This window comes from Aureimonas populi, assembly GCF_017815515.1.
GTDB classification, from domain to species: domain Bacteria; phylum Pseudomonadota; class Alphaproteobacteria; order Rhizobiales; family Rhizobiaceae; genus Aureimonas; species Aureimonas populi.
This window is the reverse complement of sequence record NZ_CP072611.1, coordinates 901,032-958,702: the sequence shown is the minus strand read 5'-3', so window position 1 is coordinate 958,702 and position 57,671 is coordinate 901,032. Positions and strand designations below refer to the sequence as shown.

At 67.8% G+C, this 57,671-nt stretch carries 49 protein-coding genes and 1 pseudogene (1 of these 50 only partly in view); 31 read left to right on the top strand and 19 right to left on the bottom strand.

The features are described from left to right. From J7654_RS04445 to J7654_RS04435, 3 genes are all read right to left on the bottom strand, one after another. Positions 1-905, bottom strand: the 5' portion of a protein-coding gene (locus J7654_RS04445) for a muconate/chloromuconate family cycloisomerase (protein ID WP_209738586.1). The gene continues 250 nt to the left of window position 1, outside the view; the window shows 905 of its 1,155 coding nt (coding positions 1-905); it begins with the start codon at positions 903-905; its stop codon lies off the left edge, out of view. A gap of 91 nt (positions 906-996) precedes the next feature. After that, positions 997-1,896: a LysR substrate-binding domain-containing protein gene (locus J7654_RS04440; protein WP_209738583.1), complete on the bottom strand. Its 900-nt coding sequence runs from the start codon at positions 1,894-1,896 to the stop codon at positions 997-999. Between the two features lie 80 nt (positions 1,897-1,976). Beyond that, the gene (locus tag J7654_RS04435) at positions 1,977-2,852 is read right to left on the bottom strand and encodes a dioxygenase family protein (RefSeq protein ID WP_209738581.1); all 876 of its coding nucleotides are present in this window, start codon (positions 2,850-2,852) and stop codon (positions 1,977-1,979) included. 186 nt (positions 2,853-3,038) lie between these two features. On the opposite strand from J7654_RS04435, the gene J7654_RS04430 reads away from it, so the two are divergent. Both J7654_RS04430 and J7654_RS04425 read left to right on the top strand, forming a co-directional pair. Then, positions 3,039-3,413: a hypothetical protein gene (locus J7654_RS04430; protein ID WP_245195640.1), complete on the top strand. Its 375-nt coding sequence runs from the start codon at positions 3,039-3,041 to the stop codon at positions 3,411-3,413. Next, the gene (locus J7654_RS04425; protein WP_209738579.1) at positions 3,410-4,276 is read left to right on the top strand and encodes an alpha/beta fold hydrolase; all 867 of its coding nucleotides are present in this window, start codon (positions 3,410-3,412) and stop codon (positions 4,274-4,276) included. The genes J7654_RS04430 and J7654_RS04425 overlap by 4 nt, the downstream gene beginning before the upstream one ends. Positions 4,277-4,340: 64 nt before the next feature. Here the strand turns inward: J7654_RS04425 and J7654_RS04420 are convergent, their stop codons facing one another. The 3 genes from J7654_RS04420 to J7654_RS04410 form a co-directional block, all read right to left on the bottom strand. Continuing rightward, complete coding sequence (locus J7654_RS04420; protein ID WP_209738577.1) at positions 4,341-5,090, bottom strand: DUF72 domain-containing protein; 750 nt, start codon at positions 5,088-5,090, stop codon at positions 4,341-4,343. A 426-nt stretch (positions 5,091-5,516) separates the two neighbouring features. Next, positions 5,517-7,019 (bottom strand): alkaline phosphatase family protein, encoded by a 1,503-nt coding sequence (locus tag J7654_RS04415; RefSeq protein WP_209738575.1) that lies wholly within the window; start codon positions 7,017-7,019, stop codon positions 5,517-5,519. 282 nt (positions 7,020-7,301) lie between these two features. Next, positions 7,302-9,797, bottom strand: a complete 2,496-nt coding sequence (locus J7654_RS04410) for a heavy metal translocating P-type ATPase (protein ID WP_209738573.1) — start codon at positions 9,795-9,797, stop codon at positions 7,302-7,304. Between the two features lie 195 nt (positions 9,798-9,992). Here J7654_RS04410 and J7654_RS04405 point away from each other — a divergent pair, with 195 nt between their 5' ends. Further along, positions 9,993-10,427 (top strand): MerR family transcriptional regulator, encoded by a 435-nt coding sequence (locus J7654_RS04405; RefSeq protein ID WP_209738570.1) that lies wholly within the window; start codon positions 9,993-9,995, stop codon positions 10,425-10,427. 86 nt (positions 10,428-10,513) lie between these two features. Here the strand turns inward: J7654_RS04405 and J7654_RS04400 are convergent, their stop codons facing one another. Further along, positions 10,514-11,479 carry a GlxA family transcriptional regulator gene (locus J7654_RS04400; protein ID WP_245195639.1) on the bottom strand — a complete coding sequence of 322 codons (966 nt, stop codon included), beginning with the start codon at positions 11,477-11,479 and terminating at the stop codon, positions 10,514-10,516. Positions 11,480-11,554: 75 nt separating this feature from the next. Here J7654_RS04400 and J7654_RS04395 point away from each other — a divergent pair, with 75 nt between their 5' ends. The 3 genes from J7654_RS04395 to J7654_RS04380 all read left to right on the top strand — a co-directional run bounded on the left by J7654_RS04395 (position 11,555) and on the right by J7654_RS04380 (position 17,482). Continuing rightward, positions 11,555-12,214: a DJ-1/PfpI family protein gene (locus J7654_RS04395; RefSeq protein WP_209738566.1), complete on the top strand. Its 660-nt coding sequence runs from the start codon at positions 11,555-11,557 to the stop codon at positions 12,212-12,214. Between the two features lie 211 nt (positions 12,215-12,425). Then, complete coding sequence (locus J7654_RS04390) at positions 12,426-14,501, top strand: hybrid sensor histidine kinase/response regulator (protein ID WP_245195638.1); 2,076 nt, start codon at positions 12,426-12,428, stop codon at positions 14,499-14,501. Positions 14,502-15,277: 776 nt separating this feature from the next. Next, positions 15,278-17,482, top strand: coding sequence for a TonB-dependent receptor (locus J7654_RS04380; protein ID WP_425340253.1), 2,205 nt, complete (start codon positions 15,278-15,280; stop codon positions 17,480-17,482). 198 nt (positions 17,483-17,680) lie between these two features. On the opposite strand, the pseudogene J7654_RS04375 reads toward J7654_RS04380, so the two are convergent. The 4 genes and pseudogenes from J7654_RS04375 to ssuD all read right to left on the bottom strand — a co-directional run bounded on the left by J7654_RS04375 (position 17,681) and on the right by ssuD (position 21,739). Next, positions 17,681-18,381, bottom strand: a pseudogene (locus J7654_RS04375) (LysR family transcriptional regulator). Then, complete coding sequence (locus J7654_RS04370) at positions 18,378-19,766, bottom strand: FAD/NAD(P)-binding protein (RefSeq protein ID WP_209738564.1); 1,389 nt, start codon at positions 19,764-19,766, stop codon at positions 18,378-18,380. The pseudogene J7654_RS04375 and the gene J7654_RS04370 overlap by 4 nt, the downstream one beginning before the upstream one ends. A 52-nt stretch (positions 19,767-19,818) precedes the next feature. Then, positions 19,819-20,277 (bottom strand): RrF2 family transcriptional regulator, encoded by a 459-nt coding sequence (locus J7654_RS04365; protein ID WP_209738562.1) that lies wholly within the window; start codon positions 20,275-20,277, stop codon positions 19,819-19,821. A gap of 286 nt (positions 20,278-20,563) precedes the next feature. Continuing rightward, positions 20,564-21,739 (bottom strand): FMNH2-dependent alkanesulfonate monooxygenase, encoded by a 1,176-nt coding sequence (ssuD, locus tag J7654_RS04360; RefSeq protein WP_209738560.1) that lies wholly within the window; start codon positions 21,737-21,739, stop codon positions 20,564-20,566. Positions 21,740-21,918: 179 nt separating this feature from the next. Between ssuD and J7654_RS04355 the strand changes: the two genes are divergently transcribed. The 5 genes from J7654_RS04355 (at position 21,919) to J7654_RS04335 (ending at position 25,840) form a co-directional block, all read left to right on the top strand. Next, positions 21,919-22,089 carry a hypothetical protein gene (locus tag J7654_RS04355; RefSeq protein ID WP_209738558.1) on the top strand — a complete coding sequence of 57 codons (171 nt, stop codon included), beginning with the start codon at positions 21,919-21,921 and terminating at the stop codon, positions 22,087-22,089. Beyond that, a complete protein-coding gene (locus J7654_RS04350; RefSeq protein ID WP_209738556.1) occupies positions 22,089-22,901 on the top strand; it encodes an ABC transporter ATP-binding protein in 813 nt (270 codons plus the stop codon). Before J7654_RS04355 ends, J7654_RS04350 begins: the two co-directional genes overlap by 1 nt. After that, positions 22,894-23,727 (top strand): ABC transporter permease, encoded by an 834-nt coding sequence (locus tag J7654_RS04345; RefSeq protein WP_245195637.1) that lies wholly within the window; start codon positions 22,894-22,896, stop codon positions 23,725-23,727. The genes J7654_RS04350 and J7654_RS04345 overlap by 8 nt, the downstream gene beginning before the upstream one ends. Positions 23,728-23,780: 53 nt before the next feature. Beyond that, entirely contained in the window at positions 23,781-24,812 is a 1,032-nt protein-coding gene (locus J7654_RS04340; RefSeq protein ID WP_209738553.1) for an ABC transporter substrate-binding protein, read from the top strand. 65 nt (positions 24,813-24,877) lie between these two features. Continuing rightward, positions 24,878-25,840: a C-terminal binding protein gene (locus J7654_RS04335; protein ID WP_209740210.1), complete on the top strand. Its 963-nt coding sequence runs from the start codon at positions 24,878-24,880 to the stop codon at positions 25,838-25,840. Positions 25,841-25,938: 98 nt separating this feature from the next. Here the strand turns inward: J7654_RS04335 and J7654_RS04330 are convergent, their stop codons facing one another. Continuing rightward, entirely contained in the window at positions 25,939-26,874 is a 936-nt protein-coding gene (locus tag J7654_RS04330) for a LysR family transcriptional regulator (protein WP_209738550.1), read from the bottom strand. Positions 26,875-26,988: 114 nt separating this feature from the next. Between J7654_RS04330 and J7654_RS04325 the strand changes: the two genes are divergently transcribed. From J7654_RS04325 to J7654_RS04300, 6 genes are read left to right on the top strand one after another with little or no spacing between them, the layout of a single operon-like run. Next, complete coding sequence (locus J7654_RS04325; RefSeq protein WP_245195635.1) at positions 26,989-27,954, top strand: ABC transporter permease; 966 nt, start codon at positions 26,989-26,991, stop codon at positions 27,952-27,954. A gap of 3 nt (positions 27,955-27,957) precedes the next feature. Continuing rightward, the gene (locus J7654_RS04320; RefSeq protein ID WP_209738546.1) at positions 27,958-28,860 is read left to right on the top strand and encodes an ABC transporter permease; all 903 of its coding nucleotides are present in this window, start codon (positions 27,958-27,960) and stop codon (positions 28,858-28,860) included. 14 nt (positions 28,861-28,874) lie between these two features. Continuing rightward, positions 28,875-29,846 (top strand): ABC transporter ATP-binding protein, encoded by a 972-nt coding sequence (locus tag J7654_RS04315; RefSeq protein ID WP_209740208.1) that lies wholly within the window; start codon positions 28,875-28,877, stop codon positions 29,844-29,846. Beyond that, positions 29,843-30,871 (top strand): ABC transporter ATP-binding protein, encoded by a 1,029-nt coding sequence (locus tag J7654_RS04310; RefSeq protein WP_209738544.1) that lies wholly within the window; start codon positions 29,843-29,845, stop codon positions 30,869-30,871. The genes J7654_RS04315 and J7654_RS04310 overlap by 4 nt, the downstream gene beginning before the upstream one ends. Before the next feature lie 17 nt (positions 30,872-30,888). Beyond that, positions 30,889-32,463: an ABC transporter substrate-binding protein gene (locus tag J7654_RS04305; protein ID WP_209738541.1), complete on the top strand. Its 1,575-nt coding sequence runs from the start codon at positions 30,889-30,891 to the stop codon at positions 32,461-32,463. An 11-nt stretch (positions 32,464-32,474) separates the two neighbouring features. Continuing rightward, positions 32,475-34,340: a CocE/NonD family hydrolase gene (locus J7654_RS04300; protein WP_245195634.1), complete on the top strand. Its 1,866-nt coding sequence runs from the start codon at positions 32,475-32,477 to the stop codon at positions 34,338-34,340. Positions 34,341-34,374: 34 nt separating this feature from the next. On the opposite strand, the gene J7654_RS04295 is transcribed toward J7654_RS04300, so the two are convergent. After that, the gene (locus J7654_RS04295; protein ID WP_245195741.1) at positions 34,375-35,508 is read right to left on the bottom strand and encodes a M24 family metallopeptidase; all 1,134 of its coding nucleotides are present in this window, start codon (positions 35,506-35,508) and stop codon (positions 34,375-34,377) included. A 32-nt stretch (positions 35,509-35,540) separates the two neighbouring features. Beyond that, positions 35,541-36,248, bottom strand: coding sequence for a type 1 glutamine amidotransferase (locus J7654_RS04290; protein WP_209738537.1), 708 nt, complete (start codon positions 36,246-36,248; stop codon positions 35,541-35,543). 65 nt (positions 36,249-36,313) lie between these two features. Between J7654_RS04290 and J7654_RS04285 the strand changes: the two genes are divergently transcribed. Then, positions 36,314-37,078 (top strand): LamB/YcsF family protein, encoded by a 765-nt coding sequence (locus J7654_RS04285; RefSeq protein WP_209738535.1) that lies wholly within the window; start codon positions 36,314-36,316, stop codon positions 37,076-37,078. Positions 37,079-37,107: 29 nt separating this feature from the next. Here the strand turns inward: J7654_RS04285 and J7654_RS04280 are convergent, their stop codons facing one another. The 3 genes from J7654_RS04280 to J7654_RS04270 are packed head-to-tail and all read right to left on the bottom strand — an operon-like array spanning position 37,108 to position 39,993. Then, positions 37,108-38,028, bottom strand: coding sequence for a hydroxyacid dehydrogenase (locus J7654_RS04280; RefSeq protein ID WP_209738533.1), 921 nt, complete (start codon positions 38,026-38,028; stop codon positions 37,108-37,110). Beyond that, a complete protein-coding gene (locus J7654_RS04275; protein ID WP_245195633.1) occupies positions 38,025-39,320 on the bottom strand; it encodes a Zn-dependent hydrolase in 1,296 nt (431 codons plus the stop codon). Before J7654_RS04275 ends, J7654_RS04280 begins: the two co-directional genes overlap by 4 nt. A gap of 22 nt (positions 39,321-39,342) precedes the next feature. Then, the gene (locus J7654_RS04270) at positions 39,343-39,993 is read right to left on the bottom strand and encodes a GntR family transcriptional regulator (protein ID WP_209738531.1); all 651 of its coding nucleotides are present in this window, start codon (positions 39,991-39,993) and stop codon (positions 39,343-39,345) included. Positions 39,994-40,205: 212 nt separating this feature from the next. Between J7654_RS04270 and J7654_RS04265 the strand changes: the two genes are divergently transcribed. The 9 genes from J7654_RS04265 (at position 40,206) to J7654_RS04225 (ending at position 50,591) form a co-directional block, all read left to right on the top strand. Continuing rightward, on the top strand, positions 40,206-41,384 hold the full coding sequence (locus J7654_RS04265) for a M24 family metallopeptidase (RefSeq protein WP_209738530.1): 1,179 nt from the start codon (positions 40,206-40,208) through the stop codon (positions 41,382-41,384). Between the two features lie 33 nt (positions 41,385-41,417). Next, positions 41,418-42,968, top strand: coding sequence for an ABC transporter substrate-binding protein (locus J7654_RS04260; protein ID WP_209738528.1), 1,551 nt, complete (start codon positions 41,418-41,420; stop codon positions 42,966-42,968). A 9-nt stretch (positions 42,969-42,977) separates the two neighbouring features. After that, positions 42,978-43,928, top strand: a complete 951-nt coding sequence (locus J7654_RS04255) for an ABC transporter permease (RefSeq protein ID WP_245195632.1) — start codon at positions 42,978-42,980, stop codon at positions 43,926-43,928. Beyond that, complete coding sequence (locus tag J7654_RS04250) at positions 43,921-44,739, top strand: ABC transporter permease (protein ID WP_209738526.1); 819 nt, start codon at positions 43,921-43,923, stop codon at positions 44,737-44,739. The genes J7654_RS04255 and J7654_RS04250 overlap by 8 nt, the downstream gene beginning before the upstream one ends. Then, complete coding sequence (locus J7654_RS04245; RefSeq protein WP_209738523.1) at positions 44,736-46,385, top strand: dipeptide ABC transporter ATP-binding protein; 1,650 nt, start codon at positions 44,736-44,738, stop codon at positions 46,383-46,385. The genes J7654_RS04250 and J7654_RS04245 overlap by 4 nt, the downstream gene beginning before the upstream one ends. Positions 46,386-46,393: 8 nt before the next feature. Next, positions 46,394-47,614: a M20 family metallopeptidase gene (locus J7654_RS04240; protein WP_209740201.1), complete on the top strand. Its 1,221-nt coding sequence runs from the start codon at positions 46,394-46,396 to the stop codon at positions 47,612-47,614. Next, a complete protein-coding gene (locus J7654_RS04235; protein WP_209738521.1) occupies positions 47,611-48,822 on the top strand; it encodes a M24 family metallopeptidase in 1,212 nt (403 codons plus the stop codon). The genes J7654_RS04240 and J7654_RS04235 overlap by 4 nt, the downstream gene beginning before the upstream one ends. 81 nt (positions 48,823-48,903) lie before the next feature. Beyond that, the gene (gene pxpB, locus J7654_RS04230) at positions 48,904-49,641 is read left to right on the top strand and encodes a 5-oxoprolinase subunit PxpB (RefSeq protein WP_209738519.1); all 738 of its coding nucleotides are present in this window, start codon (positions 48,904-48,906) and stop codon (positions 49,639-49,641) included. 32 nt (positions 49,642-49,673) lie between these two features. Next, positions 49,674-50,591: a 5-oxoprolinase subunit C family protein gene (locus J7654_RS04225; RefSeq protein WP_209738517.1), complete on the top strand. Its 918-nt coding sequence runs from the start codon at positions 49,674-49,676 to the stop codon at positions 50,589-50,591. A gap of 333 nt (positions 50,592-50,924) precedes the next feature. Here the strand turns inward: J7654_RS04225 and J7654_RS04220 are convergent, their stop codons facing one another. Then, entirely contained in the window at positions 50,925-52,613 is a 1,689-nt protein-coding gene (locus tag J7654_RS04220; protein WP_209738515.1) for a thiamine pyrophosphate-requiring protein, read from the bottom strand. Between the two features lie 145 nt (positions 52,614-52,758). Here J7654_RS04220 and J7654_RS04215 point away from each other — a divergent pair, with 145 nt between their 5' ends. From J7654_RS04215 to J7654_RS04200, 4 genes are all read left to right on the top strand, one after another. Beyond that, positions 52,759-53,565 (top strand): IclR family transcriptional regulator, encoded by an 807-nt coding sequence (locus J7654_RS04215; protein ID WP_209738513.1) that lies wholly within the window; start codon positions 52,759-52,761, stop codon positions 53,563-53,565. A 144-nt stretch (positions 53,566-53,709) separates the two neighbouring features. Continuing rightward, positions 53,710-54,753 (top strand): TRAP transporter substrate-binding protein, encoded by a 1,044-nt coding sequence (locus tag J7654_RS04210; RefSeq protein ID WP_209738511.1) that lies wholly within the window; start codon positions 53,710-53,712, stop codon positions 54,751-54,753. Positions 54,754-54,764: 11 nt separating this feature from the next. Beyond that, positions 54,765-55,292: a TRAP transporter small permease gene (locus J7654_RS04205; RefSeq protein ID WP_209738509.1), complete on the top strand. Its 528-nt coding sequence runs from the start codon at positions 54,765-54,767 to the stop codon at positions 55,290-55,292. 151 nt (positions 55,293-55,443) lie between these two features. After that, complete coding sequence (locus J7654_RS04200) at positions 55,444-56,772, top strand: TRAP transporter large permease (protein WP_209738507.1); 1,329 nt, start codon at positions 55,444-55,446, stop codon at positions 56,770-56,772. A gap of 11 nt (positions 56,773-56,783) precedes the next feature. Here the strand turns inward: J7654_RS04200 and J7654_RS04195 are convergent, their stop codons facing one another. Beyond that, positions 56,784-57,671 carry a helix-turn-helix domain-containing protein gene (locus J7654_RS04195; protein WP_209738505.1) on the bottom strand — a complete coding sequence of 296 codons (888 nt, stop codon included), beginning with the start codon at positions 57,669-57,671 and terminating at the stop codon, positions 56,784-56,786.

Here is a 57,671-nt window from a genome sequence, read left to right as displayed (position 1 = left end):
AGCATCGTGCCGCCATAGACGCCGATGCCGGCGGAGGCGGCGATAGAAGTGACTTCGCGCGCCCGCGAAAGGCCGCCCGATTGCGCCACCTTCACCGCGAAGACGTCCGCCCCCCGGTTCGCGGCGATACGCAGGGCGCTGGCCGGTCCCGAGAGCGCCTCGTCGGCCATCACCGCGATCTCGCCGGCATCGGTCAACGCCTTGAGCCCGGAGAGGTCGTCGCGCGCCACCGGCTGTTCGACGAGATCGACACCCACCTCCTGAAGGCCGCGAAGGCCCCAGCGCGCTTCGGCCAGCGACCAGGCCTGGTTCACGTCCACGCGGATCGAGGCGCGGTCGCCCACCGCCGCCGCGATGCGTGCGACATGGGCGATGTCCTCACGCACTTCGCGCTTGCCGATCTTGAGCTTGAATATCCGGTGCCGGTGGCGGGCCAGCATGTCCTCGGCTTCCTCGATGTCGCTGGCGGCCTCGCCGCTTGCCAGGGTCCATGCCACGGGCATGGCGCCGCGCACCGCTCCGCCGAAAACCGAGGCCAGCGGCAGGCCGAGACGCCGGGCGAAGCCGTCCCAGAGCGCGATTTCCACGGCGCTGCGCGCGATCGGGTTTCCCTTCACCTGGCGTTCGACAAGCGCGGCGGCGGCAAGGACCGCATCGGCGTCGCGGCCCAGCAGAAGCGGGGCGATGTAGCTGTCCACCGCGAGGCGGATGCTTTCCGGGCTTTCCGGCCCGTAGCTCATGCCGCCGATCGTGGTGCCCTCGCCAAGGCCCACGCTGCCGTCGGAAAAGCGGATCGTGACAAGCACCACGCTCTGCGTCGTCATGGTCGCCATGGACAGGACGTGGCCCCGGATGGTGGGAACGTCGAGGATGGCCGTCTCGATGCGGTCTATGGTGATGGTCAAGCGGGCGGGCCTCTCTGTCGGTCGGCTCCCAGCTTGACGACAGCAGCGGGGCGAATCCAATACCGGTCTCGTCTGGCGTGATACCTGCCGCTCAGCGCGCGCGCACCATGCGGCGCGCCACCTCCTGCGCGATGCGCGCGAAATGATGGACGTGGATGCCCTGCTCGTCGATGCGGTGACTGAGCGAGAGTTCGGTGACGCCCAGCGCCGGCGACACGCGGCGGTATCGGATGCCGTTGCGATGGGCCGAGCCCACGGATTCGGGAACCACGCACACGCCCTCTCCGATGGCCACGAGGCTCAGCGCGGTTTGCAGATCCATGGTGAAGACGCGCCGGGACGTGTCGTGCCCCTGCGCTTCCAGCCGGGCGATCACGAGGTCGGCATAGCTCGGGCGCGGAAACTCCGGGTAGAGGATCAGCGGCAGATGAGCGATCGCGGCGAGCGTCACCGGGCCGCGTGTGTCCGGCGCCACGCCGTCGGGCATGGCCACGATCAGATCCTCGCGGTCGAGCTGCCGGGTCAGGAACTCCGCGTCAGGCAGCATCGGGCGGGCGAAGGCGATGTCGATGCTGCGCCGCACCAGCGCTTGGTGCAGATCGGCGTTGTTCATCGGCATGAGGCTGAGAACCACATCCGGATAGTGCATCCGGAACGATTTCACGATGGTGGGCAGGATGCCGAAGGTGGCCGAGCCCACGAAGCCGATGCGCAGGCGTCCCTCGGCGCCCTGGCCGATGCGCCGCACCTCGAGGAGGATGTCGGCGACCTCTTTCAGAACCGCTCCGCCGCGCTCATAGAGGCGCTGGCCGGCCAGTGTGAGGGTGATGGCGTTGCGGCCGCGATTGAAGAGAAGGGTGCCGAGCTCGGCCTCCAGCTCCCTGATCTGGCGGCTGAGCGGGGGCTGAGCCATGCCGAGCCGTTCGGCGGCCCGCCCGAAATGAAGCTCCTCGGCCACCGCGATGAAATATTTCAGCTGGCGCAGGTTCATGGTGCAGCCCGAGCCTCCCCGCCGGTGCCGGCACGCCTCTTCTACGCACCCGGCCCCATCGGGGCAATCGTGCCGCCTGCCTACTCGGCCGCGATCGCCTCGGTCTTGGCCGCGCCCGGCTGAAGCACGAAGTCGAAGTCGAGGCGAAGCCGGGTGCCTTTCGAATCGTCCTCGCGGAACTCGGCTATCAGGCTCTCCTTCACCGCGAATACGCTGTCCTGGTCCAGCCAGCGGCTGGAGCTGTCGAAGATCTGCGTTACGAGCGTGCCGTAGCCGTCCTTCGACAGGATGAAATGGAGGTGGCCGGGCCGGTTCGGGTGATGGCCCATCGCGCGGATCAACTCACCGGCCGTCTCGTTGTCGGGGATGGGGTAGGGCACGGGGCGCACCGCCACGAGGGCATAGTGGCCGTTCTCGTCGGTGCGAAAGCGACCGCGCAGATTGTAGTCCGGCTGGTCGTGGTCGTGGTTCTCGTAGAGCCCGTTCGGCGCATCCTCCCAGATGTCGATGGTCACGCCGGGCAGGGGGGCGCCCTTCGTGTCGCGCACATGGCCCTCGACATAGACGGTCTCCTCATCGTCGAAATGCTTGAGGATCGTCGAGGCGCCCTTCGGCAAGACCGGCGGGTTCTCCCGGTAGAAGGGCCCCAGAACCGTGGATTCGCTGGCGCCCGCGCGCGCCTCGTTGGTCAGCATGTCCACCAGAACCTCGACGCCCAGAATGTCCGACAGGAGAATGAATTCCTGGCGCTTGTCGTCGGTGATCTGCCCGGCGCGCGCCAGGAAATCGCAGGCATACAGGAACTCGTCGTGCTGGAGCTTCACGTCCTTGCAGAAGCCGTGCAGATGGCGGATCAACGCCGTCAGGATCTCACGTTGCCGATCGGTGATCGGACCGCTCCTGCCCAGCGCGTCGATGACGACATCCGTGACGTTGTCGATGGTGACGATGCCCATGCAGGTTCTCCTCCCGTGGAAATCCCGGCCGCCCACGCCGTTCGAGGGCGCCTCCCTGCCATCAGGGCAGCACGGTTCGCACCGCATGGGAAAGGCCGGAGCGGGTATCAGGTTATATCAATTCCAACCTTGTCCGCCTCACGGGCGTGCGGCGAGGTTGCCGGCAAACGAACATGGGAGGCGCCCTTGCTGAATCAGATAGTTCACATGCAGGCGGAGCTGAGGCGGCGGCCCCATCTTGCCCATCTCGGCCGCCTGTTTTCGGAGACGGTGCTTCTCAAGGTGGATGGGGAGGAGTTCTATCTCACCTTCGAAAAGGGCGATCTCGTCGCCATCCTGCCCGGACCCTCGCGCCGCACGCCCTACCGCTTCGGCTTCGTGACGGATGGCGAGGCCCTCAAGCGGTTCTGGGAGCCGCTTCCGGCCCCCGGCTTTCACGACCTCTTCGGCTTGGTGAAGATGGATCGGGCCCGCATCGAGGGGGACATCCTCTCCCTGGTGAAGAACCTGCGCTTCTTCAAGGAAGTGATGGCCCTGCCCCGGGCGGGAGAGGCACGATGAGCCGCACCGCCGCCGAACCCGCGATCGAGGCCATCGTGGGGCGCTATGTCACGGTGTCCCTGTCCGACGGGCCGCGCCGCATCTATTTCGAGGAGGCCGGACAGGGCCGCGCGGTCCTTTGCCTGCACACGGCCGGAGCCGACACGCGCCAGTGGCGCCATCTCCTCAACGATGCGGGCGTAACGGCCGATCACCGCCTGATCGCCTTCGACATGCCCTGGCACGGAAAGTCCCTGCCGCCGCGGGGCTTCGAGGTGCAGGAATATCTGCTGACGACGCAAGCCTATATCGAGACCGTGCTGGCGGTGGCCGACGCGCTGGGGCTGCAGGACGCGGTTCTGGCGGGTTGCTCCATGGGCGGGCGCATCGCTCTCCAGATCGCCGCGCGCCATCCCGGGCGTTTTGCCGGCTTCATCGCCATCGAGGCCTCCGACTTCCAGCCCGCCTGGTACGACATCGACTGGTTCCACCGGCCCGACGCGCATGGCGGAGAAATGGGGGCCGCGCTCGTCTCGGCCAATATCTCCCCGCACGCGCCGCAGGAGGAGCGCTGGAACACGCAGTGGATGTTCATGCAGTCCGGGCCGGGCGTGTTCCGGGGCGATCTCAGCTTCTACACGCGCGACGACAGCCTCGTGGAGCGGCTCGGCGAGATCGACACGGATCTCTCGCCGGTTCACATCCTCGTCGGGGCCTATGACCTGACCTGCACGCCGGAGGATGCGCGCAGGACGGCGCAGGCGATCCGGGGGGCGACCCTGACCGTGATGGAGGAGCTCGGCCACTTCCCGATGAGCGAGCATCCCCGGGCCTTCCGCCCCTTCTTTCTCGATGCCCTCCAAAGGATGAGAACCACGACGTGACAAGAAATCGCGGAGGCGGCGCGACGTTGTCCGGCGGCTGTTTCGTCTGAGCCGTCAGCATCCATCAAGATATATCTCCGAGCTGCGTATTCGAACCAAGAGCTTCCAGAAGCTGAAACGCGTTCTGCGTGGCGGCGCCGTAGGTCGTGTTGTCGTAGATCGTCCAGACGTCGGCGCCGCGCGTGGCGAGCGAAGCGACGGCTTTCGCATGAGCCTCAATGGCTTCCGTTCCATAAGTCGACTCGTAAATGCGAGGGGAGCCGTGCAGCCGAAGATAGGCGAGGCCGCTCCAGCCTCCGGGTTGCGCCGCCAACAATGGTTTGGCCGGGTCCGCCGCGACCCGTGACACACGCTGCCCGCCCAACATGCGGTCGACCTCCGGCTGGAACCAGCTTGCATGTCTCGGCTCCAGGACGACAGCCGCCGTGATCGTGGCCTTCAGCTCGTCGATGAATCGTTCGGCAGCGTCGCCGGGATAGGCGAAACTCGGGGGAAGCTGAACCAGGACGGGGCCGCGTTTGTCGCCCAGGCCGCTCGTTTCCTCGGCAAAGCGCTCGATGAGCGCCCCGCAGTCGATCAAGCGGCGTTCATGAGTGATCGTCCTGGGCAGCTTGACCGAGAAGCGGAACTCATGCGGCACGCTTGCCGCCCAGCGCTCGTAGGTCGTGCGCCGGTGCGGCCGATAGAAACTGCTGTTGATCTCGACGGCCGAGAAGCGTGCGCCATAGCGTTCAAGGTGCGTGCCGACCGAAGGGAACTGCTTGGCCAGCGCGGATGGGATCGACCAGCCAGCGATGCCGACGCGAATGGACATGAGCGGCTCCTCCTGCGAACGGACGACGCCGAAAGGCAACTCCCGGCGTGCACCATTTGAGAAACGCGATATGGGCCGCCACGGGTCATAAATACGTAACCCCGAGCGTTTCGGGCGGCGGGCTCGCCTGGTCCGCGCGGCTATTGGTCGGTTTCGGGTTCCACCAGTTGGCAGGCTTGCGGCGCTATTTCTGCTGGACAGGGCGCGGCGAGCGACATCATAGCGGCAGGGCGTTGTCGGGCGCGTCGTGACCGGCGAAGACAAGGAAGGCCTTGTCCTCATCGGGGCGTTCGCGAAAGCCGCCGGAGGTGCCGATGTCCGGCCGAGCGGGGCAGATCGTGACGTTCGATTTGCCGCCACCGAGCCTCACTTACGGATGCGGCCGCCAGCGGGTGCCGGCGGCCGCGGAGTTCGGATCGTCGAGTGTTACTGCGCGGAGGCGCGCTGCTCCGTGGGCGCGAAGTCGAGGGCATGCGTCATGACGTGATAGATGACGTTCTGCTCCATGACGCCCTGGAAGAGATGCGCCCAGGGGCCCTGGGCGAAGATTGCCACGTCGTCGCCGGCATGGGTCTCGCTTTCGAGCGGCACCAGCGCTTGCTGGAGGAAGTCGGGATCGCTGGTGTCGACGCCGGTCAGGTCGGCGCGCGGCTCGTCCAGGCGCGCGCCCGGACCGTTCTGGTAGCCGAGCGTCGTGTAGGGCTTGCCGTCGTCGGCCGTGCCGGCCACGCCGAGGATGTCGTTGCCGCGCGCGGGATAGCCGGCCATGTTGAAGACATGGCTGTGGTCCGCAGTCAGGACGATGAGCGTCTCCTCCGGATCGACCGCGTCATAGGCGGCCTGTACGGCCTGCGAGACGGCGATGGTGTCGGTCAGGGCGCGATAGGCGTTGCCGGCGTGATGGGCGTGATCGACGCGTCCGCCCTCCACCATCAGGACGAATCCGTCCTCGTTCTTCGACAGAAGCTCGATCGCCCTGGTCGTCATCTCGGCGATGGAGGGCTCGCCGCCGGTGTCGCTTTCGCGATCGGCTTCGTACTGCATATGGCTGCGGTTGAAGAGCCCGAAGACGCGGCTCGTCACCTCCGGGTCGATGGCGTCGAACTGCTCCCGGTTCCAGACATAGGCGCCGTCATCGTACCGATCCCGCCATTCGGCGATGAGATCGCGCCCGTCCTGCCGCGCGCCGGCCCGGGTCTGGTCCTCGGGATCGGACTGATCGGCCGGCATGAAGTTGCCGCGCCCGCCGCCCATCACCACCTCGAAGCCGTCGCCGGCCGGCCAGTCGATCAGTTGCGAGGCGATGTCGGCGCAGCCGTTCCGGCGCGCTTCGTCGGTCAGGTCGGTGTCGTTCTCCCAGTCGCGGCCCGCCGCCTTGGCGAAGGTGGCGGCGGGGGTGGCATGGGTGATGCGCGCAGTCGAGACGATGCCGGTGGCGAGCCCGGCCTCCTCGGCGAGTTCGAAGATCGTGGTGACTTCGGCGCCCTTCTGGCTGGCGCAGACGTCGACTTCGATGGCCTGGGTCACGCCGATGGTGCCGTTGACCGATTTCACGCCCGAGACCATCGCGGTGGAGGTGGGAGCCGAATCCGCCACCTGCGCGTCATGCGTATAGGTCTTGGAGAGCGCGACGTAGGGCAGGAGGTTCTCGAAGGCGAGCGTGTTGGGTTCGCCATCCTCGCCCCGGAACTGGCCTTCCAGGATGCGGGCGGCGGTCACCGTGGGAATGGAGAGGCCATCGACGACGAAGAGGATGACGTTCTTCGCCCGGCCGGTATTGGGCTGGCGGGCGATCAGCGTGGCGAGGTCCTCCTGCGCGGAGCGGAAATAGCTGTCCTCGGCCTGGCGCACCGTCGTCTGTGCGAGAGCGGGAGCGGTGGCGGCGAGGGTCGAGACGCCGGCGAAGAGGGCTGCGGCAAGCGGCTTCATGAGCGGTGCCTTCCTTGGATCGTTTGAGGGCCCTGAGCTTGCAGGGGATCGCGAGGCGACTTCTAGGTCCGGGGCCTGACGTGCCGATGGCATTCGCATGACATCCCTGCGGCCGTTCGATTGCAACTGGATGACAATGGCGGTGGCGGGCGACGCCAGCCCGAGGGCGCAGGAACCCTTATCGCGGGCCTATCCTTCGGCGGGCCTTTGGCGGCCCGCGAGTTCGCACGCCGATATGCAGCCGGCGGCAGGGTCTGAGGCTGCGGGGCCGGCTGCGATCTCTCAGTCGCGATCGCGCCAGGCGAGCAGGCGCAGGGCGTTGAACACGACGATCAGGGTCGATCCCTCGTGCAGGGCGACGGCCGGCCCGATGCCGAGGCCGAAGATCGTCGCGGGCACCAGCAGGGCGACGACACCGAGGCTGATGAAGACGTTCTGGCGGATGATCGACCGGGTCCGCCGGCTGAGGCCCACCGCGAAGGGCAGGTGGCTGAGGTCGTCGGCCATGAGCGCCACGTCCGCCGTCTCCAGCGCCACGTCGGAGCCGGCGGCCCCCATGGCGATGCCCACGGTGGCATGGGCCATGGCGGGAGCGTCGTTCACCCCGTCGCCCACCATGGCGACCGGCCCCTCGGCCCGCAGCTTGCGGATCGCCTCCACCTTGTCCTCTGGCATGAGGTCGCCCCAGGCTTCGTCGAGCCCCACCTTCCGGGCGATCGCCTCCGCGACGGTTCGGTTGTCGCCCGAGATCATGATCATGCGTGTGATGCCCAGCCCGCGCAGGCGCTGCAGGGTGTCGTGCGCGGCCGGACGCGGCGTGTCCATCAGCCCGATGGCTCCGAGATCCCGTTCGCCCCGGCGAACCACCATGGTCGTGCGCCCGGCCTCTCCCAGCCTCGCCGCGGCTTCGGCCACGGGCTTGTCGAGCGTCGCGATGCCGTCGGTCCCGAACATGCCAGCCTTGCCGATCCAGACCGGGGTCCCTTCGAGCGTCGCGGTCACGCCGCGCCCCGTCAGGCTTTCGAGAGCTTGTGCGTCCGGGATGTGCCGTCCGGCAAGCGCCTCGCGTCCGTCGCGCGCGATCGCGGCGGCGAGCGGATGATCGCTGAGCTGCTCCACCGCGACGGCCACGGTCAGCAACTCGTCGCGCGTCACGCCTTCGGCGGGCACGATATCGGTGATGCGCGGACGCCCTTCGGTGAGCGTGCCGGTCTTGTCGAAGGCGATGGCGCTGAGTGACCCGAGGTTTTCCAGCGGAGCGCCGCCCTTGACGAGGACGCCGCCACGGGCCGCGCGCGCCACGCCCGACAGCACCGCGCTGGGGGTGGCGATGGCCAGCGCGCAGGGGCTGGCCGCCACGAGGACCGCCATGGCGCGATAGAAGCTGTCGGCGAAGGGCTCGTCGATCACCACCCAGGCGAAGAGCAGGATGATGGCGAGCGCGAGCACGCAGGGCACGAAGATACGCTCGAAACGGTCGGTGAATCGCTGGGTGGGCGATTTCTGCGTCTCGGCCTCGCTGACCATCTGCACGACCTTGGCCAGCGCGCTCTCGGAGGAGAGGCGCGTCACCTCCACCTCGATGGCGCCGGCGCCGTTGATCGTGCCGGCGAAGACGCGCGACTCGGCGCCGACCGAAGCGGGCCGCGCACGTGCCGCCGCCGCGTCCTCGACCGGGTGCTTGTCGACGGGAATGCTCTCCCCCGTGACGGGAGCCTGGTCGATGCTGGACGTGCCCTTCACCAGGAAGCCGTCTGCGGGAAGCCGCTCGTTGGGACGAACGACGACCAGATCGCCGACCACCAGCTCCTCGACCGGCACCTCGTGCGCACCGCCTTCGCGGCGCACGGTGGCGGTGCGCGGGGCGAGCTTGGCCAGGGCCTCGATGGCCTGGCGGGCGCGGCCCATCGCGTAATGCTCGAGCGCGTGGCCGAGGCTGAAGAGGAACAGCAGCAGCGCGCCTTCCGCCCATGCGCCCAGCGCCGCGGCGCCTGCGGCGGCGACCAGCATCAGCGTGTCGATCTCGAACTTGCGCAGACGCAGATTGTCGATCGCCTCGCGCAGCGTATAGAATCCGCCGAGCCCGTAGGCCCCGATATAGAGGACGGTCGGAAGCCATTCCGGCGCGGCGGCCACCAGCGTCTGGATGCCGAAGCCCACAGCCAGCAGCGCACCGCAGGCGAGCGAAAAGATCAGCTCGGTATTGGGGCCCAGAAAGCCGCCATGGGCATGCGAATGCCCTTCATGCGAATGCTCGGGATCGTCATGGTCGTGGTCCCCATGATCGCGATGCGCATGGGCGCTTCGCTCGGCCTTTGCCAGCGGGGGCGGGGCAACCGGGGTGATTCCCATTCCGGCCAGCGCGTCGAGGATCGCCTGTTCGGAGCTTTGCCGTCGGTCGAACTCGACCCGCACCAGCCCGGCGGCATCGGCGTCCGCCTCCAGAACGCCCGGCAAGGCGCCCAGGCTCTCGGCCACCGTGCGCGCCCGGCGCTGATGGCCGATCCCGTCCACCTGCCAGAGCGCATGGCCGAAACGCCGGGTGATCTCCGCACCGGCCGCCTGAACGATCTCGCGGATGCGCGACAGCGGCAGCGTGCCCGGATCGTAGTGAATGCACAGCTTGGCCTCTTCCTCGCCATTCCGCGGGATCACATGGGCCTTCTCCACCCCGCCGCGCCCTTCGAGATCGGCCAGCAGCCGCCCCACGCAGGCATCGGACGTGTCGGGAACCTCCGGCAACACCAGAGGAATGTCGAGTTGAAGCGTCTGGGTCATGAGATCTCTTCCTGATAGCGGAGCGGGAGGGCGCGCGTGCCGTCCTTGAGCGCCTGCCCGCTTCCGACGAGAAGGGCGGATGCACTTTGCTCCATCTGCGCGCGTGCCGTGAACGCCATGGATGCGGGGCCCTGCTTGCTTGCATGAACTGAAGCGGTGCTACATCCTCCAGCCGCTAGAGGAGCAAGGAAAAAATTGCAGGCACGGGATTATTCCATCGGTGAGGCCGCCAGGGAGAGCGGCGTCAAGGTGCCGACCATCCGCTATTACGAGGAGATCGGGCTGTTGCCGGGCATCGCGCGCGGCCGAAGCAACAGGCGCTTCTACGACGAAGCGGATATCACCCGTCTCGCCTTCATCCGCCATGCGCGCGAACTGGGCTTCGACGTCGAGGCGATCCGCACCTTGCTGACATTGCAGGACGACCCGGACCGGTCCTGCGAGAGTGCCGACGCCATCGCCAGGGCGCGGCTGCGCGATGTGGAGAAGCGGATCGCAAGCCTCGAGCTCCTGCGGGCGGAGCTGGAAAAGATGGTGCGGGAATGCGCCAGCGGCCGCGTAGCCGACTGCCGCGTCATCGAGACGCTGACCGATCGCAGCCACGACCATGGCCGCCTGGTAGAGCCTTGATCGGAAAAGCGACGTGACGGTCTCTCGAAAGCCGCCTCCGGTGCCCGAGGGTGGCGGATCGCCCGCCATCGCGGCCATGGGGCGGGCTATCCGTGGAAGCGGTCGCGATAGGCGTTCGGACCGACCCCGAGACGCCGCAGGAAGGCGCGCCGCATGGTCTCCGTCGAGCCGAAGCCGCAGCGTGACGTGGCGCGCGCCACGCTCGCCCCATCCTCCAGATGACGACGGGCACTCTCGATGCGGATCATCTCGACGCCTTCCGCCGGTGTGCGGCCGGTGCTGGCGCGGTATCGCCGGCAGAAGCTGCGAAGGCTCATGCCGGCCTCGTCGGCGAGCGCCTGGAGGGAGAGGTCGCGGTGGAGATTCGCGGCTATCCAGCCATGCAGTCGCTCGAACGTCCCGTCGGATTCCTGCAAGGCGAGGGCGGTGGAGAATTGCGCCTGCCCGCCCGGGCGCTTGAGGAACACGACGAGCTGACGCGCAACCGCCAGCGCCAGCGCCCGGCTGCGATCCGCCTCCACCATTGCCAGCGCCAGATCGATCCCGGCGGTGATGCCCGCCGATGTCCAGACCGGTCCGTCCTGCACGAAGATCGGATCGGGATCGAGCAGAACGGCGGGAAACCTCGCGGCGAACTCGGCGCAACGCTGCCAATGCGTCACCGCGCGCCGGCCATCCAGCAGCCCGGCCTCGGCCAGAAGAAAGGCGCCGCTGCATACGGACGCCACCCGCGATGATGCGCCCGCGCGCCGGCGCAGCCAGCCGATCAGGGACGCGTCCCGGCAGGCGGCGTTCACGCCGTGTCCGCCCGAGACGATCAGCGTCCCAGGCCCGACTCCGCCTTCGGGGAGCCCATCGGACCGAAGCACGATGCCCGAACTGGTAACGATCTCGGGGACCTGCGAGACGATCGTGATCCGGTAGGGCTTCGGCATGCCCGCCGGCGTGAGGTCGTTGGCCGTGGCGAAGACCTGCGCAGGTCCCGTCACGTCCAGGAGCTGGGCATCGGCAAAGGCGAGGATCTCGACACGGTGAGGCTGAGCGGCTGGCATGAAACGAGCGATGATTGGCGCAACGGCCATTGCATTCCGCGATAGGCTCTATCCGTCAAGACAGGAAACGCGCCCATGATCCTTCGCTTCGGTATCCTCTGCTTTCCCGGCGTCCAGCAGCTCGACCTCACCGGGCCCTACGAGGTGTTCGCCTCGGCCAGGGATGCCGAGGTCCATCTTGTCTGGAAGGATCTCGCCCCCATCCGCTCGGCGACGGGCCTCGTGCTCCAGCCGGACACGCGCCTCGCCGACGCGCCGGACTTCGACGTGCTCTGCGTGCCGGGTGGCAGCGGCGTCAATGCGCTCATGACCGATGGCGAGGTGCTCGCCTTCGTTCGGGACAAGGCGTCGAAGGCCCGCTTCGTCACCTCGGTCTGCACCGGATCGCTCGTTCTGGGGCAGGCGGGGCTGCTTTCGGGGCGACGGGCCACCACCCACTGGAACGCGCACGACTTTCTCCCTCGCCTCGGCGCCATTCCGGTTCGGGAGCGGGTCGTCCGGGACGGGCCGATCATCACGGCGGGCGGCGTGACATCGGGCATCGACTTCGGCCTTGCGGTCATCGCCGAGCTTCTGGGGCGGGAGGAGGCCGAGACGATCCAGCTTTCGCTGGAATACGCGCCCGCGCCTCCCTTCGGCGCCGGGTTGCCGGAAACCGCCTCGCCGGCCGTCCTTGCGCAAGCGCGCGCCCGCATGGCCGCCTCGCGGCAAGAGCGGGAGACGCTCCTGGCGTGAATATCCGCGCGTGGCGCGAGGGCGTTCCGGCCCGCCCTCGCGCCTTCCTGCCTCCATGGATCCAGGCCATCCGACGCTCTCCTTCCGTGCGGTGGAGCGGTCTGCGGCCGGGCCAGGCTCCGTATCGACCCGGACTGTTCGCTTTCGGCCTATGAGACTAAGGGTGTAGCCTGCCGCGCCGGTTCGCCCGGGTTCGAATCAGGGGCCGATCTTGACGACATATTTCGAGAGCTTCGACTGGGGGCGAACACCCCTCGGTTCCAGGGAGACGTGGTCCCCGGCGCTGCGCACCACTTACGACCTCCTCATGTCGAGCGGTTTCGGCATGTGCGCGATCTGGGGCCCGGAGCGGACCTTCCTGTACAATCAGGCTTACATGCCTTTTCTCGGCGCGCGCCATCCCGAGGCGCTCGGGCAGCCGATAGATCGGGTCTGGCACGATGTCTGGAGCGACATCGCGCCGCTGGTCGCTCGGGCGATGGCGGGCGAGACGGTGCATCTGGAGAACCTGCATCTCGTCATGACCCGCAACGGCTATCGGGAGGACACCTACTGGACCTTCTCCTACAGCCCGCTGCGCGACGGCGACGTGGTCATGGGCATGCTCGACGTCGCCTATGAGACCACCGCCCTTCTGGCTGCGCAGCAGCGCGACCGCGTCAATGCCGAGCGTGTCCAACTGGCGCTGAGCGCGGGCGCGATCATCGGCACCTGGTTCTGGGACCTGCCCACCGACCGCTTCACCGTCGATGCCGCGTTCGCGCGCAGTTTCGGCCTCGACCCGGCCCTGGGCCATAGCGGGATTCCGCTGGAGCAGATCATCGCCACGGTGCATCCCGACGACCGGGACGGCCTCGTCGCCGCCATCGACGAGGTCATCGCCCGAGGGGGCGCCTACGCGCATCAGTATCGCGTCCGCCGAGAGGACGGGAACTATTACTGGATCGAGGCGAACGGCCGCGTCGACCATGCCGGGGACGGCACCCCGTCGCGCTTTCCCGGCGTGCTCATCGATGTCGACGAGCGCCGTGCGGTGGAGGCGGAGCGCGACCGGGCGATCGCCATGCTGCGCGCCTTGAACGACGAGCTGGAACGGCGGGTTTCGGAGCGCACCAGCGAACTGCTCGAGGCCGAGGAGGCGCTGCGCCAGTCGCAGAAGATGGAGGCCGTCGGCCAGCTCACCGGCGGGCTGGCGCATGACTTCAACAATCTTCTGGCCGGCATCTCGGGAAGCCTCGAGCTGATGGCCAAACGGCTCGCCCAGGGCCGAAACGACGATGTCGAGCGCTACATGGCCGCCGCGCAGGGGGCGACGAGGCGCGCGGCGGCGCTGACCCATCGTCTGCTGGCCTTCTCCAGGCGGCAGACGCTCGATCCAAAACCGACGAACGTCAACCGGCTGATCGCCGGGCTGGAGGAGCTGATCCGCCGCACCGTCGGCCCGTCCGTGGAACTGGAGGTCGTGGGCGCCCCGGGCCTCTGGCCCGCGCTGGTGGACCCGTCGCAGCTCGAGAACGCGCTTCTGAACCTGTGCATCAATGCGCGCGACGCGATGCCGGCCGGGGGGCGCATCACGATAGAGGCCGCGAACAAGTGGATGGACCCCGAAGGGGCGAGAACCCACGACCTGCCCGAAGGCCAGTATCTGTCGCTCTGCGTGACCGATACCGGGACCGGCATCGCGCCCGAGATCCGGGAGAAGGTCTTCGAGCCCTTCTTCACCACCAAGCCGATGGGGGAGGGCACGGGGCTGGGCCTGTCGATGATCTACGGCTTCGCCCGGCAGTCGGGCGGCCAGGTGCGCATCTCTTCGGAGGTGGGTGAGGGGACGACCATATGCCTCTACCTGCCCCGGCATCATATCGACGGCGACATCGAGGACCTGCCGGCGCAGGAGCGCGCGCTGTCGCGTTCGGAGCAGGGCGAGACCGTGCTGGTGGTCGACGACGAGCCGACCGTTCGCATGCTGGTGACAGACGTGCTCCGGGAGCTCGGCTACACCGTGATCGAGGCGATCGACAGTGTCTCGGGGCTGGAGATCCTGGAGTCTGGCGTGCGGATCGATCTTCTCGTGAGCGACGTGGGCCTGCCGGGCGGCATGAACGGCCGGCAGATGGCGGATGCGGCGCGCCAGGGGCGGCCGGAACTGAAAGTCCTGTTCATCACCGGCTACGCCGAGAACACGGCCCTGGGCAATGGCCGCCTCGGCCCGGACATGGCGGTGCTCACCAAGCCCTTCACCGTCGAACTGCTGGCCGAGCGCGTCCGGGAGATGCTCGCGCGATAGGACGCCGGATCACGCGGGGCGGAGCGGCGGGCTTGGGCCGGGAACGGGCTCACGCGAAGCCAGGGGCCGGCCTCGGGCGTGTTCCTTTCAGGGCCGCAACGGGCGACTTCTGGCGCCGTTCGAAGAGTCGCAAGCCTCTTCGGACCGCCGTCGTACCAGCATCGACCATGTCATGGCTGTTGCGCCGAGAGTGTTGGAGCGCCTGATAGAGCCGCGTGCCGGGGCAGCATTGATCGATGCAGCGTCACATCCCGACCGGCCGGGACGACGAGCAGCAACTGACCGAAGATATCGTTGCCCTTGCCAGACGTACGGTCGCTACGGCGACCGCCGCATCGCGGCGCTTCGGCGCAGCCAGGCGGGCTGGGTGGTCAGCGACGGGCGGGTCGAGCGCATCTGGCGGCATGGCGTGCTGACGGTTCCCGCCCGCAATCCAAACGAGGTCGGCTCGCCATCCACCTCACAGCTCATCGCAGCCTTCGGAAAATTCGGAACGCTTCCGAATATCCGTCCGTCGGTCTCCACGGCCCGTAGTGACGCAAGCGCCTTGTGTCAGGTGGCAAGGGTAAGATGAACTGTCATAATTAGAATGATTATAATAGTTCCTTGTATTGATTCTAAACAACAATTCCAACTTGCGGAAACTGTACTTGGTGCATAAGGAGGGAAACGGGGATTCAAGTCGGAAAGGGGGCCGGATTATGTCGACGATAAGGTTGCGGTTGTTCTCGCGTGGACGGGGGTGCGGGGCTCTGGCAGGTGTTTCGCTTCTGGCGATCACGTCTGTCTCGGCGCTGGGGCAGGAAGCGAACCAGGCTCAGCAAGGCAGCGAACCGGTTCAAGCGGAGCCTGTTCCCTCTTCGCCCGGCACCATCGCGCTCGACCCCGTGGTGATCGAGGGGTGGCGCTCCGGCGGGCAGCCTCCGGCGACGGGCACCGTGGGGCAGCCTCCGGCGCCTTATGCGGGAGGTCAGGTCGGGTCCGGCGTCCGGCTCGGCGTTTTGGGCAACCGCTCCATCATGGAGACGCCCTTCAACGTCACCGGCTACACGGAGCAACTGATCCGGGATCAGCAGGCCCGCTCTCTCGCGGACGTCGTGCTGAACGACTCCTCGGTGCGCAACGACGCGCCTCCCTTCAGCGAGCGCGATTCCTTCTTCATCCGGGGGTTCTCGGTCACCAATCTCGATACGGCCTATGACGGCCTGTTCTACATCGCCAATCCGCGACGCAGCTTTCTCGAAGGCGTCGAGCGGGTCGAGATCCTGAAGGGCCCCACGACGCTGTTGAATGGCGGCGTCGGGCGCGTTGGCGGTACGATCAATCTCATTCCCAAGCGCGCGCCCGACGAACCGCTCACGCGCCTCACGACCACCTATCTCAGCGATACGCAGGTGTGGCCGCATTTCGATGTTGGTCGCCGCTTCGGCCCCAATGGAGAGTGGGGCGTGCGGGCGAACGGCTCCTATCGCAACGGCGAAACGGCTCTGGACAGGAACGACCAGGAGGTTGGCGTCGGCTCCCTGGGCCTCGATTACCGTGGCGAGCGCCTGCGCGCCTCGCTCGATTTCAACCATTCCGACCAGAAGATCGACGCGCCGACGTCGCTGTTCAATTCGGCGGCCCCGGGCATCGATATCCCCGGCGCGCCGAGCGGGCGGACCAACACCGCGAACTCGTTCGAGTATATCGACAGCACCTACAGCATGGCGGCAGGGCGGGTCGAGTTCGATCTTCTGGAGAATACGACGCTCTATGCGGCCGGGGGGCTCAGCCGCTACCGCGAGGACTTCCTCACCTCCTCCTACAGGATCACCAACTCGAACGGCGACGCCACGGCGACCCTCGCCATCCAGCCCCAGCAGATCGAGGGCCTGACCGGGGAGGTCGGCCTGCGCTCGGAATTCGAGACGGGCGTCGTCGGCCACCAGCTCAATATCTCGGCGGCCCGCGCGCTCAACGAGAACTATCGCGGCGGCTTCTCGCGGATCGTTCTCCCCAGCTTCCCGACCAACATCTACAATCCGGTCTTCCTGGCCGACAGCGCGGTGGACACCAGCGGCTTCCCGCTTGCCAGCGGCCGGCCGCTGTTCGCGGACCTCCTGCTCACCAGCGTCGCGATCACCGATACGCTCTCGTTCGCGCAGGACCGCTTCCAATTGACGGTGGGCGGGCGCTACCAGGACATCCGGTCGAGGGCCTTCTCAACGGTCGTGGGCCCGACCCTCGGCGATCTCACCTATGAATACGACGACGCCCGGTTCAGCCCCGCGGTCGCCGCCGTGGTTCGCCTCACCGACAATTTCTCCGTCTACGGCAATTACGTCGAAGCCCTTACCGAAGGGCCGACGGCGCCGGCGACGGCGAGCAACGCCAGCGAAGTGTTCGCGCCCGTGGTGAACGAGCAGAAGGAAGTCGGCGTCAAATACGACTTCGGCTCCTTCGCCCTGACCGCGTCGCTGTTCGAGATCACCCAGGCCAGCGGCTTCACCGACCCCGCCACGAACCTTTTCTCCGTGGGCGGACGGCAGGTCAACCGCGGCATCGAACTGACCGCCTTCGGCGAGCTGTTCGATGGTGTGCGCCTGCTCGGCGGCATCACCTTCCTCGACGCGGAGCTGGACAAGACCGCCGGTGGCGCGTTCGACGGCAACGATGTGCCGGGCGTCGCGAGGACCGCGATCAACCTCTACGGCGAGTACGACATGCCGTGGCTCGTCTCCGGGCTGACCATGACCGGCCGGATGATCCACACGGGCAGCACCTGGTACGATCAGGCAAACACCCAGAAGGTGGACGACTGGACGCGCTTCGACGTCGGCCTGCGCTATGAGTTCACCGGGCCGCACGACAAGCCGGTGGAGCTGAAGGCCAATATCGAGAACGTGTTCGACGAAAGCTACTGGGCTTCGTCCGCCCGCGGCTTCCTCGCGGCCGGCGCGCCCCGGACATTCACCGTCGCCGCCTCGTTCGAATTCTGAGCGGGGGCAGCCGGGCCTTGCCGGGGCCCGTCCAGCCGGATGACGAAGCGGTGGAGCGCAGGTCGAAAGTCCTGCGGTCGCAAATCCAACGGGGCACGATGCTCGCTCCGACCTGAGCCATGCAGGGCCGCCCATCTCGCGGGCGGCCTTGCCTCGTTCCGGGAGAGGGGAGGGCGTGCGTTCGGTTCCTTCTCTCCATCACCGTCGCACCGATCGCTGCCGTCCCACGTGGTCGATAAAGGCGCGCAGCTTCGCAGCCATGTTGCGGCGGCCCGGATAGTAGACGAAGAATCCGGGAAAGGGCGGACAGAAGGGCTCCAGCAGGGGCACGACGGCGGCGCTGTCGAGATAGGGGCGGAACGTTTCCTCCATGCCGAAGGTGATGCCCGCGCCTGAGAGGGCGAGGCGCGCCATCAGGTGCATGTCGTTGGTGGTCAGCTCCGGCTCGACCGCCACCGCGCAGTCTCGGCCGTTCTCGGTGAATTCCCAGCGATAGGGCGCCGACCGGGGCGAGGGGCACCACCCGATGCAGCGATGAGCCGTCAGCTCGCGCGGGTGTTGCTGTGCGCCGTTCTCCGCGAGATAGCCGGGCGTGCAGACGGCCACATGCCGCTGTTCGGCCGAACGGGCACGGCGATCATGTCCTGCTCGATGACCTTGCCGAGGGGGCGCGTGTTCTCGATCGCCCCGTGCATCTCGGCAATCGCGGGCGCGATCTCGCTGCGAAGCCGCTCGCCCGCTTCCGTCAGGCTCGTGCTGCGGGTCGTTCGCCGAACGAGCGCGATGCCCAGCGTTTCCTCCAGGCGTCGAATCGACTGGCTCACGGTCGAGCGCGTGACGCCGAGGCGGTCGGTGGCCGCCCGGAAGGGTTCGGTCACGAAGGCCGGCTTGCCTCTCAGCTTCCGCCGCCCGTCACGCCCGTGTTCCGCGCGAGGCGCGCCATCACGATCGCCGACAAGGTCGCGCACTGGACGCGGATGTCCGGGATGGCCGTCACTTCCCAGAATCTCGCTCTCGTGACAGGCCCGACGGCGTAGAGGTTGGAAGAAGCAATGCCCGACGCATCGACGAGCGCGCCCTCGCCGTCCACGTCAAGGCCGATCCTCAGCGGATCGAGCCGCGCGCGCGCCGTCTGGATGAGGCGTGCCACGAGATGGCCGCTGCCCGAGCCGGGATCGCGGAGGATTCCCATGCAGTCGATCACCCAGTCGGCCGAGAGCTCCCGATGCAGCCCCGTCCTGCGTTCGCGAACGGTGACGAACGCTCGGCCGGCCTCTTCCCGTGTCTCCACCACCCGGCCGGCGACGATCGTCAGATGCTCTTCCGCCAGCGCCTGGCGCAGGCCCTCGGCGGCCTGCGGCGCCATGCGGTGGCGGTGGATTTCCCATAGGGTCCGCGCGTGCCGCAGGAAGCTGCGCTTGCCCTCCATGGGCAGCGCCTGCCAGAGGGCCTGCGTGTGGGGTCTCAGCGCGTCCACGACATCGCGCCAGTCCCGGCCCTCGCCGATGGCCCAGCGCACGGTCTCGCGCAGCCAGCGCATCAGATAAGCCGGTGCCGTTCCGAAGGGGATGTCGGCGGGATCGAGCTTCAGCGGGACGGACAATGCATGCACTTGCGGGAGAAGGGCGCGGCGCGACACCGCGACGATGCGACCGCGATGCCCCATCCGGCGTAGCGAGGCGACATTGTCGACCATCGACAATCCCGTGCCGAGGATCACGACGTCGTCCTCGAGGCGAACGGGCCGTTCGCCCGACGCGCACCATGGGCCCACCACCCTCGATCTCGGCTCGGCACAGGGTTCGGCATGGCCCGTGGCCAGCACCACGATGCCGGCGACTTCCGCGCGCCCGCCGCGCAGCTCGACGACGGCGCCTCCCCGAACTTGCCGAATGTCGACGCAATCGCCCTCGATCAGGGCCAGCCGGTTGTCATTGCAGTCCCCACGCCAAGGGTCGAGCAGTTCGCCAAGGTAGTCGCGGTAGACGCGGCGCGGGACGAAGCAGAAGGAATCGGCGCAGCCGAGCGTTTCGGCCCGCGAGGTCGTCTGCAACCATCGCCAGAAATGATCGGGATCGTCGGGAAAGGCACTCATCCCGCTGGCGCGGGTGTTCAAGAGATGCCCCGGCTCATCGGTCGAATAGGCGATGCCCGCGCCGACGATCGGCCTGCGCTCGATCAGCGCCACCTTCAATTCGGGTGGACCGGAGCGCAGGAGATGTGCGGCCAGTATCGTGCCGCTCGCTCCGCCGCCGACGATCAGGACCCGGTTCGGATTGATCACGCTCCCATCCTCGGGCCACCGTCGCACGGATCGAAGCGTAAGCGAAGGCGGCTCACAGACGGGCGACGAGTTCCTCGAACTCCATGTCGCTGCAGGTCGCCGTGTTCGCCACGTCCGCGAGGCTCCGCTCGTCGAGGACCGTCACGATGGCGTTTCGAACCTCCAGCATGAGGCGGCGAACCGCACAGCTCCTCTCGTCCACGCAATCCTCGCACCGCCGGTAGGCTGTCCGGCTGGCGCACGGGATCGGCGCCAGCGGACCCTCGAGGACGCGAAGGATATGGCTGATGCGTATCTCCGAGGCGGGACGGGCGAGCGCGTAACCGCCGCCCCTGCCTTTGCGCGCGTGCAGCAACCCCGCCGTGCGCAGGTCCGCGAGGATCGTGTCCAGGAATTTCTTCGAAATGGAATGGGCGCGTGAGATATCCTCCGACAGCGCCCGCTCGCCCTCGGGCAGCGCTGCGAGATGCATCATGGCCTTGAGGCCGTACTTGCCCTTCATGGTCAGCATGGGTGCGGGACCGTCTCAGATGTTCCGTCGACAGAATGGCCGGCAGCCCATCTAGAGGCATCTTTGCCCGAGCGCTACCTCCGCGGGGCGAACCGCCCGCTACCCTGCTCGTCGACCATTGCAACTCAGCGATCGAGCGCGGCCGACAGCGTGGCATCTCGAACGTCACGGGTCTCGAAGGGACCGATACCGAGAATGCAGGCAAGGACCATCGCCAGGGAGGCGAAGGTCAGAAGCACATCCCGGAGCCGGCCGGTCGCACGAAGGGTCTTGGCCGGGGACCGTCTCACGACGCGCTCGCCATTCGGGGGGTGGGCAGGCTGGTGTTGGCGATGGCCTCGCCACCGTGCCTGAGATCGTCCGGCACCTGCGCGCGGGGGGCGTCATGGTCGAGCGGCAAGAGCGGCAGCACGCGTTCGCCGAAGGAATAGGCTTCCTCCAGATGCGGATAGCCGGAGAGAATGAAGGTATCGACGCCGACGCGCCGGTACTCGTCCATCCGCTCGGCCACGATCGCCGCGTCGCCGACGAGCGCGGTGCCGGCGCCGCCGCGCACGAGCCCGACTCCGGCCCACAGGTTGGGCGCAATCTGAAGCTTGGTCCGGTCTCCGCCATGAAGGGCGCGCATGCGGCTCTGCCCGATCGAGTCCTGCCGGGCGAGTTGCGTCTGCGCGCGTGCGATCGTCTCGTCGTCGAGCCTGGAGATGAGGGCGTCGGCAGCCTTCCAGGCCTCGGCCTCCGTGTCCCGGACGATCACATGGAGACGAATGCCGAAGGACACGTCGCGTCCTGCCTTCTTCGCCGCTTCGCGCACGCGGGCGATTTTCTCGGCGACAGCCTCGGGCGGCTCGCCCCAGGTCAGGTACTTGTCGACCATCTTCGCCGCGACCTCGATACCGGCGTCGGAGGAACCTCCGAAATAGAGGGGAGGATGCGGGCGCTGGTGGGAGCGGAAGAGGAGCTGGCCGTCCTGAACCTTCAGATGGCGACCTTCGTAGTTCACCACCTCGCCCGACAGCTCGGCCTTGTAGATTTCGAGAAATTCGCGCGTGACCTCGTAGCGCTCGTCATGGGCCAGGAAGATGCCGTCACCGGCGTTCTCCACGGGGTCGCCGCCCGTCACGACATTGATGAGGAGGCGTCCGCCGGACACCCGGTCGAGCGTCGCCGTCATGCGCGCGGCGAGGGAGGGCGAAAGCAGGCCCGGCCGCACCGCGACGAGGAAACGCAGCCTCCGGGTCTGCGGAGCCAGCGCCGAGGCAACGACCCAGGAATCCTCGCAGGAGCGCCCCGTCGGAAGCAGCACCCCGTAGTAGCCGAGGCGATCCGCCGCTTGCGCGACCTGGCGCAGATAGTCGATGTCGGCCGTCCGGCCGCCTTCGGCGGAGCCGAGATATCGGCCGTCGCCGTGGGTCGGCAGGAACCAGAGAACCCTGATCTTCTCCGGGATCGACTGCGGCATGGCGCACTCCGTTCATCGCTTCGGGGCCGAAGGCTAGCCCGCCCGAAGCTCCTCCGACAGGAAATATATATCTATTTAAATGGTGGATTGAATATATTTTATCTCGGGGAACATCCGTTCGCCTCCTAGTCTCGTGCCATCTTGCCGACCGTCGGCGGCCTCTGGACGGAGATGATGTCTTGATCCCCTGCTCCCGCATGTCGGCGGCCGCCGCCGCCCCTGCCTTCATCGGCTTTCCGCTCGAACGTGCGTCAGCCGATACGATCCGCATCGTCGAACAGTTCGGCACGATCCGCCTGCCGCTCCATGTGATCCGCTTCGAAGAGCTCCAGGGCGAGGCCGGGAGCTGATGCTGGCGCGCAACGAGACATTCCTGCCTGGCGCGCAAGCCTTCGAGGCCACGGGCCTGACCCTCGACTACCGCACGTCCAAAGGCACGCTCCGGGCTGTGGAGAACGTCTCCTTCTCCTGTGCGGAAGGCGAGCGCCTGGTCCTTCTGGGGCGCTCGGGCTGCGGCAAGTCCTCGATCCTGAAGGCGGTCGCCGGCTTCCTTCCGGTGGCAGGCGGAGAAATCCTCGTGAAGGGACGGCGCATCGACGGCGCGGGGCCGGACCGGATCGTCGTCTTCCAGGAGTTCGATCAGCTCCTGCCCTGGAAGACGGTGCGCGAGAATGTCGCCTTTCCCTTGCGAGTGGCGGGACGGATCGGCAAGGCCGAGGCTCGTGAGCGCGCGGCAGAGGCGCTGCGCAAGGTCGGGCTGGAACGGGCGATCGACGCTTACCCACACACGCTGTCGGGCGGCATGAAGCAGCGCGCGGCGATCGCCCGCGCGCTCGTGACCGGGGCGGACGTCCTGCTCATGGACGAGCCCTTCGCGGCACTGGACGCCCTGACACGCCGCCGCCTGCAGGAAGATCTCCTGCGGCTGGCGGAAAACGAGCGCTTCACGCTGCTCTTCGTCACTCATTCGATCGAGGAGGCGATCCTGATCGGCACCCGGTTGCACCTTCTGTCGGCGCATCCGGGCCGCACGATCGCGACCTTCGACACAGCCGAGTTCGACCTTTCCAACGCGGGGAACGCCCGTTTCGACGGCGTCGTGAAAGAGGTGAACCAACTCCTCTTCGCCGAGACGAACGACGAGGATGCCGACCATGTCTGACGCTGCCCGGGCCCGCCCCGCAAACTTCCCGCGTCTGGCCGGCTTCCTGGCATCGGAGGCGGCGCTCGCCTTCTGGCGCAAGGCCGCCATCCTCGTGCTCCTGGCCGTGGCCTGGCAGGCCGCGGCAGTGTGGGCCGCTCGGCCGATCCTTCTGCCGAGCTTCACCCAGACGATGGCCGCCCTCGTCGACGGGATCCTCAACGAGGGCCTCCTGCGTTCCTCCTGGGCTTCGATCTCGGTGCTTCTGAAGGGCTACGCCATCGCGGTCGCGATGGCCCTTGTCTTCGTCTCGCTTGCCGTCGCGAACGGCTTCGTGCGCGAGGCGTTGAAGACGCTGATCTCGATGTTCAACCCGCTGCCGGCCATAGCGATCCTGCCTTTGGCCATGCTCTGGTTCGGGCTTGGCGAGGCGAGCCTCCTCTTCGTGCTGGTGCACGCAGTGCTGTGGCCGTTCGCGCTCGCGACCCTCGGCGGCTTCGATTCAGTGCCGGAAACGCAGCGGCTCGTCGGCCGCAACTACGGACTGAGGGGCCCGTCCTATGTCGCGCTCATCCTGATCCCGGCCGCGCTTCCCTCGATCATCTACGGGCTGAAGATCGGCTGGGCCTTCGCATGGCGCACGCTGATCGCCGCCGAACTCGTCTTCGGCGTCTCCTCCCGCCAGGGCGGGCTCGGCTGGTTCATCTTCCGCAATCGCAACGAACTCTTCACCGACAAGGTCTTCGCCGGGCTCGTCCTCGTCATCATCATCGGCCTCCTCGTCGAGAGCGTCATCTTCCGCGCGCTGGAAGCGGCGACCGTCCGGCGCTGGGGAATGCAGCGATGACATCGAACCTCCCCCGCGCCCTCCGCGCTTCCATCAAGACAGGATCGATACTCATGAAACCAGCACCCCTCGCGAGCGCGATCCGACGAAGCGTTCTTTCAGGCGTTATGGCTCTCTCCCTTGCCGCGAGCCTTCCGGGCGTGGCGCTCGCAGAGGGCTCCATCCGTATCGCCCAGCAATTCGGCATCTCCTATCTCATCCTCGACGTCGTCCGGGATCAGCAACTGATCGAGAAGCACGGGCGCGAAGCGGGTCTCGAGATCGACGTCGAATGGGCGAGCATATCGGGCGCGACGGCCATGAACGAGGCGCTCCTGTCGGGGTCACTCGACATCGTAACGGCCGGTGTCCCGCCGGCTCTCACCATGTGGGACCGCACGAAGGGCACGCAGGACGTCAAGCTCGTTGCCGCGCTCGGCTCGCTGCCGAATTATCTCATCACCAACAATCCCAACGTGCAGGCTTTGGAGGACTTCGGGCCGGACGACCGGATCGCGGTGCCGGCCGCCGGTGTCGGCTTCCAGTCGCGCACGCTGCAGATCGAGGCGGCTCGCCGCTTCGGCAGGGAGAATTTCGACCGCCTCGACGAGATCTCGATCAGCCTGCCGCACCCGGACGCGACCGCGGCGCTGATCGCGGGCGGAACGGAAATCAACTCCCACTTCTCCGCGGCGCCCTTCTACTATCAGGCGGAGGCCGCCAACCCCGCGATCCACCGGATTCTCAGCTCCTACGACATCCTCGGCGGGCCGGCGACCTTCAATGTCCTCTACGCGACGGGTGCCTTCCACGACGAGAACCCGCAAACCTACGGGGCGCTTTACGCAGCGCTCGGCGAGGCCGCGGCCTGGATCGAGGACAATCCCGAGCAGGCGGCCGAAGTCTTCATCCGCCAGCAGCAGTCGAGCCTGCCGCCCGAACTCGTGCTCCAGATCATCCAGGATCCGGAGAACGACTTCACGATCCGGCCGGAGAAGACTCTTGTCTACGCGCAGGAGCTTCATGCGATCGGCGTCCTTCGAAACGAGGCCACGTCCTGGCAGGACTATTTCTTCGAGGAAGCGTGGGACGAGGACGGAAGTTGAGCCCGCTTGAATCGCAAGCGCCCGGACGCCGGTCCGGGCGCTTGCGGGTCGGCGTCACCGATCACATGATGGGTGGCCCCAGGCTCGAAGCCGAAATCCTCAAGCCGATCGCCGATCTCGACTTCTTCGATACGGCCGTCGAGGATGAGCTCGACCCCGCGCGTCTTCGCGCGCTCGACGCGCTGCTCGTCTGGGGCACGCCGATCGGGCCGGGCACGGTGCGGCACCTCACGCAGTGCCGCGCCGTCGTGCGCTACGGCGTCGGCTATGAGAAGATCGACGTCGCGTCGCTTGCCGCCGCCGGCATCCCCTTCGCCAACAACCCGGACTACGGAACGGAGGAAGTCGCCGATCACGCGGTCGGGCTTATCGTTTCCCTTCAGCGGCGGCTCTGGGAGCACGATCATCGCGCCCGGACCTACGAGACGCGCTGGCAAGCCAACAGCCTGTCGCCGCTGCGTCGTTCGCGCGGAGCGAGCGTCGGCGTCGTGGGCGTCGGGCGCATCGGGACGGCCGTCGTGAACCGTCTGAAGCCTTTCGGCTATCGTATCATCGGTTACGATCCGCTGCAGCCCGCCGGGCACGAGAAGGCGGTCGGCTACGAGCGCGCGGACGATTTGAAAGGGCTCGTCGAGACTTCCGACATCGTCACGCTGCACTGTCCCGCAACGATCGAGACCCGTGGCCTGCTCTCGGCCGAGACGCTCTCGTTCTTCAAACCGGGCGCGATCCTGGTCAACACGGCGCGCGGCGATCTCGTCGACCTCGACGCGTTGCATGAGGCGCTTCGCGCCGGACATCTTGCGGCCGCCGGGCTCGACGTCCTGCCCAACGAGCCGCCCTTGCCGCATCCCCTGCTGGCGGCCTGGCGCGAGCGGGCCGACTGGCTTGCGGGACGGCTCGTCGTGACGCCGCACAACGCCTTCCATTCCGACGAAGCGGGTATCGAAATGCGGACGAACGCCGCGGAAACGGTGCGGCGGCTTCTGGAAGGGCGCGGACTGCGCAACCGCGTCTCCGTGCCCTGATTGCGCGTGGAGGAAGAGCCCGGCGGAAGGTCATGCCACACCATGCCTGGAATCGTCGGCCGGCCTCGTGATTTTCGTTCGAGCCGTCGCCGCCGGTTTCACGCCCCGGAGAGCTGCCGCATCCAGTTCGAGGAATAGTCGGCGAAGGCGCGCGCCGTCGTTGAGAGTGGTCCGGTCTTCAGGAAGCCGAGCGCGAAGACATGCCGGATCGGCGGGCGCAGCGGCACCATGACAAGCGAGAGATGGCCGAAATCCTGCGCCATCAGGCGGTTGACGATCGCGATGCCGATACCTTGGGCGGCGAAGCCGCAGGCGGCGCTCACCGAATGCGTCTCCACCCGCACCCTGGGAACGATGCCCGCCTCGAAGAAGGCGGTGTCGACGTCGCGTCGCGGCGCGCGCTGGTGGCCGAGAAGGATGAGCGGGCGGTGGCGCAGATCGTCCACCGTCAGAGACCCGCGGCCGGCGAGCGGGTGATCCGCGGTCATCACGCAGACGCTGTCGGTCTCGATGATGGCGGTGGTGTCGATGGCGCTCTGCTGGATCGGCAGGCGCAGGAAGCCGAGTTCCACATCTGCGTCGACGATCATCCGCTCGATGGAATTGTACGGGCCCGTCATCACCTCGATGACGGTCTCCTCGTGGAGCGCGAGGAAATCCTTTACCAGCATCGGCAGGATGCCGAGCGTCATGCTGTTGGGAAAGGCGACGCGCAGCGCGACCCCGCGCGCCCCGCCCCGGCGAATTTCCTCGGCCGAATGGCGCAAGCGCAGGGCGCGCTCGAGAAGGTCCTGCATCAGCGGGAAAAGCTGCCGTTCCTCGGGCGTGGGGATCAGGCGGCCCTTCTCGCGCAGGAAGAGCTGCACGCCCAGCGTCTCCTCGAGCTGCGTCAGAAGGCGCGAGACGGCCGATTGCGAGATCTCCAGCTCGCGCGCGGCGCCTAGCGTCGACCCGTTGGCGACGATGGCACGGAAGACCTCGAGCTGGCGCAGGCTGACATCGCCGCTTCTCCCGTCGCTATGCGGCGAACGCATAAGCCTACCCGCCCTCGTCATACTATTGCGGCCTTCCCGCCATCTGCCCAAAGTGCGCGCAATAACCGATGCTGCACCGCGAATAAACAGTCTTCACCGATCAACGAGGCGCGCGTGGCCTTCATTATCCGACGTCTGGTCCAGAGTGTCGTGGTCCTCTTCCTGACCTCGGCGATCGTGTTCCTCGGAGTCTACGCGGTCGGCGATCCGCTTGAAATCCTGCTCCCGGCCGATGCGTCCATGGCCGAGCGCGCGCAGGTCGTGGCGAGCCTGGGCCTCGACCGTCCGCTCTACGTGCAATACGCCGCGTTCCTGGGCAATGCGCTGCAGGGCGATTTCGGGCGATCCTTCGTCTTCAACCAGCCGGCCATCCAGCTCATTCTCCAACGCCTGCCCGCGACGCTCGAACTTGCTTTCGTCGCCCTTATCCTGTCCATCGTCATCGGGCTGCCGCTCGGCATGTGGGCGGGGCTGAAGCCGCGCACCGCCGTCGATGAGACGATCATGACCGGCTCGATCCTCGGCTTTTCGCTGCCGAATTTCTGGCAGGGCATGATGCTGATCATGATCTTCGCGGTCTGGCTCGGCTGGCTGCCCTCCACCGGGCGCGGGCAGACCGGCGAGATCTTCGGCATCACCACGAGCCTGGCGACGGTGGACGGGCTTCGCCACCTGTTCCTGCCGGCACTGAACCTGGCCCTGGCGCAGATCGCGCTCGTCATCCGCCTGACGCGCACCGGCGTGCAGGAGACGATGCCGCTCGACTTCGTCAAGTTCGCGCGCGCCAAGGGGCTGCGCGAGCGCCGGATCGTGGGCGTCCATGTCTTCAAGAACATCCTGATTCCGCTCGTCACCGTCATGGGGGTGGAGTTCGGCAGCCTTCTCGCCTTCGCCGTCGTCACCGAGACGATCTTCGCCTGGCCGGGCGTCGGCAAGCTGATCATCGATTCCATCAACAATCTCGATCGCCCGGTGGTGGTCGCCTACATCCTGGTGATCGTCACCATGTTCATCCTCATCAACTTCGTCGTGGACCTTCTCTATGCGGTCCTCGACCCGCGCGTGCGCGGCAGGAGCTGAGCGATGGCCCTCTCCCTCGCCGGCCGGCTGCCCTCCGACACGCTCGCCGCCCGCACCTTGCGCGGCATCCTGACGAGCCCCAAGGCGACGATCGCCGCGCTCGCCTGCGTTCTTCTCGTGTTCGCGGCGGTCTTCGCCCCGCTGATCGCCCCGCAGAACCCCTACGATCTCGCGCAGCTCTCGATCTTCGATTCGCGGCTGCCGCCGGGGGCGGAATCGATGGAGGGGATGCGTTACTGGCTCGGCACGGACGGGCAGGGCCGGGACATGTTCTCCGCCATGCTCTACGGCCTGCGCACGAGCCTTGCGGTCGGCGTCATCAGCGGGCTCTGCGCGCTCGTCATCGGCACCTCGCTCGGGCTCGCCGCCGCTTATTTCGGCGGCCGCACCGAAACGCTGATCATGCGCTTCGTCGATCTCATGCTCGGCTTCCCGACCATCCTCGTCGCCCTCATCATCCTCGCCGTCTTCGGGCAGGGAACGGCGAAGGTCATCTTCGCGCTGGTCTTCGTGCAATGGGCCTATTTCGCGCGCGCCGTGCGCGGCACGGCGCTGGTGGAATCCTCCAAGGACTACATCGAAGCGGCGCGCTGCCTCGGGCTCTCGCCCCCGCGCATCGTTTTCGGGCATCTTCTGCCCAACTGCTTGCCGCCGATCATCGTCATCGGCACGATCCAGGTCGCCAGCGCCATCTCGGCCGAGGCGACGCTCTCCTTCCTCGGCATCGGCCTGCCCATCACCGAGCCCTCGCTCGGGCTGCTGATTTCCAACGGCTATCAGGTGCTCCTCGCGGGCCTCTACTGGATCTCGGTCTTTCCGGGCCTCCTGCTTCTCGCGCTTGTCTTCTCCATCAACATCGTCGGCGACCGGCTGCGCGAGATCTTCAACCCGAGGCTCGCATCGTGACGGAGGCAGGCGACATGCAGGACACGCTCGTCGTCCGCGATCTGCGGACACAGTTCCCGACGGCGGGCGGGATCGTCCGCTCGGTCGATGGCGTCAACCTCACCGTGGGGCGCGGCGAGATCCTCGGCCTTGTCGGCGAGTCGGGCTCGGGCAAGTCGATCACGGGCTTCTCGATCCTCGGCCTCGTGGATCGTCCGGGGCGCATCGTCGGCGGATCGATCCGCTTCAAGAACGAGGAGCTGACGCAGGCCAGGCCTGCCCGGATGCGCGATCTGCGGGGCAACCGCATCGCGATGATCTTCCAGGACCCGATGATGACGCTGAACCCGGTGCTGAGCATCGAGACGCAGATGGTCGAGACCGTGCTCGCGCATGAGAAGGTCGGCCGCGCCGAGGCCCGCCGGCGCTCCGCCGAGGCCCTGTCGCTGGTCGGAATCCCCTCGCCGGAGGAGCGCCTGCGCGCCTATCCGCACGAGTTCTCCGGCGGCATGCGCCAGCGCGTGGCCATCGCCATCGCCCTCCTGCACAAGCCCGACCTCATCATCGCCGACGAGCCCACCACCGCGCTCGACGTCACCATCCAGGCGCAGATCCTGGCGCAGGTGCAGGGGCTCTGCCGCCGGTTCGGCATGAGCATGATCTGGATCAGCCATGATCTGGGCGTCGTCGCCGGCCTCGCGGACCGGATCGCGGTGATGTATGCGGGCCGCATCGTCGAGCAGGGCACGGTCGACGAGGTGCTCGACCGCCCGGTGCACCCCTACACGGTCGGGCTGATCGGATCGGTGCCGATCGCCAACGAGCGCGGCGTCCCGCTTCGCCAGATCCGCGGTTCCGCCCCGCCGCCGCTGAAGCGGCCGGAGGGCTGCTCCTTCCGGCCGCGCTGCGACCATGCCACCGACATCTGCCGCACGGAGCCGCCCGAGGAATGGGCGGACGGCCGAAGCTGGCGCTGCTTCCACCCCCAGAACGCGGTGGCCCGATGACCGATATCCTCGCCGAGGCGCGGGGCGTCTCGAAGCGCTTCGTCTCCGATCTCGACCTCGCCGACCGCATCGCGGCCCGGTTCGGCGCGAAGCGGGCCGCGACGACCGTCCACGCGCTCGACGGTGTCGATCTTGCCGTCGCCAGGGGGGAGGTTGTCGGCCTCGTCGGCGAGAGCGGCTGCGGCAAGTCCACGCTCGGTCGCATCATGGCCGGAACGATGCCGGCGAGCGAGGGCGAAGTGCTGATCGAGGGTCGCCAGCGCTCCGCCCTGCGCGGCCGGGAAGCGCGCCAGGCCCGCCTCGACGCGCAGATCATCTTCCAGGACCCGATGTCGGCCCTGAACCCTCGAAAACGTGTCATCGACATTATCGGCGAGGCGCCCGTCGCCCACGGGCTCGTGAAGCGCTCCGATAAGGGCCGGTTCGTCCGCGAGCTTCTGGAGAAGGTCGGGCTCGACCCGGACATGGCGGCGCGCTACCCGCACCAGTTCTCCGGCGGCCAGAGGGCGCGCATCGGCATCGCCCGCGCGCTGGCGGTGAACCCGAAATTCCTGATCTGCGACGAGAGCGTCGCCGCGCTCGACGTCTCCATCCAGGCGCAGGTGATCAACCTGTTCATGGACCTGCAGCGCGAGCTCGGCCTCACCTATCTCTTCATCAGCCACGACCTCGGCGTCGTGCGCCATATCAGCGACCGCGTCGTGATCATGTATCTGGGGCGGATCGTCGAGAGCGCCCCGGCGGACGAGCTCTTCGCCCGGCCGAACCATCCCTACACGGTCGCCCTCCTGTCCGAGATCCCGCGCATCGACGTGCGCAAGCGTGATTTCGCGGCGATCAAGGGCGAGATCCCTTCACCCACCAATCCGCCGAAGGGCTGCCACTTCCACCCGCGTTGCCCCCATGCCTTCGAGCGCTGCCGGATGGAGCGGCCGGTGCTTCGCGAGGTGGGCGGCGGGCATCGCAGCGCATGCCACCTGAACGATCTGTCCGAAATCAAGCGCCCGGCCGTGCAGGCGGCGTGACCCAAGGAGACTGACGCATGAACGCCTTCAAGACAACGATCCTGGCCGGCTTCGCCGCGCTCGCCATGGCCGGCACGGCCCTTGCGCAGGACGTCACGATCGGCCGCGCGACCGAACCCTCGTCGATCGATCCGCACTTCTCGCGCTCGGCCAACAACCAGATGACCTCCAGCGACATTTTCGACCGGCTGGTGATGTCGGACCCGCAGTTGCAGATCTCGCCGGGTCTTGCCTTGAGCTGGACGAATCTCGATCCGCTAACCTGGGAAATCAAGCTGCGCGAGGGCGTGAAATTCCACGACGGCTCCGACTTCACCGCCGAGGACGTCGTCTACTCGCTGGAGCGGGTGAAGGACATTCCGAACAGCCCCGCGCCCTATACCGACATGGTGGCGAGCGTCGAGGCCTATGAGGTCGTCGATCCGCTGACGCTGCGCGTGAAGACGAGGACACCGGCGCCGGCCCTGATCGAGGAGATCGGGCGCGTCTTCATCGTCTCCAGGGCCGCCGCAGAGGGCAAGTCGATCGACGACTTCAACTCCGGCGCGGCCGCCATCGGCACCGGCCCCTACAAGTTCGAGCGCTGGACGCCGGGCGAACAGCTCGTGCTGGCGCGCAACGAGGACTATTGGGGCGAGAGGCCCGACTTCGAGAACGTCACGCTGCGCTTCATCGCCAACGACGCGGCGCGCGTCGCGGCTTTCCTCTCCGGCTCGGTCGACCTGATCGACGCCGTGCCGCCCGCCGATCTCGACCGGCTGCAGAACACGTCCGGCGTCAATGTCGAGTCCATCGACAGCGGCCGGCTGATCTATCTCGGCATCAACCAGCGCCCCGGCGCGGTGCCCTTTTTCGTCGACCTTTCCGGCCAGCCGCTGGACCCGAGTCCGGCCCGGGACCCGAGGGTCCGCAAGGCGCTGTCGAAGCTCATCGACCGCCAGCTCATCATCGACCGCCTGATCAACGGCTCGGGGACGGCGGCCGGGCAGCTCGTGCCCGAAGGCATCGGCGGCCATGTGGCCGACCTGCCGGCGGACGAGGCCGACGTGGAGGGCGCCAAGGCGCTTCTGGCCGAGGCGGGCTATGCCGAGGGCTTCGGCATCACCGTCCATTCCTCCAACGACCGTTTCGCCGGCGACGGCGACATCGCCCAGGCGCTCGGCCAGATGTTCGCACGCGGAGGGCTGACGGTGAACGGCGTGGTGACGCAGCCCTACAACGTCTATGCGGCCAACGCCTCGAAGGGCGAGTTCGGCGCCTTCGTCTTCTCGCTCGGCACCTCGACGCCGGATGCGGCTCCGAACCTCTCGGCGCTTCTGGAGACCTACAGCCAGGAGGCAGGTACGGGCAGCTTCAACCGGATGCGCTACTCGAACCCCGAGTTCGACGCCGCACTCGCCACGGCGCTGGAGGATTTCGACACCCAGGGCCGCATCGACGGCCTCGAGGCGGCCACCCGCATCGCCTTCGAGGACATGGCGATCGTTCCGCTCTTCTGGCAGCGCGTCCATTGGGCCGCGCGCGAGGGCTTCGGCTACACGCCGAACATGAGCGAGTACACGACCGCCGCCTGGACCCTTTCGGCCAACTGAAAATGAAGCCAATGCTGCCCGATCCCGTCGAAGTCTCGCCCGATGTCGTCGTCCACCGCAACGTCATGGTGGCGATGCGCGACGGGGTCCGGCTCGCCACGGACATCTATCGCCCGGCCCATGACGGCCGGGTGCCGGGCGGGCCGCTGCCCGTCATCTTCGAGCGCACGCCCTATGACAAGGGCGGGCGCCCGCGCACCGAGTTCAACCTCGGCATGGCGCAGTCGCTGACCCGGCCCGAGCTTGCCGTGGAACTCGTGCGGCGCGGCTATGTCGTGATCTGGCAGGACTGCCGGGGCCGCTATCTCTCCGAAGGCGAGTTCACCAAATACCTCTCGGAGGGCGAGGACGGCTACGACGCGCTCGAATGGATCGCGGCGCAGGAGTTCTCCGGCAGGATCGGCATGATGGGCTTGTCCTACGACGCCCATACGCAGATGGCGGCCGCCTGCCTCAACCCGCCGGCGCTTGCCTGCATGGCCGTGGATTCGGGCGGCTTCGCCAACGCCTATCGCTGCGGCATCCGGCAGGGCGGGGCGTTCGAGCTGAAGCAGGCGACCTGGGCCTATCACCGCGCCATCGAGAGCCGCGCCGCCGAGGCCGACCCCTCGATCCGCCGGGCGGTGCAGGCCGAGAACCTTCACGAATGGTTCAAGATGATGCCCTGGGGGCCGCGCCGTTCGCCTGTGCGCTGGGAGCCGGACTACGAGAGCTATCTCCTCGAACAGTGGCAGCGCGGCACCTTCGACGATTTCTGGAAGAAGGTGGGCATCTATGCGGCCGGCTTCTACGATACCTTTCCGAAGATTCCGACGATCTTCATGTCGAGCTGGTACGACGCCTATGTCCACTCGACGCTCGACAATTACGAGGGGCTGAAGGGCGACCCGGAGCGTCCGCTGACCTTGATCATGGGGCCGTGGACCCACGGCAACCGCACCCAGCGCGTGTTCGGAGACGTGGATTTCGGCGACAGGGCGCCCTTCGACGGCAATGTCGCCGACAACTGGCTCGAATACCGCATCCGCTTCTTCGACCGCTGGCTGAAGGACGAGCCGGCGGCCGAAACGCCGCCGGTGCACGTCTTCGTCATGGGCGGCGGCAGCGGGCGCAAGACCGCCGAGGGCAAGCTCGATCACGGCGGTCGCTGGATCGAGGCGCAAAGCTGGCCGTTGCCGGGCACGCGGGAGCGCTTCCTTTACCTGCGCGCGGACATGACACTCGGCGACACGCCGGAGCCGGGCAAGGCGGCGATCACCTACGATTTCGACCCCTCGAACCCGGTGCCGACCATCGGCGGTTCCCTCACCAGCGGCGAGCCGATCTTCACCGGAGGGGCCTTCGACCAGCGTGAGGACGAACGCTTCTTCGGTTGCCGCCACCCCGGCCTGCCGCTGGCCGCGCGCCACGACGTGCTCTCCTTCGAAACCGAGCCTCTGGCCGAGGACGTGCAGATCGTCGGGCCGCTGACGATCGAGCTCTTCGTTTCCTCCGACGCGCCGGACACGGACTTCACCGCCAAGCTCGTCGACGTCTATCCGCCGAGCGAAGACTACCCGACCGGCTTTGCCATGAACGTGACGGACGGCATCTTCCGCTGCCGCTATCGCAAGGGCTGGGACACGCCGGAACTCCTGGTGAAGGGCGAAGTGTTCCGCATCGAGATCGAGCCCTTCGCCACGGCCAATCTCTTCGCCAAGGGGCACCGGATCCGGCTCGACATCTCCTCCAGCAACTTTCCGAAATACGACGTCAACCCGAACACCGGCGCGCCGGAGGGGTGCGGGCGCTCGAGGCGGGTCGCCCGCAACAGCGTCCACCTCTCGCGCGAGACGCCCTCGCGCCTCAGCGTCCGGGTGCTTCCCGCGAGCGCCTGAGCCAGGAGAGGAAGCCCCGTTCGCCGCCGCGCGCTCAGCGGCTGGTAACGAAGAGCCGGCGGGGGAAGTTCGTCAGCCGCTCGCAGCCGTCCTTCGTCACCGCGATCGTCTCCGACATGCCGAAGCCCCTGGCGAGAACATAGGTGTGAAACACCATGCCTTCCTCGAACGACCAGTCGGACAGGGGGTGCGCCTCCAGCGCTTCGCCCCCGTTCGGCTGCAACATGAGGCCGACCGAATAGAAGGTCTTGTTGGTGTAGGTCGCCCGCAACCCGGCCGACATCACGCCCTCGCGATAGATCGCATCCGGCAGGCGGGCCGGCACGCCGGGACGCACGGCGGCGATCGCCTCGTCCTGAATGCGGATCAACGTTTCCACGATCCGGTGGTCTTCATCGCTTGCCTCGGCCACGCGGATCGGGCGCATGAAGCGGGCATGGTAGTGTCGAGAGTTCGGTGTGACCTCGATCTGCACGATGTCGCCGCGTTCCAGAACGCGATCGCCGTAGCCCCCGTGAAGATGGTAGGCGCGTTCGCCCGAGGACATGACGCCCGGCCCCGGCAGATCGGAGCCCGCCCGAATCATCGCCGCACACACCTCGGCCGCCATCTCCCGCTCCGGAACACCGGTGCCGGCCGTCGCGATCGCCGCCTGCATGCCCGCTTCCGCCGCCAGGGCGGCGCGACGCTGATAGGCGATCTCGGCGCCCGATTTGACGAAGCGCATCTGCGCCAGATGCTCGGTCAGATCCTCGAAACGCGCGCCCGGCAGCCCCGCGCGGATGGCTTCCCAGCGCTGGGCATTGAGAACCCAGCTTCCCATCTCCACGCCGATCGCGGCCGTCCGGCCGACGCGGGAACGGATCGCCTCGACGGCCAGGGCGGTCCGGTCGTCGCTGTCGGTCCATAGGACGCGGTCCGGAAAGACGCAGGTCGTGTCGAGATAATAGGCCTCCACGTCCCGGCAGAAGAGCGTCGGCTCGCCCGAGGCGGGGATGATGGCGAACTGGAACGTGCCGTAGCCGCGGGTGAAGTATCCCGTCGTCCAGGTCACGGTCTCGGGCATGAAGGCCAGAGCCGCGTCCAGGCCGCGCTCTGTGAGCATTGCCTGGACCCGAAGGATGCGCGCGCGATATTCGGCGGGCTCGAACCAGTAGGCGGTCTGCACCAATGTCTGTCTCCTTGGTCTCGGCGGGGCGATCAGCCGTTGCGGACGAGTTCGGCGAACCGGCTCAGCATCGTCTTCGCCTCCGCGGCCTCGTCGGCCTCGGCGATGAAGCCGTCGACGTCGCCTCCGTCCTTTTCCATTCGCAGGCGGTTCTGGGAGAACCAGGCAGGCGCCTGCGCCCTGGTGATCTCCGGATGGCCCTGGATTCCCCACGCCGGAACCGTGCGGTGGCGCCAGACCTGGTTGGGGCAGGCGTCGGAGGAGGCGAGGATCACCATGTCGGGATGGTCGTGGCGGACTTCGTCGTTGTGCCAGACGAACATGCGCACGCTCGCCCCCCAATCCCTCGCCAGCGCGTCGTCGCCCGCCGAGGAGGTGACGGCCAGGTCCTTGTAGCCGATCTCGCAATTCGGGCGGCGGAACACCTGGTCGCGGCCGCACAGCGCCGAGGCGAGAATCTGGCTGCCGAAGCAGATGCCGAGCATGGGAATGGAGCGCCTGGCCGCTTCCCGGATCAGCTCGTGTTCCCGCAGGATGAACGGCACGTCCTCGTAGGCGCCGTGGGGGCTGCCGGACAGGAAGATGGCGTCGTAGCCGTCGAGGCTTTCGGGAAATTGCCCGTCGAGCGCCCAGTAACGGTCCACGGCCAGGTTCCAGCCTTCGAAGCGCTCGTCGAGCCTGGCGACCGATTGCAGCGCGCGCCCGTTACCGAGATAAAGAAGTCGTCTGCTTTTGCTCATTGCCTGAACGCCCTGCTGGAAAAAGACCGCGGCCGCCGCGGCTCGGAAGAGAAAGGAATCCCGCCATGCGGATCGATCTCAACGCCGATCTCGGGGAGGGCTTCGGGCCATGGCGCATGGGAGACGACGCCGCGCTGCTGGGCGTCGTCACCACCGCGAACGTCGCCTGCGGCTTCCATGCCGGCGACCCGGCGATCATGCGTTCGACGGTCGCCGCCGCGCGCGAGCGGAACGTGGCGGTCGGTGCGCATCCGGGTTACGCCGATCTCGCGGGCTTCGGCCGCCGCCCGATGCCGGGCCTCTCCCTGCGCGACATCGAGAATCTCGTCGCCTATCAGGCAGGAGCCCTCGCCGGCATCTGCGCTCTGGAGGATCACCCGATGACGCATGTGAAGACGCACGGCGCTCTCGGCAACGCCTGCGCGGACGACGACGAGTTGGCGCTCGCGGTCGCTCGCGGCATTCGCGCCGTCGATTCCGGCCTCGCCTTCATGGTCATGCCGGGCACCGCGACGGAAAGAGCGGCCGAAACGCTCGGTCTTCGGCCGATCCGCGAGATCTACGCCGACCGCACCTATGCCGACAGCTTCAACCTCACGCCGCGCAGCGAGCCCGACGCGATGGTGCACGATTCCCGTGAAGCCCTGGCGAGGGTGATCGACATGGTGCGCGGACGGCGCATCGTCTCGACCTCGGGCAAGTCCCTCGACGTCGGGATCGATTCGATCTGCGTTCACGGCGACAGTCCGAACGCGCTCGCGATGGCGCGCATGCTGCGCGAGGGGCTCGAGGCGGCGGGCTTCGTGCTGGGGTCCAGCCTGGCCCCCTGACGGCGCCCCGGCCCCGGTCCGACCCAGGCTCAACCGGCCCTCCCCAGTTCGCGAAGAACGGCTTCGGCCACCGCAAGGCTCGTCCGTTCCAGTGCCTCCTGCGTGCTGCCGCCGATATGGGGCGTGAGAATGAGGTTCGGGCACGCGCAAAGCGGACTCGCCGCCGGCAGCGGCTCCTCGGTGAAGACGTCGAGCGCCGCGCCGCGCAGATGTCCCGAGCCGAGCGCATCGACGAGCGCGTTCTCGTCGATCAGGGCTCCGCGCGCCGTGTTCACGAGGATCGCCCCCGGGCGCATCCGGGCGAACTCGGCGGCGCCGATAAGGGCGCGCCCTTCCGGCAGGCCATGGAGCGAGAGAACGTCGGCTCCCGCCAGCAACGCATCCAGCGTCGGCACCTTGCGGAATCCGTGCCGGGCGAGTTCCTCTTCCCCTGCATGTCGCGACAGGACGTCGACATCCATCCCGAGCGCGCGTCCCAGCGTCCCGAGGGCGTGCGCGATCCGCCCGTAGCCCCAAAGACCGAGCCGGCGGCCGTGAAGCTCGACGCCGCGCGCCCGTTCGCGATAGCCGAAGTCGCCCGAGCGCGTGGCACGGTCGGCGGCCGGCGTCATCCGCGCGGCAGCCAGCATCAGGCCGAGGGCGTGTTCCGCGACGCTTTGGGCATTCGTGCCCGGCGTGTTGACGACCCGGATGCCGCGCTCGCGCGCCGTTTCCATATCGACGGCGTCGGTTCCCGTCCCGTGGACGCCGATGACCGCGAGCCGAGGCGCGGCGGCCATCGCGGCCGATGGAAGGCCCTTGTTGCGCACGATCACCGCGACCGCATCGGCCAGAAGCGGAACGAGAACGCCCGGATCGGGGGAGGCGGCCTCAAGAACCTCGATCCCGGCGTCGCGAAGCAGCCGGACGCCCGAGGCGTCGATCGGCTGGGCGAGCACGCATACGCTCATGCGGCCCGCCGCAGATCTCGGAGGCAGAAGACCGACAGGAGGCGGCAGGCCTGCGCGAAGTCGGCGATCTCCATCGCCTCGTTCGGATTGTGGCTGCCGTTGCGGTTGCGGATGAAAAGCATGCCGGTGGGCACGCCTTCCGCCGCGAAGACCGCGGCATCGTGGCCGGCCCCGCTCGGCATCACGAGCGCCGGCACGCGCTGCGTGTCGGCGATCCGCGTGAAGCCGCCGACCACCTCCGGGTGCATCATGGCCGGCTCGCTGGAGGTTTGCCTGCCCAGCTCGAACCGGACCCGCTGCCTTGCTTCCACCCCGGCGACCTTGCGGGCGAATTCGGCTCGCATGAGGCCGAGCGTCTCGACGCTCTGGCTGCGAATATCGACGGAAAAGTCGACCCGGCCGGCGATCTTGGAAAAGGCCGCCTCGGCGGGATCGGTCGAAATCTGCCCGAAGGTGATGACGAGGTCATGACCATCGTCGGCCAGCCGCGTCCACAACTCGTCGAGTTCGGCCATCAGAAGGGCCACGGCAAGGGCGGCGTCGCTGCGGCTCGCGCGCGGTGTCGCGCCGGAATGGGCGTAGACGCCGATGCAGCGGGCTTGCCGGTAGCGGAAGCTGCCGCGTATGCCGGTCACGATGCCGACGGGCCGGTTCGCATCGACAAGCGCCGGCCCCTGCTCGATATGGGGTTCGATGAAAAGGCCGATGCGCGCGGCGTCGAGCTGCGGCGTGCCCCGGCGGATTTCGCTGGTGTCGCCGCCCGCCGCGTCGATCGCCGCTCCGAGCTTGATCAGGTCGCCGGCGCGCAAGACGCCGTCAAGCTCCGCGCCGGTCAGGCGGCCGAAGGCGGCCCGGCTGCCGATATAGGATGCCCCGAACCAGGTGCTCTCTTCCGCACGTATCGCCGCGACCGTGAGGTCCTGGGGAGGCACCACCCCGGCCTGCCGATAGCCGCTGGCGACCGCAAGTCCCGCCAGGACGCCGGCCGCACCGTCGAAATTGCCGCCGAACGGGACGGAGTCGAGGTGCGATCCGATGAAGATGGCCGGGCCGTCCCCGCGCCCCTTGAGGGTCATGTAGAGGTTGCAGCCGGCATCCGTCTGGCACGTCATGCCGAGGCGCCGGGCCTCGCGCCGAACCATGTCGTGCGCGATCTGCTCGCCCATCCCGTAGGAGGCGCGCGTGATCCCGGCGGACGTGCCGGTGCGTTCGCGCAGTTCCTCAAAGAGCCGCTCCGCCAGCACGATATCAGGCTCGGGGGGCGCGGCGATGCGGGATGTCTCGAGGTTCACTTGGGTCTCCGGGCGGATGAAGTCAGGTGCGGGTCAATCTGCCAATGATGCTGTCGCGCACCCGGCTGAGATGGGCCGTCATGGCCGCGGCAGCGCGTTCCCCGTCTCCGGCCTCGACGGCGTCGACGATGGCGAGATGTTCCTGGCACGTATCCTCCAGACGCTCCGGCATGCTGCGAAGGTCGAACATCTGTGTCTGGCGACGCAGCGTGCGGATGATCGCCGACAATTGCGCGTTCCCCGCGACGTCGGCCAGCAGGCCGTGGAGGCTTTCGTCGACGCCACGCACCAGCGATCGATCGGCCCGCTCCGTGGGCTCCGAGCCGAGAATGTCCTCCAGCTCCTCGCGCAGGCGCTGCGTGTCGGCCTTCTCGACCTGGCCGGCCGCCAGACGCGCCACGGTCGGCTCCAGAAGGAGCCTGATCTGCAGCGCATCCATGTAATCCTCGAGGCGCATCCGCTTGACGTGCAGAGCGCGGCCTTGCCGCAGGAGCAACCCTTCTCCCTCCAGCATCAGCAACGCGTCGCGAACCGGGGTGCGGGACATGCCGACGATCTCGGCTATCCGCCGCTCGTTGACGACATCACCCGGAACGGCCGGGCCGTTGAGGATGAGATCGAGAATCTTTTCGTAGGCCTGAAGCGCCAGCCGCTTCTCCGGAGTGCCCAGCATATCGCCTTCCTGCATCGTTCGCGCCCAGCGGATGCGCTCCGTTGGCGCACATCGGAGCCTTGTGGCGCAACCCCCTCCGATCGCAATCCAAAAATTTCGAACCGAACATATTCTCTCGGTTGACGTCTGGTATACCGAACCATACGATCCGTTCAATCAGCTTTTTGCGGTGCGGTGCGTCATTCGCCCGGCCGAGCAGCGAAATGGTCGTCGTGCTTTCCAGACCCGCCTCTCATCTTCCGTTCGCTCGCGGCGAGCACCTCGACCGGCAGGCACGGCTTCGCCGCGCGCTCGCCGAACGCGGTGGGGACGCCATGCTCGTCTTTTCGCAGGAGAGCCTTTTCTGGCTCACCGGCTACGATACGGGCGGCTTCGTCTTCTTTCAGTGCGCCGTCGTCACGGCCGACGACCGGCCGATCGTGCTCCTCACGCGCCGGCCCGACCTTCTTCAGGCGCGCCAGACATCCACCATCGAGGACATCCGCATCTGGTGGGACGCGGACGACGCCAACCCGGCGGAGGACCTGAAGGCGATTCTCCAGGAGTTGGGCCTTCCGGGCGGCCGCGTCCTGATCGAGCTCAACACCCACGGCCTCACCGGATGGAACCTCTGGCGGTGCCAGCAGGCCTTCGGCGACCGGGTGCGGCTGGAGGACGACGGGCACCTGATCCGCAAGCTGCGCGTCGTCAAGTCTCCGGCGGAGATCGCGATGATGCGAAAGGCCGGCGAAATCTGCGACCGCTCGCTCGCTCGCGTGATCGACGCCGCCCGGCCCGGCGTGCTCGATAGCCAGATCAAGGCCGCTTACCTCGACTCGATCCTGGCGGACGGCGCCGACATGCCGCCCAACGCGCCGATCTTCAATTCGGGGGAGCGCGCCGTGTTCGGCCGTGGCGTCACCGCCCCCCGGCGGATCGAGCCGAACGATCAGATCCTGGTCGAATATCCCGTTCCCTATCGCCACTACAACGTGAAGACGGAATGGACGATCCTCTTCGGCAAGGTCCCGGATCGCCAGCGGCACATGTACGACGTCGCACGGCGGACGCTCGCGCGGATGACCGGGATCGCGCGCCCCGGCACCAGTCTGGGAGAAATCTTCGACGCCTATGCGACCGGGCTGGACGACGCCGGTTACCGCGCTTCGCGCTACGGTGCGACCGGCTATTCGGTCGGCATCTCCTTCGCGCCGACGTCGATGGACGTCCCGCCGATGATCTATTCCGGCAACGCCACGCTCTGCGAGCCGGGCATGACGCTGTTCTACCACGTGATGAACGGCGACGGCGACACCGGGCTGGCCATGGGCGTCGGCCACACGCTGCTCGTCACCGACGGCGCGCCCGAACTCCTGACCGGCCTGCCGGACGAGCTGACCGTCATCTCCTGATCCTCATCCCCGCCAAGCGAAGGACCCGATGCCATGACCCACTTCACCCTCACCAGGCGCCATGTGCTTCTGGGCGGTCTCGCCTCGGCCGCGCTCCTGCCCATGCGCGGCACGGCCCTTGCCCAGTCGGGCACGCCGCAGGCCGGCGGCACGCTGCGCATCAGCCACTCCACCCGGATCGCGACGCTCAATGTTCTCTCCCTGTCGGGGCCGGCGGAATATCCCTGCATCGACATGATCTATTCGGGGCTCACGCGCATCGGCGTCGACAACCAGGCTCATCCGGACCTGGCCACGAGCTGGGAGGCCTCGGACGACGCGACCGAGTTCACGTTCCACCTGCGCGAGAACGTCACCTTCCACGACGGCCAGCCCTTCACGGCCGACGACGTGGTGGCGACCTTCGAGGCGATCCTCGATCCCGACGTGCCGGCAGCCGCGCGTCCGGTGCTCGACATGGTCGACACGGTGGAGGCGGTCGATCCCCTCACGGTGGTGTTCAAGCTGAAGACGCCGTTCGCCGACCTGCCCTTCTCGACCGCCCACGCCAACGCGCGCATCCTGTCGCGCGCGGCCCTGGAAGCCCCGCTGAGCGAGCTCGACACGAAGGCCAACGGCACCGGCCCGTTCAAGCTGGAGCGCTATGACAGCGCGCGCATCGTCCGTCTGGTCAAGAACGAGAACTACTATCAGGAGGGCAAGCCCTATCTCGACGCCGTCGAGATGCTGCTCTTCCCCGACCTCACCGCCGAAACCGCCAACTTCCTGTCGGGCTCGACGGATGTCATGCTGACGGTGCAGCAGGCCGACTTCCAGCGCGTTGCCGATGCCATCGGCATCGAGGCCCAGCGGGTCGCTTCGGGCCGTTACGTCTGCGTCACCATGCGCCAGGATCAGGAGCCGTGGAACGATGTGAGAGTTCGCAAGGCGCTCGCGCATGCGGTCGACCGGCAGCTCCTCGTCGATATCATCCTCGAAGGGTTCGGCCGTCCCGCCTATGACAGCATCGTGGCGCCGGAGATCCAGTTCGCGACCGGGACGGAAGAGATCGCCTACGATCCCGACCGGGCGCGCGCGCTCCTTGCCGAGGCCGGTTATCCGGATGGCATCCGGGCGACGCTCGTGGCTTCGGACCGGCCGGGCATCCGCGTCCAGACCGCGATCGCCATCCAGCAGACGGCGGCCGCGGCAGGCTTCACCATCGAGGTGGAGACGATGCCGCACGACACCTACCTCGCCAATGTCTGGATGAAGGGCGCCTTCTACATCGGCTACTGGGGCATGCAGCCGACGATCGACGCGACGTACAACCTGCTGCTCACCTCGGAAGCCTCCTATGAGGACACGGCCTGGAAGAACGAGACGTTCGACCGGCTCATCGCCGAGGGACGCGCGACGGTGGACGAGGCGCGACGCGCCGAGATCTATGCGCAGGCGCAGGCCCTGGAGATCGAGGAGCGGCCTTACATCGTGCCGTTCTTCGAGGATGTCCTGACGGCCAGTCGCGACACGGTGGAGGACTGGAGCATCGCGCCGATCAGCCGCTACTTCTACGTCGAAGACGTCTGGCTCGAGCGTAGCTGAGACGGCCGCGTGACGCTCGCCTATTTCCTGCGCCGTCTCGGGATGATCATCGTCGTCCTGGCCATCGTCACCGTGGCCGTCTTCACGGTGACGATGATCCTGCCGGGAAACGCCGCCCTGATGATCCTCGGCGAATACGCCACGCCTGAATCGCTGGCCGCGCTCGAGCGGCAGCTCGGTCTCGATCAACCCCTTCTCGTCCAGTATTTCGACTGGGTGTCCGGTGTCGTGCGCGGCGACTTCGGAATGTCGCTGCGCCTGTCGCTGCCGGTGTCCCAGGTCGTCGGGGAGGCTTTCTGGAACTCGGCGCTGCTCGGCGCCACCGCGCTCGTCGCCGTCACCGTCGTCGCGATCCCGCTCGGCGCCCTCGCTGCGCTCAAGCGCGGCACCGGCACCGATCTGGGCATCGGCGTCTTTTCCTATGTCGGCACGGCGGTGCCCGAATTCGTGACGGCGACCCTCCTCCTCGTCATCTTCGCCGCACCCGGCTCGCCGATCTTCCCGGCGGGCGGCTTCGTCGCTCCGTCCGAGAGCTTCACCGGATTCCTGTCCCATCTCGTGCTCCCGGCCGCCACTCTGGGCATGGTCCTCATGGCGCATATCTCGCGCCAGGTGCGCAGCGAGATGTCGGACGTCCTGTCCTCGGACTACATCCGCGCCGCGCGCCTCAAGGGTCTGAAGCGTGGCCGGGTGATCCGCCGGCACGCGCTGCCGAACTCGCTGGCGCCGGCGATCGCGGTGATTTCTCTCGACGTCGGCTATCTGCTCGGCGGCATCATCGTGGTGGAGGAGATCTTCGCATGGCCCGGCCTCGGGCGGCTGCTGATCTACGCGCTTCAGAACCGCGACCTCCCGGTGATCCAGGCCGTGGCCCTGCTGATGGCGGTGGTCTATGCGCTCTCCAACCTCCTGGCGGACATCGTCATCGCCGCTCTCGATCCCCGGGTTCGCTATGCGTGACATCCTTCGAAGCCCGGCCGGGCTCATCGGCACGATCCTGCTCACGCTCGTCCTGTTCGCCGCGCTGTTCGGCCCCTGGCTCGCCCCGTACGATCCCCAGGCCTTCCACGCCACATCGCGGCTCGAGGGGCCGAGCTGGGCATTCCCGCTCGGCACCGACCAGTATGGCCGGGACCTTCTGTCCCGCATTCTCAGCGGTGCGCCCGCGACCGTCTCCTTCGGCCTCGGGGCGACGGTCCTGGGCGTCGGCCTCGGGTCGGTGATCGGCGTCTTCGCCGGCGTTACGGGCGGCACGACCGATGCGATCGTGATGCGCATCCTCGACGGCCTGCTCGCCATGCCCGAGCTTCTGTTCACGCTGCTGATCGTCACGCTTCTGGGCGGCGGGACCACGCAGGCCATGCTGGCGGTGGCGGTGACGTTCACGCCCGGCATGGCGCGCATCGCCCGAAGCGCCGTCCTGTCCGTGCGAACGCGGGAATATGTGCTCGCGGCCGTGGCGCGCGGCGAGTCCCGATCCTGGATCATCGGCCGCGAGGTCCTGCCCAACGCCGTCGGCCCCATCATCGTGGAAGCCACGATCCGGGTCTCCTTCGCCATCATGATCGGGGCGACGCTGGGCTTCCTGGGGCTGGGCGCCCAGCCCCCGTCCACCGAGTGGGGCCTGATGGTCTCCGAGGCGCGCCAGTTCATGTTCCGCAATCCCTGGACCGTTGCCGTGCCGGGCGTCGCCATCGCCATCGCGGCGATGGGCTTCAACCTGTTCGGCGACGCCTTGCGCGACGCCTTCGATCCGCGGAGGAGCCGTTGACCGCTTCCACCCAGCTTCGTCCCGTACTCGAGGTCACGGACTACTCGCTCGCCTACGACACAGACGAAGGCCGCCTCGAGGCGCTCAAATCGGTCTCGCTCTCGATCCGGCGTGGCGAAACCCATGCGCTGGTGGGCGAGAGCGGCTCGGGCAAGTCCACGCTCGCCTTCGCCATCATGCGCTATCTGGCGCCGAATGCCGTCGATCTCGGGGGCGCCATCCTCCTGTCGGGCGAGGACATGATCGGCTCCACGCCCGCCGAGCTCGACGCCTTGCGCGGGCGCCGCGTCGCCATGGTGTTCCAGGACCCGGGTTCGGCCCTGAACCCCTCGATACGGCTCGGTGAGCAGCTCGCCGAGGTGCTGGTCCGCCACCGTCGCATGAGCCGCGAGGAAGCGTGGCGCGAAGGCGAGCAGGCGCTTGCGCGCACCGGCATCTCCGATCCCAAGGCGATGATGCGGCGTTATCCGCACGAAGCCTCCGGCGGCGAGAAGCAGCGCGTGGTGATCGCGACCGCCTTTGCGTGCAATCCCGAGCTGATCATCTTCGACGAGCCCACGACCGCGCTCGACATCCTGATCGCCAACCAGATCCTCGAACTCTTCCTGAAGCTGCGCGAGGAGACGGGCGTGGCCGCGCTCTACATTTCCCACGATCTCGGGCTCGTTGCCCGCGTCGCCGACAAGGTGTCGGTGATCCATCGCGGCAGGATCGTGGAGAGCGGGCCGGTTCACGAGGTCTTCCGCAAGCCGCGCGATGCCTATACGCGCCGGCTGATCGAGGCGGTGCCCAAGCCCGACGAGCGCATCACGGTATCGACTCCCGAGGCCGGCGGCGCGCTCTTTTCCGCCGAACGGATAGGGGTGCAGTACGGCCGGCCCGGATGGCTGACGCGGATGCTCGATCGCAGCGCCGCCGCGCATCCGGGCGCCAGCGACGTCAGCTTCGACATCCGGGCCGGCGAGCTTCTGGGCATCGTCGGCGAAAGCGGCTCGGGAAAGTCGACCATCGCCAAGGCCGCGACCGGGCTCGTCGACTTCGAGGGAAGCTTTCACTTCGAGGGACGCGATTTCAAGGGATCGGCGGCTTTCGACCGTGCCTATCGCCGCAACGTGCAGATCGTCTTCCAGCACCCGGATGCCAGCCTGAACCCGCGCCAGACCATCGGCGGAATCCTGTCGCGCCCGCTGCTGCTCTACGGCATCGTGCCGCGCCGCGCCGTCGCCGGCCGGGTGCGCGAGCTTCTCGAGATGGTTCGCCTGCCGGCGGACCACGCCGGGCGCTACCCGCACCAGCTTTCGGGGGGCGAGAAGCAGCGCGTCGCCATCGCCCGCGCCTTCGCCGCCGAGCCCAAGCTCGTCATCTGCGACGAGATCACGGCCGCGCTGGACGTGTCGGTTCAGGCGACGGTGGCGCGCCTCCTCGTCGATCTCCAGCGCGATTTCGGCGCGGCGTGCCTCTTCATCACGCACGACCTCAACCTTGTCCGCCAACTCGCGCACCGCATCGCGGTGATGCAGCGGGGCCGGCTGGTCGACCTGTTCGGGGTCGAAGAGGCGATGAGTGCGGATCGTCATCCCTACACCAGGGCGCTGCTCGGCGCGGTGCCCGCACCGGCCCGGATCGAAGAGGGGTTTGCCGCATGACCGGCACTGTGGACGCCCTCGCCCTCGCCCGCCGGATCGATGAGAGGGCCTGCCTCGACACGCTTGCCGAGATGGTTCGCCACAAGAGCTACTCCGAGACGCCCGGCGAGCGGGCCCTGGCCGAGCGCATGGTCGAGATCATGCGCGGGATGGGTCTGGATGAAGCCTATCTGATGCCGGTGGAGGGCGACCGCGTGAACGCGGTTGGCGTCTGGAGGGGGACCGGGGGCGGCAGGAGCCTGCTGTTCAACGGCCATCTCGACACGAACCCGGCAACGGAGGGCTGGACCGTCGATCCCTGGGGCGGCCTGATCGACGAAGCGTTCATCTACGGCATCGGCGTGTCGAACATGAAGGCCGGCGATGCGGCCTATCTGTGCGCCGTCCGCTCCCTCATCCAGAACGGCGTGCGCCTGAAGGGCGACGTGATCCTGACCTTCGTGATCGGTGAGCTGCAGGGGGGCGTCGGCACGCTGGCGGCGGTGAAAGCGGGCCTTCGGGCGGACTACTTCATCAATTCCGAGCCGTCCGACCTTCAGGCGATCACCATGCACGCCGCCGCCTTCACCTTCGTGATCGAGCTGGAGGGCGTCACGCGCCATCTGTCGAAGCGCGAGGCGGCGGTGGATGCGATCCGCGCCGCCTGCGACCTGATACCCGAGCTGACCGGGCTGACGTTCTCCGACGCCCCGAGCGAGGAGCATCGCTCGATCAATCGCGTGCATGTCGGCGTCATCCACGGCGCGCTCGGCCGCGACCTGCACGAGTGGCGCCCGCCGCAGGTCGCCGATTTCGTGCGGCTGAAGGGGTCGGGACGCTACGGGCCGGGGCAGAGCGAGGAAAACGCGCTGGCCGACCTTCGCCGCGTCCTCGCCGGCCTCGAAGCTCGCTGGCCGGGCTTGAGGACCAGCCTGCGCACCGAGGAAGCGCAGGGCCGCCCGGTCATGCCGGCCTTCGAGGTCGCCCGGAACAGCCGGATCGTGACCGCCATCAACGCGGCTTACGAAGCGGTGCGCGGGGAGCCGCAGCCCACGGGCGCGATCGCCCCTCCCGGCTTCTTCGGCACCGATGCCGGGCATCTCTTCGCCGAAGGCGGCATGGAGGGCGTCGTGTGCGGGCCGGGCGGGCGCTACAACACCATGCCGGACGAGCGGGTCGATATTCCCGACTATCTCGACATGATCCGAATCTACCTGATCACCATCTGCGACATCTGCGAGGCGCAATGATCGACCTGGGGACGGAGTGGCCCGGCCGCACCCGCGCGGGCCGCGAGGTCGTGTTGCGCTTTCCCGAGACGGAACTGCGCGCCCGGCTCGCCGAGACGCGCCGGCATCTGGCCGAGCGCGATCTCGACGCGCTGCTCGTCTTCGCGCAGGAAAGCCATTTCTATCTCACCGGCTTCGATACGGCCGGTTACGTCTTCTTCCAGGCGGGCATCGTTACGGCTGAGGATGGGCCACTCGTCCTCCTCACGCGCACGCCCGACAAGCGCCAGGCCGAGGTCGCCTCGCTCTACGACGAGGTGCGGATCTGGCTGAACGCGGAAGGGGCCGACCCGGCGCGCGACCTTCGCGCCCTCCTTGCCGAACTCGGCCTGGAGGGCCGGCGCATCGGCGTCGAGTTCGCCACGCACGGATTGACGGCCGCCAACGGGCGCAGCGTCGAGGCCGCCCTGTCCGGCTTCGCCGCGATCGAGGACGCCTCCGACATCGTGCGCCGGCAGCGCCTCGTGAAGTCGCCGCTGGAGCTCGACTATGTGCGCGAGGCGGGGCGGCTGGCGGACGCGGCAGTGGAGGCGGCTTTCGCCGCGACCACGCCCGGTGCCTTCGATACAGCCCTGTCCGGCGCGGCGGTGACCGCCATGCTCTCGGGCGGCGCCGACATGCCGTCCGGCGGCCCGCTCGTCAATGTTGGGTCTCGCGCCCTGTTCGGCCGCGGTATCGGCGGTCCCCGCAGGATCGAGCCGCGGGATCAGGTTCTCGTGGAGCTTGCGGCCTCGGTCTGCCGCTATCACGTCGTCATCGAGCACACCTTCGCGGTCGGCACGCCGGACCCGCGCCAGCAGCGGCAAATGGCTGTCACCATCGAGGCGCTGGAGAAGGTGAAGGAGGCGGCCAGGCCCGGCGAGACGCTCGGCACGCTCGACGACATTCATCGTGACGTGCTGGACCGCGCGGGTTTCGCGCATGCCCGCTACGCCGCCTGCGGCTACGCGCTCGGCTGCACCTTCAAGCCGACATGGATGGACGTGCCGCCGATGATCTACAGCGGCAACCCGCTTGTTCTGGAGCCGGGCATGGTGTTCTTCGTCCACATCATGATTCCGGATGCGCGGACCGGTCTCGCCGCCGGTCTCGGGCAAACCTTCGCGATCCGCGCCAGCGGAGGTGTGGAAACCTTCAGCGCCTTGCCGCTTCAGCTCTGGACGGCGTGAGCGGCAGGCCTGCACAGTGGTGCGGAGCAGGAGCGCGACCGGGGAGGGGTCCCTTCACACTGGGCGGTGCCCGGAGCGACGATGAGAGAAATCTGGTGGCCGGCCGAGGGAACGCCTTCCCTGACATCCCCGCGCATCGCCTCCTGTGGCGAGAGCGCGGTGACGGTGGAGTTCTGCGAAACGATCGACAAGGCCGCCAACCGGCTCGCTGTCGCCCTCGCCCAATCCCTGAGCGCCACGCCGCTGCCCGGGATCGACGAAGTGGTCCCGACCTATCGTTCGCTGCTCGTGACGTTCGATCCGATCCAGACCGATATGGCGAGGATCGCGCGAGGCGTGACGAAGCGCCTGGCAACCCTTCCCGTGGCGCGCGAGGCGGGACGCGAGATATCCGTGCCGGTTCTCTATGAGGGGGAGGCCTGCCTCGACCTGAGCGAGCTGGCCGCCGGCAAGGGAATGACGACGGACGCTCTGGTCGAGCTGCATCTCTCGGCCGAGTACGAGGTCGCCATGATCGGCTTCGCCCCCGGCTTCGCCTATCTTTCCGGTCTGCCCGAGCCGCTTCGCACGCCCCGCCGCGCGATCCCGCGCCAGCGCGTGCCCGAAGGGGCGATCGGCATCGGCGGCGTCCAGGCCAGCGTCAGTTCCGTCGCCGGGCCGAGTGGCTGGCATTTCATCGGACAGACGCCGCTGCGACTTTTCGCCCCCGAACGCGCAGCACCTTTTCTGCTCGAGGCGGGGGATCGCATTCGCTTTCGGCGCATCGAACGTGCCGAATTCGACGCGATCCGGCTTGCGGATCGGCATATCGCGCGATGAGGCGGGAGCTTTTCGTCCGCGAGGCGGGACCGATGACGACGGTGCAGGATTCCGGCCGTCGCGGCTATCTGCGCTTCGGCGTTTCGGCCTCGGGCCCCATGGACGCGGCGGCGTTCGCCATCGCGAACGCGCTCGTGGGCAACGGTCCCGGCGCGGCCTGCCTGGAGTTCGCGTTGACAGGCGGAAGCTTCGAGCTGTCGCGCCCGGCGCGCCTTGCGGTGACGGGCGGTTCCCTCGAAATCGTGGTGGACGGCAGGCGCGTGCCCGCCTGGCGCGCGTTCCATGCCCGCGCAGGCGCTCGGATCACGCTCGGTGCGTTGCGCGATGCCGTGTGGGGCTACCTCGCCGTGTCCGGCGGCATCGATACCGTTCCGGTGATGGGCAGCCGGGCGACCCATCTGCGCAGCGGTCTCGGTGGTCTCGACGGGCGCAGCCTCCGGCCCGGTGACGTCCTGCCGCTCGGCGAGGAGAGCGGTGCGCCGCTCCTGGCGCTTGCGCGCCCTTTCCGCCCCCGATCCGCCCCGATCCACGTCGTGCCGGGACCGCAAGCCCATTTCTTCGATGCGGACGCATGGCGCTCCTTGACACGCGAACCCTTCCGCGTGACTTCGAAACGCGACCGCATGGCGATGATCCTGGAGGGCCCGCTCCTCTCCTCCGCCCGGGGGCACGACATCGTGTCGGACGGCACGGTGATGGGCTCGATCCAGATCCCGCCTTCCGGCCACCCCGTGATCCTGATGGCCGACCGCCAGACGACGGGCGGCTACGCGAAGATCGCCACTGTCATCACATGCGACATCGGGCGGCTCGCACAGACCGTATCGCGAGACCCCATCGCGTTTCGCCCTATCGCCCCGGAGGCGGCCATTGCCTACGAACGAGAGGCGAGGATGAGGTTGAGGGAGGCGATTTCCGATCTCTCCCCGGCGCCGGAGCCGCGCACCTGAGTGCGTTCAGTCGCATCAGCCGTTCGATCCGGCCCGGACAACGGGCCAGCCCTTCCGCCAGCACGTCACCTCGGACACGGGAGCGCCGCCGATCCGAGGGCCTGATCCCCAGCAAAGAGCCGCGCCTGTCTCGGGAGCAGAACGAACGAGCGGAAACGATACATGACCAAGGCATGGTTCATCATCGGCGCATCTTCCGGCGTCGGCCGGGCGTACGGCGGAAAGGCCTCCCCCAAGCGGCCCACAGCCTGCGACATGTATGACGATCCCCCGAAGCCCGGCATTCGGGGGATCGTCATGGAGGCGCCGCCGCGTTCTTCGGCGGGGCCTTCCTCAGGGCCGGACCCTGATCTCGACGAGGGCGTGGGTGCGCTCTGTCTCGACATGGGCGATGGCCTCCGTGAGCACGGCCGGCAGCGCCTCGCCCGTCTCCACCAGCGCCGTCCACGCGCGGCTCGCTTGCGCGATGCGAGTGAAGTCGGGCGTGGGGGCAAGCGAGGTCAGGGGCATGGTGTTGGCCTTCGAGGCATAGCCGTCCGGATAGAGGCCGAGCACGGATTGGCGCACCGCGCCCCACTCGCTGTTGTTCAGCACGAGAATGAGGACGGGAAGCTCCAGCGCCTCGGCGATCTGATGGCAGGCGGCGGGGTTGGAGAAGATGTAGGAGCCATCCCCCATGGTGGCGACAACGAGCCGCTCGCGCCGCGCAAGCTGGAAGCCGAGCGCTGCCGGAAAGGCCCAGCCGAGCCCGCCCGAATGCGGCTCCTGATACCACGAATCCGGTCGGGTGAGGGCAAGCGGCGCCAGCGGGCAGCCGAGTTCGGAGAACACGGCCGCCTCCCGGCCCCGGAGGGCCTCGCCGAGGCACAGGCTTACATGCTCCTTGGTCGGCGGATCGCCCGCGCCGGCGCGGGCCGCGGCAAGGACGCTCTCGCGCGTCTTGCGCACCCGCGACTCGATCCTGGGCCTGCGCGTCTCCACGCGCCGGTCCGCCTCCTCGCGCAGCGGCGCGAGCGCCTTCTCGAGCGCCAGAAGCCCTGCGTCGACCTCGCTGACGATGGAGAGATGGGAAGGGAAATGACGCACCGGAAAGCGCTGGTAGAGCGGATCGCGCCCGAGATGGAGGATGCGGGCATTCTCGCTCGGACGATGGGCGGCCGGCGACCAGGGCGAGAGGCAGTCGATCGCGAGGATGAGGTCGGCCTCCTCGATATAGGGCGAAGGATCAACGCCCGCCGACATGGGATGATCGGCCGCGATGGCGAGCTGGATCGCCCAGTATTGGACCACGGGTATCGCCCATCGCTCCGCGATGCGGGCGAGCGCGGCGAAGCCCTCCTGCGACCCGCAGCCGCGCTGCGCGACGATTAGGGGACGCTCGGCGGAGGCGATGAGCCGGGCCGCTTCGTCAAGAGCCGCCGGATCGGCGCAAGCCTTGGCGGGGGCGGCGCTCGGCGGGGCCGAAAGTGCCGGATAGGCGATGCTCTCGCACAAGGTCTCGCGCGGCAGGCTGACATAGACCGGGCCGGGTGGCGTGGAATGGGCGATGGCATGGGCGCGGTCGACGATCTGCGGCACCTGCTCGGGAAAGCGCAACTCGTAGTCCCATTTCGACGCCTCGCGCACCAGCGCGTGCTGGTCCCGCATCTCCTGTCCCCAGCCGATGGGCACGGTGCGCGAGCCGAGCCGTCCGGCCTCGGTGGTGGGGGTGCGGCCCGAGAAGAGGAGGACGGGCACCTGCTCGGCCGCCGCGTTGATCGCGCCGATGGCGCAATTGGCAAGGCCCACATTGGTGTGGGCCATCACCGCCTGCGCCCGGCCCGTTGCAAGATAGTAGCCATGCGCCATGCCCATCGCCGCCGCTTCGTGCGGCATGACGAGCGCGTGGGGCAGGGGAAGGTCGCGTGCCTGCGCTTCCGCCAGCCCTTCGATCACGGGCGGGAAGTCCGTGCCGGAATTGGCGAAGATGTAATCGACGCCGACCGCCTTCAACCGCGCCAAAAGCGCGCCTCCCGCCGTCATCGGGGCCGGATTCGCGTGGGTGGATGGGGGAGCGGGATCGGCAGATCGGCCAAGCGCGGACATGGGCTATATTTCTTTATTAGAAAAATGTATTCCTAATTGTTGACGGCCGGGCGTAGCTTTGTCAATCTCGGCAAGAAGCTCGGTGAGCCTTCGCAAGAAGGTGGGCGTCTGCGGAGGGTGCGTGAGCAGCCAGATCAACGGTTCGGTGGTGAAGGCCTTCGAGATCCTCTCGCTCTTCGGCGAGGGGCGCGAGGAGATCTGCGCGGCAACGCTGAAGGCGCATCTGGGCATGAACGCCGTCACCGCCCATCGCTTCCTGCGCACGCTGGAGGAAACGGGCATGGTGGTGGCGGCATCGCGGGGCCACTATCGGCCGGGCTTCGCGCTGGCCGATCTCGGCGCTCGCGCCGCGGCGCCCGGCAACCTCGTTCCCGTCGTCCAGCCGATCCTGGAGCGGCTGACCGGGGAGATCGGCGAGGCGACCATGGCCACGCTCTTCGATGGCGAGAAGGTGGTCTGTATCGCCAGGGCGGTGCCGGACCGGCCGCTTTTCGTGGACGTGCGGCGCGGAACGCGCCTCGAAGCCCATTGCACGGCGCATGGCAAATCCTGGCTTGCCCATCTGCCGCCAGCCGACCTCGAACGTTGGTTCGACACAGCCGAGCGCGTGGCGATGACGCGGAGCACCATGGTCGCGCGCCCCGAACTGGAGGAGGAACTCGCCAAGGTGCGCAGGACGGGCCTTGCCTTCAATCGCGGCGAGCGCGAGGCGCAGATCAACGCCGTCGCGGTGCCGTCGCTCTCGCGCACCGGGCGCATGATCTGCGCCCTGTCCGCCTTCGGCTCGGCGGCGCGTTTCGGCGAGGCGGCGATGGAGGGCTTCGTCGCTCCTCTTCGCGCGGGCGCCGGCGAGATCGCCCGCCGCCTTTACGGCGAAGCGGCCACCTGAACGGGGAGGGGGCGAAGAGTTGGTTCAATCCATAACCGGCAGGTTATGAGAGGAGCGCCAATCGTCAATTTACAACACGGCTGGAAGCTCTTTAACGTCGGAAACGACAGCCCGAGGGAGACGGGCTCAGGGAGGAATTGAGACATGACCATCCGGATTGCCGGCCGAGCGTTCCTTGCCGGCGCGATGTTGTCCTGCGCGTTCGTCGCCACCCCGGCGCTGTCGCAGGAATTCACCTTCTCGCTGCACCACTTCCTGGGGCCGCAGGCGCCGGCCCAGACGCGGATGCTCGCCCCCTGGGCCGAGCGCATCGAGGAAGCCTCGCAGGGGCGTATCTCCATCGAGCTCTATCCGTCCATGTCGCTCGGCGGCACGCCGCAGGAGTTGATACGGCAGGCGCGGGACGGCGTGGTGGACATGATCTGGACACTGAACGGCTACTCGCCGGGCCTTTTCCCGCGCACCGAGGTGTTCGAGCTGCCGAACGTCCACACCAACGACACGGTGGCGACGAATCTGGCGATGGCCGATCTCTTCGACGAGCATCTGGCGCAGGAGCATGTCGGCGTGCAGGTGCTGTTCCAGCACGTTCATGCGGGGCAGGCCATCCAGATGGCCGACCGCGAAGTGCGTGCGCCTTCCGACCTGGCCGGAACCACGTTGCGCATTCCCACGCGCACCGGCGCCTGGGTGGTGGAGGCGCTCGGCGCCAATCCCGTGTCCATGCCGGTGCCGGACTTCCCGCAGGCGCTCTCGCGCGGGGTGGTGCACGGGGGGCTCGTTCCTTGGGAGATCATTCCCGCCCTCCAGCTTCAGGACCTGACCGACTACCAGATCGAACTGGCCGACAATGGCCGCCTGGGAACGAGCGTCTTCCAGGTCTCGATGAACAAGGCGCGCTGGGATGCGCTGCCCGAGGATATCCGGCAGATCTTCCTCGACCATTCCGGGGAGGACTGGCTGCGGGAGGTGGGCCGGATCTGGCGCGATATCGACGATGCGGGCATCGCGCTCGCCGTGGAGGCGGGCAACAACCACGTCACGCTCACCGCGGAGGAAAGCGCCGTCTTCGTGGAAACGCTGGAGCCGGTCGTCGCCCGCTGGGTGGAGGACGTCTCGCGGCAGGGCGTGGAGGGCGCGGCGCTCGTCGAGGCGGCCCGCGAGGCCATCGCGTCGCACCAGCAGTAAGGACGCCTCCCATGACGGCCACCGGTCTTTCCCGAAGGGATCGCTTCGCCTGCCTCGTGCGCGCGCTGACGCGTTGGTGGGCCTATGGCGGAGGGATCGTCATTTTCGGCCTGGTGGCCGTCAACGTCTACAGCGTCGCCGGGGCGCTGTTCTTCGGCCGGCCCTTCCCCGGCGTCTACGAGGTGGTGCAGGTCGGCGCGGCGGTGGCGATGTTCATGTTCCTGCCTTACGGGCAGGCCACCGGCGCCAATATCACCGCCGACATCTTCACGTCGGCGATGCCGCGCCGCGCCGTGGTGTTCCTCGGCGCGCTCGGGGCCTTCTTCGGCCTTGCGCTCGCCGCGTTCCTGCTCTGGCGCATGAGCGAGGGCGCTCGTGACGTCTACACCTATCGCGAGACCACGGCGATCTACCAGTTCCCGATCTGGTACGCCTACGGGCCGATCCTCGCCTCGCTCGCCTTGTGGGTGCTGGCGGCGGCGACCAACCTCCTTCAGGCGAGCCGGGGCGTCCTGCCCGAGGAAGTCGACGGCCCTTGAGCGCCGTTGCGGCCCTTGCGCTCGCCGGCGGCCTCTCGAAGGACCGCCGGGGAACGCCTCCCGCCCGCGCATGCGGGACATCAGAGAAATCGAGCCTTTCCGAATCCGGTGCCGGACGGCAAGCGCTCCCGAACAGGCTGGATAAGGCTCGATGGGTGGTTCTCAACTTCTGATCGGCGTGCTCGGCCTTGTCGGGCTCGTGGGGCTGATCGCGATCCGCATTCCCATCGCCTTCGCGATGGCGGCGGTGGGCATGGCGGGCGTCTGGGCGCTGTCGGGCCCGCTGATCCTCCTGTCGCAGCTCAAGACGCTCGCCTACGGCACCTTCTCCAACTACGACCTGTCGGTGGTGCCGCTCTTCATCCTGATGGGGCATCTGGCGACGAGGGCCAATCTCTCGCAAGGGTTGTTCCGGGCGGCCAACGCCTGGTTCGGGCGGCTTCGCGGCGGCGTGGCCATGGCCGCCATCGCGGCCTGCGCCGGCTTCTCGGCCGTCTGCGGCTCATCGCTCGCCACCGCCACCACCATGGGCAAGGTGGCGCTGCCCGAGCTTCGCCGCTACCGCTATTCGCCCGCTCTCGCCACCGGCACGCTCGCCGCCGGCGGTACGCTCGGCATTCTCATTCCGCCCTCCATCGTCCTCGTCATCTACTCGGTGATCGTGGAGGTGAACATCGTGACGATGTTCTCCGCCGCGATGATCCCCGGCCTTCTGGCCGTCTGCTTCTTCGTGGCGGTGATCGTGGTCTACACCTGGATATACCCCGAGGCCGGGCCGAAGGGCGGTGCGGTCAGCCGCGCGGAGCTGGTTTCGGCCACGCTCGGCGTCATCCCCGTGACGATCGTCTTCGGCCTGATGCTGGGCGGCATGTATGCCGGCCTCTTCACGCCCACGCCCGCCGCCTCGATCGGCGTCTTCCTCGTCCTCGTCTACGGTGTGGCGCGCGGGCTCATCGGCCTTCGCGACATCCGCGACGCGGTTCTGGACACGGCGCGCAATGCGGGGATGATCTACCTGATCGTCTTCGGCGCGGAGCTTCTCAAGATCTTCATGTCGCGCGGTGGCGTGCCGCAGGCTGCCGCCAGCTTCATGCTCAACTCGGGCCTCGAGCCCTACACATTGCTCATCCTCATGCTGGTGGCGCTCATCCTGCTCGGCATGTTCATGGACTCCCTGTCCATGATCATCCTGACCTTGCCCTTCTTCTGGCCGGTGATCGCCCAGCTCGATTTCGGCATGAGCCCGCTGGAGCTGAAGCTCTGGTTCGGCATTCTGGCGCTCATCGTGGTGGAGCTGGGGCTGATCACGCCGCCCGTCGGCATGAACGTCTTCGTCATCAACGCCATGGCACGCGACGTGCCGATGCTGGAGACGTTCAAGGGCGCGGCCCCCTTCTTCTTCGCCGAAATCATCCGCGTCGGCCTCCTCGTCGCCTTCCCGGCCATCGTCCTCTTCTTCCCCGCCTGGCTGATGAGTTGAGGGGGGCGGCGTCAATCCAGGGGCGGGGGCAGGCGCAGCTCGCGCCGCATGGAAACGGCGCCCCGGCCCGTGCGCCGCCGGAACAGCCGGCTGAAATAGGCCGGGTCCTCGTAGCCGAGGAGAATGGCGATCTCCTTCACCGACAGCGTGCTGAACTGGAGATAGCGCCGTGCTTCCAGAAGGATGCGCCGCTCGATCACGCCAAGCGCCGAGCTTCCGCAGACCTGCCGGCAGATGCGGTTGAGATGGGTGGCCGTGATGCCCAGCCGCCCGGCATAGAAGCCGACCTTTCGCGTGTCGCGGTAATGCAGGTCCACGAGGCGCAGGAACCGGCGCGCGTGGGCCTCGGCGGGGCCGGGTTCGGCCCGGGCGATGCGCGCGGCGGCAAGATCCATGCGGTGCGCGAGCACGAGCAGCAGGCCGTACCGGGCGCGAAGCGCGCCGTCCTGGCCGGGCAGGGGGCGCCCGGCTTCCTCCACGAGGTCGCGCACGGCGCGATCGAGCGCCGGGGCATCGGCGAGCCCTTCCGCGGGACGAAGGGCGCCGGCCCCCGTCAGGCCCGTCCCGTCGAGGCGCAGGGCCGCCACCGCCTCGTTGAATTCGGCCGCGACGACGGTCAGCACGAAACCGTCCACGTCGCTGGAGAAGGCGAAGCCGTGCACGGCCAGCGGGGGCAGCAGAACGAGGCTGGGCGGGGCGAGAGAGATGTTCTCCCCGTCCAGCATCAACTCGGCGCTGCCCGCGCAAAGATAGACGATCTGGTGCAACTGGTCGTGCCGATGCGCATCGATGCGGAAGCCGTGCAGGCGCGAGCGCGAGGTGATCGTTTCCCAGTGCAGCCAGTGCCGGCTGTCGGTTTCGGATTCGCCGTAAAGCGCATAGGTCGGAATGGAGAGCAT

Excerpts from the sequence above, each read along its gene's own strand:
- J7654_RS04330 (WP_209738550.1), bottom strand. The coding sequence starts at position 26,874 with ATGCGTTCGCCGCATAGCGACGGGAGAAGCGGCGATGTCAGCCTGCGC.
- J7654_RS04205 (WP_209738509.1), top strand. The coding sequence starts at position 54,765 with ATGACGGCCACCGGTCTTTCCCGAAGGGATCGCTTCGCCTGCCTCGTG.
- J7654_RS04300 (WP_245195634.1), top strand. The coding sequence starts at position 32,475 with ATGCTGCCCGATCCCGTCGAAGTCTCGCCCGATGTCGTCGTCCACCGC.
- J7654_RS04225 (WP_209738517.1), top strand. The coding sequence starts at position 49,674 with ATGACGACGGTGCAGGATTCCGGCCGTCGCGGCTATCTGCGCTTCGGC.
- J7654_RS04440 (WP_209738583.1), bottom strand. The coding sequence starts at position 1,896 with ATGAACCTGCGCCAGCTGAAATATTTCATCGCGGTGGCCGAGGAGCTT.
- J7654_RS04415 (WP_209738575.1), bottom strand. The coding sequence starts at position 7,019 with ATGAAGCCGCTTGCCGCAGCCCTCTTCGCCGGCGTCTCGACCCTCGCC.
- J7654_RS04320 (WP_209738546.1), top strand. The coding sequence starts at position 27,958 with ATGGCCCTCTCCCTCGCCGGCCGGCTGCCCTCCGACACGCTCGCCGCC.
- J7654_RS04310 (WP_209738544.1), top strand. The coding sequence starts at position 29,843 with ATGACCGATATCCTCGCCGAGGCGCGGGGCGTCTCGAAGCGCTTCGTC.
- J7654_RS04345 (WP_245195637.1), top strand. The coding sequence starts at position 22,894 with ATGTCTGACGCTGCCCGGGCCCGCCCCGCAAACTTCCCGCGTCTGGCC.
- J7654_RS04305 (WP_209738541.1), top strand. The coding sequence starts at position 30,889 with ATGAACGCCTTCAAGACAACGATCCTGGCCGGCTTCGCCGCGCTCGCC.
- ssuD (WP_209738560.1), bottom strand. The coding sequence starts at position 21,739 with ATGCCGCAGTCGATCCCGGAGAAGATCAGGGTTCTCTGGTTCCTGCCG.
- J7654_RS04395 (WP_209738566.1), top strand. The coding sequence starts at position 11,555 with ATGATCCTTCGCTTCGGTATCCTCTGCTTTCCCGGCGTCCAGCAGCTC.
- J7654_RS04315 (WP_209740208.1), top strand. The coding sequence starts at position 28,875 with ATGCAGGACACGCTCGTCGTCCGCGATCTGCGGACACAGTTCCCGACG.
- J7654_RS04210 (WP_209738511.1), top strand. The coding sequence starts at position 53,710 with ATGACCATCCGGATTGCCGGCCGAGCGTTCCTTGCCGGCGCGATGTTG.
- J7654_RS04220 (WP_209738515.1), bottom strand. The coding sequence starts at position 52,613 with ATGACGGCGGGAGGCGCGCTTTTGGCGCGGTTGAAGGCGGTCGGCGTC.
- pxpB (WP_209738519.1), top strand. The coding sequence starts at position 48,904 with ATGAGAGAAATCTGGTGGCCGGCCGAGGGAACGCCTTCCCTGACATCC.
- J7654_RS04285 (WP_209738535.1), top strand. The coding sequence starts at position 36,314 with ATGCGGATCGATCTCAACGCCGATCTCGGGGAGGGCTTCGGGCCATGG.
- J7654_RS04420 (WP_209738577.1), bottom strand. The coding sequence starts at position 5,090 with ATGTCCATTCGCGTCGGCATCGCTGGCTGGTCGATCCCATCCGCGCTG.
- J7654_RS04260 (WP_209738528.1), top strand. The coding sequence starts at position 41,418 with ATGACCCACTTCACCCTCACCAGGCGCCATGTGCTTCTGGGCGGTCTC.
- J7654_RS04250 (WP_209738526.1), top strand. The coding sequence starts at position 43,921 with ATGCGTGACATCCTTCGAAGCCCGGCCGGGCTCATCGGCACGATCCTG.
- J7654_RS04270 (WP_209738531.1), bottom strand. The coding sequence starts at position 39,993 with ATGCTGGGCACTCCGGAGAAGCGGCTGGCGCTTCAGGCCTACGAAAAG.
- J7654_RS04280 (WP_209738533.1), bottom strand. The coding sequence starts at position 38,028 with ATGAGCGTATGCGTGCTCGCCCAGCCGATCGACGCCTCGGGCGTCCGG.
- J7654_RS04400 (WP_245195639.1), bottom strand. The coding sequence starts at position 11,479 with ATGCCAGCCGCTCAGCCTCACCGTGTCGAGATCCTCGCCTTTGCCGAT.
- J7654_RS04350 (WP_209738556.1), top strand. The coding sequence starts at position 22,089 with ATGCTGGCGCGCAACGAGACATTCCTGCCTGGCGCGCAAGCCTTCGAG.
- J7654_RS04235 (WP_209738521.1), top strand. The coding sequence starts at position 47,611 with ATGATCGACCTGGGGACGGAGTGGCCCGGCCGCACCCGCGCGGGCCGC.
- J7654_RS04365 (WP_209738562.1), bottom strand. The coding sequence starts at position 20,277 with ATGCTGACCATGAAGGGCAAGTACGGCCTCAAGGCCATGATGCATCTC.
- J7654_RS04340 (WP_209738553.1), top strand. The coding sequence starts at position 23,781 with ATGAAACCAGCACCCCTCGCGAGCGCGATCCGACGAAGCGTTCTTTCA.
- J7654_RS04335 (WP_209740210.1), top strand. The coding sequence starts at position 24,878 with ATGATGGGTGGCCCCAGGCTCGAAGCCGAAATCCTCAAGCCGATCGCC.
- J7654_RS04200 (WP_209738507.1), top strand. The coding sequence starts at position 55,444 with ATGGGTGGTTCTCAACTTCTGATCGGCGTGCTCGGCCTTGTCGGGCTC.
- J7654_RS04435 (WP_209738581.1), bottom strand. The coding sequence starts at position 2,852 with ATGGGCATCGTCACCATCGACAACGTCACGGATGTCGTCATCGACGCG.
- J7654_RS04410 (WP_209738573.1), bottom strand. The coding sequence starts at position 9,797 with ATGACCCAGACGCTTCAACTCGACATTCCTCTGGTGTTGCCGGAGGTT.
- J7654_RS04195 (WP_209738505.1), bottom strand. The coding sequence starts at position 57,671 with ATGCTCTCCATTCCGACCTATGCGCTTTACGGCGAATCCGAAACCGAC.
- J7654_RS04290 (WP_209738537.1), bottom strand. The coding sequence starts at position 36,248 with ATGAGCAAAAGCAGACGACTTCTTTATCTCGGTAACGGGCGCGCGCTG.
- J7654_RS04425 (WP_209738579.1), top strand. The coding sequence starts at position 3,410 with ATGAGCCGCACCGCCGCCGAACCCGCGATCGAGGCCATCGTGGGGCGC.